38 protein-coding genes (1 of these 38 running past the window's edge) are annotated in these 57,671 nt (G+C 73.9%); 21 read left to right on the forward strand and 17 right to left on the reverse strand.

From position 1 onward, the window contains the following. From VGD70_RS08460 to VGD70_RS08540, 17 genes are all read left to right on the forward strand, one after another. On the forward strand, positions 1-925 hold a 925-nt coding region (locus tag VGD70_RS08460), incomplete at its 5' end, for a hypothetical protein (RefSeq protein WP_331079834.1). Beyond that, positions 922-6,090, forward strand: a complete 5,169-nt coding sequence (locus tag VGD70_RS08465; RefSeq protein WP_331079835.1) for an amino acid adenylation domain-containing protein — start codon at positions 922-924, stop codon at positions 6,088-6,090. The genes VGD70_RS08460 and VGD70_RS08465, both read left to right, overlap by 4 nt. Then, a complete protein-coding gene (locus VGD70_RS08470) occupies positions 6,087-15,401 on the forward strand; it encodes an amino acid adenylation domain-containing protein (RefSeq protein ID WP_331079837.1) in 9,315 nt (3,104 codons plus the stop codon). Before VGD70_RS08465 ends, VGD70_RS08470 begins: the two co-directional genes overlap by 4 nt. Next, positions 15,398-17,041 (forward strand): condensation domain-containing protein, encoded by a 1,644-nt coding sequence (locus VGD70_RS08475; RefSeq protein ID WP_331079838.1) that lies wholly within the window; start codon positions 15,398-15,400, stop codon positions 17,039-17,041. Before VGD70_RS08470 ends, VGD70_RS08475 begins: the two co-directional genes overlap by 4 nt. An 89-nt stretch (positions 17,042-17,130) precedes the next feature. Then, positions 17,131-19,752, forward strand: a complete 2,622-nt coding sequence (locus tag VGD70_RS08480) for a penicillin acylase family protein (protein WP_331079839.1) — start codon at positions 17,131-17,133, stop codon at positions 19,750-19,752. Continuing rightward, the gene (locus VGD70_RS08485; protein ID WP_331079841.1) at positions 19,749-20,234 is read left to right on the forward strand and encodes a hypothetical protein; all 486 of its coding nucleotides are present in this window, start codon (positions 19,749-19,751) and stop codon (positions 20,232-20,234) included. Before VGD70_RS08480 ends, VGD70_RS08485 begins: the two co-directional genes overlap by 4 nt. Beyond that, on the forward strand, positions 20,227-20,448 hold the full coding sequence (locus VGD70_RS08490; protein ID WP_331079843.1) for an MbtH family protein: 222 nt from the start codon (positions 20,227-20,229) through the stop codon (positions 20,446-20,448). The genes VGD70_RS08485 and VGD70_RS08490 overlap by 8 nt, the downstream gene beginning before the upstream one ends. After that, positions 20,445-20,702 (forward strand): hypothetical protein, encoded by a 258-nt coding sequence (locus VGD70_RS08495; protein ID WP_331079845.1) that lies wholly within the window; start codon positions 20,445-20,447, stop codon positions 20,700-20,702. The genes VGD70_RS08490 and VGD70_RS08495 overlap by 4 nt, the downstream gene beginning before the upstream one ends. Further along, entirely contained in the window at positions 20,699-21,946 is a 1,248-nt protein-coding gene (locus VGD70_RS08500) for an MFS transporter (RefSeq protein ID WP_331079847.1), read from the forward strand. The genes VGD70_RS08495 and VGD70_RS08500 overlap by 4 nt, the downstream gene beginning before the upstream one ends. Before the next feature lie 9 nt (positions 21,947-21,955). Continuing rightward, positions 21,956-23,857, forward strand: coding sequence for a GNAT family N-acetyltransferase (locus VGD70_RS08505; protein ID WP_331079849.1), 1,902 nt, complete (start codon positions 21,956-21,958; stop codon positions 23,855-23,857). Further along, positions 23,854-24,870, forward strand: a complete 1,017-nt coding sequence (locus tag VGD70_RS08510; RefSeq protein ID WP_331079851.1) for a 3-oxoacyl-ACP synthase III family protein — start codon at positions 23,854-23,856, stop codon at positions 24,868-24,870. Before VGD70_RS08505 ends, VGD70_RS08510 begins: the two co-directional genes overlap by 4 nt. A 12-nt stretch (positions 24,871-24,882) precedes the next feature. Continuing rightward, positions 24,883-26,763: an HAD-IIIC family phosphatase gene (locus tag VGD70_RS08515; protein WP_331079853.1), complete on the forward strand. Its 1,881-nt coding sequence runs from the start codon at positions 24,883-24,885 to the stop codon at positions 26,761-26,763. Next, positions 26,756-26,986 carry a phosphopantetheine-binding protein gene (locus tag VGD70_RS08520; protein ID WP_331079854.1) on the forward strand — a complete coding sequence of 77 codons (231 nt, stop codon included), beginning with the start codon at positions 26,756-26,758 and terminating at the stop codon, positions 26,984-26,986. Before VGD70_RS08515 ends, VGD70_RS08520 begins: the two co-directional genes overlap by 8 nt. An 18-nt stretch (positions 26,987-27,004) precedes the next feature. Further along, the gene (locus VGD70_RS08525; protein WP_331079933.1) at positions 27,005-29,698 is read left to right on the forward strand and encodes a molybdopterin-dependent oxidoreductase; all 2,694 of its coding nucleotides are present in this window, start codon (positions 27,005-27,007) and stop codon (positions 29,696-29,698) included. Next, on the forward strand, positions 29,695-30,612 hold the full coding sequence (locus VGD70_RS08530; protein WP_331079856.1) for an FAD binding domain-containing protein: 918 nt from the start codon (positions 29,695-29,697) through the stop codon (positions 30,610-30,612). The genes VGD70_RS08525 and VGD70_RS08530 overlap by 4 nt, the downstream gene beginning before the upstream one ends. Continuing rightward, positions 30,609-31,079, forward strand: a complete 471-nt coding sequence (locus VGD70_RS08535) for a DUF1707 domain-containing protein (RefSeq protein WP_331079858.1) — start codon at positions 30,609-30,611, stop codon at positions 31,077-31,079. Before VGD70_RS08530 ends, VGD70_RS08535 begins: the two co-directional genes overlap by 4 nt. A gap of 183 nt (positions 31,080-31,262) precedes the next feature. Beyond that, the gene (locus tag VGD70_RS08540) at positions 31,263-35,183 is read left to right on the forward strand and encodes a hypothetical protein (RefSeq protein ID WP_331079859.1); all 3,921 of its coding nucleotides are present in this window, start codon (positions 31,263-31,265) and stop codon (positions 35,181-35,183) included. 62 nt (positions 35,184-35,245) lie between these two features. Here the strand turns inward: VGD70_RS08540 and VGD70_RS08545 are convergent, their stop codons facing one another. From VGD70_RS08545 to VGD70_RS08605, 13 genes are all read right to left on the reverse strand, one after another. Beyond that, positions 35,246-35,587 carry an MmcQ/YjbR family DNA-binding protein gene (locus VGD70_RS08545; RefSeq protein ID WP_331079861.1) on the reverse strand — a complete coding sequence of 114 codons (342 nt, stop codon included), beginning with the start codon at positions 35,585-35,587 and terminating at the stop codon, positions 35,246-35,248. Between the two features lie 24 nt (positions 35,588-35,611). Continuing rightward, positions 35,612-37,489, reverse strand: coding sequence for a Na+/H+ antiporter (locus VGD70_RS08550; protein ID WP_331079862.1), 1,878 nt, complete (start codon positions 37,487-37,489; stop codon positions 35,612-35,614). Positions 37,490-37,556: 67 nt separating this feature from the next. Beyond that, on the reverse strand, positions 37,557-38,234 hold the full coding sequence (locus VGD70_RS08555) for a response regulator transcription factor (RefSeq protein ID WP_331079864.1): 678 nt from the start codon (positions 38,232-38,234) through the stop codon (positions 37,557-37,559). Continuing rightward, a complete protein-coding gene (locus VGD70_RS08560) occupies positions 38,231-39,505 on the reverse strand; it encodes a sensor histidine kinase (RefSeq protein ID WP_331079866.1) in 1,275 nt (424 codons plus the stop codon). The genes VGD70_RS08555 and VGD70_RS08560 overlap by 4 nt, the downstream gene beginning before the upstream one ends. A gap of 26 nt (positions 39,506-39,531) precedes the next feature. Then, positions 39,532-40,380 carry an ABC transporter permease gene (locus tag VGD70_RS08565; RefSeq protein WP_331079868.1) on the reverse strand — a complete coding sequence of 283 codons (849 nt, stop codon included), beginning with the start codon at positions 40,378-40,380 and terminating at the stop codon, positions 39,532-39,534. Continuing rightward, entirely contained in the window at positions 40,377-41,315 is a 939-nt protein-coding gene (locus VGD70_RS08570; protein ID WP_331079870.1) for an ABC transporter ATP-binding protein, read from the reverse strand. Before VGD70_RS08570 ends, VGD70_RS08565 begins: the two co-directional genes overlap by 4 nt. 137 nt (positions 41,316-41,452) lie before the next feature. Continuing rightward, positions 41,453-41,764: a hypothetical protein gene (locus VGD70_RS08575; RefSeq protein WP_331079941.1), complete on the reverse strand. Its 312-nt coding sequence runs from the start codon at positions 41,762-41,764 to the stop codon at positions 41,453-41,455. Further along, entirely contained in the window at positions 41,691-43,730 is a 2,040-nt protein-coding gene (locus VGD70_RS08580) for a glycosyltransferase (RefSeq protein ID WP_331079872.1), read from the reverse strand. Before VGD70_RS08580 ends, VGD70_RS08575 begins: the two co-directional genes overlap by 74 nt. Beyond that, positions 43,727-44,359 carry a DUF998 domain-containing protein gene (locus tag VGD70_RS08585; protein WP_331079874.1) on the reverse strand — a complete coding sequence of 211 codons (633 nt, stop codon included), beginning with the start codon at positions 44,357-44,359 and terminating at the stop codon, positions 43,727-43,729. Before VGD70_RS08585 ends, VGD70_RS08580 begins: the two co-directional genes overlap by 4 nt. 44 nt (positions 44,360-44,403) lie before the next feature. Further along, on the reverse strand, positions 44,404-45,837 hold the full coding sequence (locus tag VGD70_RS08590; protein WP_331079875.1) for a HAMP domain-containing sensor histidine kinase: 1,434 nt from the start codon (positions 45,835-45,837) through the stop codon (positions 44,404-44,406). Next, entirely contained in the window at positions 45,834-46,535 is a 702-nt protein-coding gene (locus VGD70_RS08595) for a response regulator transcription factor (RefSeq protein WP_331079877.1), read from the reverse strand. The genes VGD70_RS08590 and VGD70_RS08595 overlap by 4 nt, the downstream gene beginning before the upstream one ends. Positions 46,536-46,659: 124 nt before the next feature. After that, positions 46,660-46,986: a hypothetical protein gene (locus VGD70_RS08600; protein WP_331079878.1), complete on the reverse strand. Its 327-nt coding sequence runs from the start codon at positions 46,984-46,986 to the stop codon at positions 46,660-46,662. Next, positions 46,983-47,381: a PRC-barrel domain containing protein gene (locus tag VGD70_RS08605; RefSeq protein ID WP_331079880.1), complete on the reverse strand. Its 399-nt coding sequence runs from the start codon at positions 47,379-47,381 to the stop codon at positions 46,983-46,985. Before VGD70_RS08605 ends, VGD70_RS08600 begins: the two co-directional genes overlap by 4 nt. A 189-nt stretch (positions 47,382-47,570) precedes the next feature. Between VGD70_RS08605 and VGD70_RS08610 the strand changes: the two genes are divergently transcribed. Together VGD70_RS08610 and VGD70_RS08615 are read left to right on the forward strand one after the other, a co-directional pair. Further along, positions 47,571-47,924 (forward strand): DUF5335 family protein, encoded by a 354-nt coding sequence (locus VGD70_RS08610; RefSeq protein WP_331079882.1) that lies wholly within the window; start codon positions 47,571-47,573, stop codon positions 47,922-47,924. A gap of 39 nt (positions 47,925-47,963) precedes the next feature. Beyond that, the gene (locus VGD70_RS08615; RefSeq protein WP_331079884.1) at positions 47,964-49,418 is read left to right on the forward strand and encodes a class I SAM-dependent methyltransferase; all 1,455 of its coding nucleotides are present in this window, start codon (positions 47,964-47,966) and stop codon (positions 49,416-49,418) included. Between the two features lie 33 nt (positions 49,419-49,451). On the opposite strand, the gene VGD70_RS08620 is transcribed toward VGD70_RS08615, so the two are convergent. Next, positions 49,452-52,313, reverse strand: a complete 2,862-nt coding sequence (locus VGD70_RS08620; RefSeq protein ID WP_331079886.1) for an FAD-binding and (Fe-S)-binding domain-containing protein — start codon at positions 52,311-52,313, stop codon at positions 49,452-49,454. Next, positions 52,310-53,470 carry a pyridoxal-phosphate-dependent aminotransferase family protein gene (locus tag VGD70_RS08625; protein WP_331079888.1) on the reverse strand — a complete coding sequence of 387 codons (1,161 nt, stop codon included), beginning with the start codon at positions 53,468-53,470 and terminating at the stop codon, positions 52,310-52,312. The genes VGD70_RS08620 and VGD70_RS08625 overlap by 4 nt, the downstream gene beginning before the upstream one ends. A gap of 99 nt (positions 53,471-53,569) precedes the next feature. On the opposite strand from VGD70_RS08625, the gene VGD70_RS08630 reads away from it, so the two are divergent. Continuing rightward, positions 53,570-54,916 carry an SLC13 family permease gene (locus VGD70_RS08630; protein WP_331079890.1) on the forward strand — a complete coding sequence of 449 codons (1,347 nt, stop codon included), beginning with the start codon at positions 53,570-53,572 and terminating at the stop codon, positions 54,914-54,916. Between the two features lie 24 nt (positions 54,917-54,940). Beyond that, positions 54,941-55,714: an IclR family transcriptional regulator gene (locus tag VGD70_RS08635; protein ID WP_331079892.1), complete on the forward strand. Its 774-nt coding sequence runs from the start codon at positions 54,941-54,943 to the stop codon at positions 55,712-55,714. A 10-nt stretch (positions 55,715-55,724) separates the two neighbouring features. Here the strand turns inward: VGD70_RS08635 and VGD70_RS08640 are convergent, their stop codons facing one another. Beyond that, complete coding sequence (locus tag VGD70_RS08640) at positions 55,725-56,489, reverse strand: enoyl-CoA hydratase/isomerase family protein (protein WP_331079894.1); 765 nt, start codon at positions 56,487-56,489, stop codon at positions 55,725-55,727. Between the two features lie 70 nt (positions 56,490-56,559). Further along, positions 56,560-57,671, reverse strand: the 3' portion of a protein-coding gene (locus tag VGD70_RS08645) for a CoA transferase (protein WP_331079895.1). Its footprint extends 82 nt past the window's final position; 1,112 of the gene's 1,194 nt are visible here — the last part of the coding sequence; its start codon lies beyond the right edge, outside the window; the stop codon is at positions 56,560-56,562.

The raw sequence follows: 57,671 nt of genomic DNA on the forward strand, positions 1-57,671 counted from the left end.
GACGCTGCGGCTCGCCCGGCGGATGGCCGCCGGCGCGTCCGGCACCGACCTGCTGGAGCGGCTGCGGGTGCTGCCGGCGCCGCCGCTGCGGGCCGACCGGGCGGCGGCGCCGGAGTCCACCGTGCCATACCGCTACGACGAGCGGCTGCTGGAGTACGACGCGTTCTTCGGCATCGTCCGGGCCGGCTCCGCCACGGGTGGCGTGTTCGCGCACAGCCTGCTGATGGCCTATCGCTCGCTGCTCGAGGAGGGCATGGCCAGCGGCACCCGGCTGAGCTGGGGCGACTGGTCGGCGCTGTGCTCGATCCTGCAGCGGATGATCAGCCGCAGCGTCGGCGAGCCCGCCGACGAGGTGCCGGTGGTGCTGACCCAGCCGCGGTTGCTGCGCTGGCACATGGACCCGGACCGGCGCTGGCGGGTCGGCCACCACGTGTTCTTCGTGCTGACCCAGTGCCTGATCGTCACGCTGCAGTCCTTCCGCGCCGGGCTGTCCGAAGAGGACACCGCGGCGGCGCGGCGGAACCTGCGGCTGGCCACCCGGCTGCTCATGGGGTCCGCCGCGGCGTTCGTGTTCGCCGCGGAGTTCAGCGCTGCGCAGTACAACGGGCGGGTGCGGCCGTCGATGGAGCCGCCGTTCGTCGGCGGCGGGTTCAGCGGGCTGCTCTCCCCGGACCACCAGTACCTCGTACGGCTGTTCGCCGCGCTCCGCCCGGCGCTGCGGGCGCTGCCCGCCGAGCTGGGCCCCGACCACCGCGCGTTCGTCCGCGCGCTCGGCCGGGTCTACGACTCGCACAAGTACGTCTGCGCGCGGTTCGGCGGCACCACCGGCCCGAGCCTGCGGACCAGCGACACGAGCGCGCTGCCCGCCGTCGACGTCGTCCACGCACTCAAGCTCGCCCGGACCAAGATCGTGGGGCAGGTATGACCAACGGCCAGTTCGCGATGCGACAGATGCCCTCGTTCGCGCACGTCCTCGCGCGGCGGGCGGGCGAGACACCCGACGAGGTGGCGCTGCACTTCCGCAACCCGGCGTGCGAGCTGACCTACGGGCAGCTGCACCGCAAGGCCTCGGCGATCGCGGCCCGGCTCGCCGAGGTGACCACGCCGGGAGAGCGCGCGGTGCTGCTCCTCCCGCCGGGTGCGGACTACGTGACCGCGTTCTTCGGCTGCCTCTACGCCGGGGTGATCGCGGTGCCGACCTACCCGCCGCTCGACGAGCGCCAGGTGCCGCGGCTGATGTCGGTGGTGGCCGACGCGGAGCCGAGCGTTGTGCTGACCCTGCCGGACCTGGTCGAGTTCGCGCGGGACAGCCTCGTGCGCAACGGGCTGGACCGCCCGATGGCGTGGGTCGGCGTCGACGTGGCCGAGTCCGGCGACCCGCACGGCGAGCCGGTGCCGGACCGGGCCGACACGGTGGCGTTCCTGCAGTACACCTCGGGCTCGACGAGCAACCCCAAGGGCACCGTCGTCACGCACGCCAACCTGCTGGACAACTCCGACGCCATCCGGGTCCTGTTCGGACACTCCCGGGACAGCCGCGGGGTCATCTGGCTGCCGCCGTACCACGACATGGGGCTGATCGGCGGGATCCTGCAGCCGATCTACACCGGCTTCCCCGTGCAGCTGATGTCGCCGCTGGACTTCCTCGCCAGCCCCATGTCGTGGCTGCTGGCGGTCAGCGAGTTCCGCGCGACGACCAGCGGCGGCCCCAACTTCGCCTTCGACCTGTGCGTCCGCAAGATCTCCCCGGAGCGGCGGGAGGGGCTGGACCTGTCATCCTGGGCGGTCGCCTTCTGCGGTGCGGAGCCGATCCGGGCCGACACGTTCGAGCGGTTCGTGGCGGCCTTCGAGCCACACGGGTTCTCCCGCTCGGCCCTCTACCCGTGCTACGGGCTCGCGGAGAGCACGCTGATCGCCGCCGGGGTGGGGCGAGGCACCGGGTTCCGCCCGTGCCCGCGGCCGCCCACCGACCTGTCGGGTCCCGCGCCGATCTCCTGCGGCTCGGCGGTGCCCGGCCACACGATCGAGGTGCGCGTCCCGGGGCAGCCGGCAGCGTTGCCGGACGGTGAGATCGGCGAGATCTGCGTGCGTGGCCCGAGCGTGGCGCTCGGCTACTGGCAGGACCCGGCCGCCACCGCCGCGGCGTTCGAGGTGGACGGCGCCGGCCCGCGCACGTTGCGGACCGGCGACCTCGGGTTCCTGCACGGCGGCGAGCTGTACGTGACCGGCCGGCTCAAGGACCTGGTGATCGTGCGGGGCCGCAACCTGCCCGCCGAGGACCTCGAGCACGCCGTCGGCGGATGCCATCCGGCGATCCGGCCGGGTGCGGTGGCCGCGTTCGAGGTGGACGTGGCCGGTGAGCCGGGGCTCGCGGTGCTGGTGGAGCTGACGACCGACGACCCGGAGGCACGCGCGGGGGTGATCGCCGCGGTGCGCAGCGGTCTCGTCGCCGCGTTCGGCGTGCGGCCCGAGGTGGTGCTGCTCGCGGGCAAGGGCGCCATCCCCAAGACCCCGAGCGGCAAGATCCGCCGCGCCGAGTGCCGGCTGCGTTACCTGGGCGGCACGCTGCCCCTGCTGGAGGAGCAGCGGACCGACGCGGCACCGGACCGGGCCGGGCCGGACCTCGGCCGGCGGGTGGCGGACCTCGCGGCGACCGTGCTCGAGGTCGTCACCGTCGGTGTCGGCACCTCGCTCACCGCGGCCGGCCTGGACTCCCTGCGGGCGGTGGAGCTGGCCCGCGCGGCCCGGGAGACGCTCGGCGTCGAGCTGGCGCTGCGGGACCTGCTCGTCGGCGCGACACCGGCGGAGCTGGCCGACTCGGCCACGACGGCGCGGCCCGACACCGGCGTGCCGTCGGCGGACCTCACCCGGCCCAGCGACGGCGAGCGGGGCCTGTGGCTCGCGAGCCGGCTATCCGGCGACCCCGACCACTACGTCCTGTCGATCGCGCTGGACCTCCTCGGCCCGGTGGACGACCAGCTCGCCGCCCAGGTTGTCGACCTGCTCGCCGGCCGGCACCCCGCGCTGCGCACGTACTTCCCCGACGAGGCGGGCGAGCCCGTGCGGTGCGCGTGCCCGCGGCCGCTGGCGCTGCGCGTGGTGGACCTGGCCGGCGCCACCGAGGCCGAGCTGGAGCACGCGGTGCGCGAGCACGCCTCGGCGGGCATCGATCCCGCCACCGGCCCGCTGTGGCGCGCGACCTTGCTGCACGGGCCGGACGCTTCGGTCCTCGTGCTGTGCGCGCACCACATGGCGTGCGACGTGTGGTCGCTCGACCTGCTGGCCGGCGAGTTCGCGGAGGCATACGAGTGCCTGGCGCGCTGCGAGCAACCACGCCTTGCCCCGCCCGGTGACCCCGCCCGGGTGGCCGCGCGGCAGGCCGATCGGCTCGCCGGGGAGCGCGGTACGGAGCTGGCCGCGTACTGGCGCGACGCGCTGGCGGACCTGCCGCCCCCGGGCGCGCTGCCGCAGGCCCGCCCGCACCGGCGCGTCGCCGCACCCGCGCGGCGCTACCGCATGCGGATGCCGTCCTCGGTCGTCGACGCGGTGCACGACCTCGTGCGGGAGACCGGCGCGACGCCGTACTCGGTGCTGCTGACCAGTTTTGCCTGGACGTTGTACCGCTATACCGGCGAGCACCGGTTCCTGCTCGGCGTCCCCGCGGCGGGCCGGCTCGATCCGGAGGCCGCGGCCGCCGTCGGCTACTTCGTGAACCCGCTGCCGTTCGTCTGCGAGATCGACGACGGCGCGGACTTCCGCGCGCACCTCGGCCGGGTGGCCGCGCGATCGGCCGAAACCCAGGCCCACCAGGACTACCCGTACCAGCGCATCGTCGAACAGGTCGTGCCGGCGGACCGGCGCGCGGACCTGATCCGGATCGTCCTTCTGCAGCAACAGGTTCCGCAGGGGCACGCGCTCTCGCTGCTGACCGGCGACCGGCCGCAACCCTTCGGCACGCTCACCGCCCGCGCCCGGTTCGTCGACCAGCGGACCGCGCCGTTCGAGCTCACCGTGGAGATCGGCGCCGCCCCCGACGGGTTCGCCTGCTCGCTGATCTACGACACCGAGGCGCTCACCGAGCCCGACGTGGCGGCGTTCGCAGACCACTGGGCGAGGGTGCTCGCCGAGGTCACCACCGCGCCCGGCCTGCGCCCGGGCGAGGTCGAGCTGCTCACCGGCGAGGAGTGGCGGCGGCTGGTCCACGACTGGAACACCTGTCCGTCCCGAGTGGACGGTCCGGGCACCCTGCCGGAGGCGGTGTTCGCCGTCGGCATGCGAGATCCCGGCGCGGTGGCGGTGGCTGACGCGGGCGGCGTGCTGACCTACGGCGAACTGGACCGGCGCTCCGCCACGTTGGCCGCGATCCTCGCCGAGCACGGCGCCGGGGACGACGAGCCGGTCGCCCTGCTGCTGCCCGCCGGCCGCGACCTCGTCGTGGCGATGCTGGCCGCGCAGCGAGCCGGCTCGCCGTACCTGCCGCTCGACGTCGACAACCCGGACGGCCGGCTGGCCGCGATCCTCGACGACGCGAGCGCGCCGGTGACCGTGACCAACCGGGAGCTCTCCACCGCGCGGGCGGACGTGCTGCGCGGCCGGGTCGTGCTGGTCGAGGACGCCGCCGGCCAGGACCGGAACCCGCCCGAGCTGGTGCGCCATCCCGACCAGCTGGCACACGTGATCTACACCTCCGGCTCGACGGGCACCCCGAAGGGTGTCGCATGTGGACATCGCGGGGTGCTGAACCTCGTCCGCGACTACGCCGAGCGGGCGCCCGTCGCGCCCGGTGATGCGGTGGGCTGGTGGACCAGCCCCGGCTTCGACGTGTCGGTGCTCGAGGTCTTCTCGGCACTCGTGGCCGGCGCGACCGTGCAGGTGTGCCCGCCCGCCGCCCGGCACGACGCCGGTGCCGTGCTCGACTGGCTGGCCGAGCGCCGGGTCGCCAGCGCCTTCCTGCCGGCGCACCTGCTGCCCGAGCTCGCGGACCTCCTCGTCCACAGTCCGGGCCGGCTCGCGCTGCGCCGGCTGCTGGTGGGGGTCGAGCCGATCCAGCAGGCGCTCCTGCGCCGCATCGCCGGGCGGGTGCCGGGGCTGAGGATCGTCAACGGTTACGGGCCGACCGAGACGACGGTGTGCGCGACCTTCCACCACCTCGACCCCGCCGGGACCCAGGACGGCATCACGCCGCTGGGTGCCTCGCTCGGCAACTGCCCGGTATACCTGCTCGACACCGCGCTGCGGCCGGTCCCGGTCGGCGCGGTCGGCGAGATCGTCGTCGGCGGCGCGGGGGTCGCCCGGGGCTATCGCGGCCGGCCCGGGCTCACCGCGGACCGGTTCGTGCCCGACCCGTTCACCGCCGGCGGGCGGCTCTACCGCACCGGCGACCTCGCGCGGTACCGGCCCGACGGGCAGCTCGTCTTCCTCGGACGGGCGGACCAGCAGGTGAAGGTGCGTGGCATGCGGGTGGAGCCGCGCGAGATCGAGACCGTGCTGGCAACCCACCCGGCGGTGACCGCGGCCGTGGTGGTGGCCGACGGCACGGCACCGGACACCCGGCTGGTCGGCTACGCCCGGGTCGGCGGTGCCCGGGCGGGCGAGCCGACCCTCGGCGCGGAGATCACGGCGTACCTGCGCGCCCGGCTGCCTGGGCCGATGGTGCCCGGCACGGTGCTGCTCGTCGACGAGTGGCCGACGACGCTGAACGGCAAGCTCGACCTGAGGCGCCTGCCGCGCCCCGAGCCGGTGACCGTGACCGTGGCCCCGGTCGGCGAGGTCGAGACGGCGATCGCCGAGGTGTGGGCCGAACTGCTGGAGCGGCCGGCGGTCGGCCGCACCGACGACTTCTTCGAGCTGGGCGGCCACTCGCTGCTCGCCACCCGCGCGTCCGCCCACCTCACCGCGCGGCTCGACGTGCCGGTGGAGCCGTGCCACGTGATGGACCACCCGACGGTCGCCGAGCTGGGTGCGCTCCTCGCCGCGCAGCCACGCCGGCGCCGCGGCGCCGACCTGACCCACGTGCTGCTCGACCACATCGCCACGCTCCCGGACGAGGCGTACCGGTATCTGGAACCCGACGCAGGAGAGGTGTCGTGACCGCGTCGCCCGAGCTGCTGTCCGACGCGCAGCGCGCGCTCCTCGCCAGGATGAGCGCTTCGCCGGGGGAGCGGGCCGGCCTGTTCCCGCTGACCGCCGCGCAACGCAGCCTGTGGTTCCTCGACCAGCTGCGCCCGGGGGACACCGCCTACCACATGCCGGCCCTGCTCCGCCTGCGCGGCCGGCTCGACGAGCGCCGGCTCGCGGCCGCGTTGCAGCGGGTGGTCGACCGGCACGAGTCGCTGCGCACCACGTTCGTCGCCGTCGACGGCCGGCCGCTGCAACGGGTCCAGGCGACCCAGCCACCTGGTATGTCCATTGTGGACCGAATCGGCCGGGACCCGGCGGAGGTGGTGCGGGAGGCCATCCGGTCCGCCCACGAGCCGTTCGACCTCGCGTGCGGGCCGCTCGTCCGCTCGGTCCTGTGGCGCCTGGCCGACGACGACCACCTGCTGCTGCTCGTCGTCCACCACATCGTCGCGGACGGCTGGTCGGTCGGGTTGCTGCTGGCCGACCTCGACGTCGCGTTCGCCGGCGGCACGCTCACCGGGACCGCGCCCGGGCTGTGCCCGGTGGACCTCGCTCTGCGCGAGGCGGCCTCCGCATCGGACACATCGGCGAGTCACTGGGTGCGCACGCTCGCCGGGGTGCTGCCCTCCGGGCTGCCCGACCGGGTGGAATTGCCACCGGAGCAGGCCTGCCGCACCACCACGCTGCCGCTGCCCGCGCACCTGACCACCGCGGTCGGCGGGTTCGCCCGGCAGCACCGCGACACCGACCACGCCGTCCACCTCGCCGCGCTCGCCGCGGTGTGCCACCGGTTCACCGGGCGGTCCGACGTGGTGATCGGCGTGCCGCACGCCCGCCGGTCCGGCCCGGAGACGCAGGGCACGGTCGGCCTGCTGGTGAACACGCTGCCGGTCCGGGTCCGCTGGGACGGCGATCCCAGCTTCGCCGAGCTGGTCTCGATCGCCGGCCGCGCCACCCGCGCGGCGATCGCGCACGGCGATGTGCCGTTCGACGTGCTGGTGGACCAGATCGCCGGGCCCGCGTCGGCCGACAGGGCGGCCCTGTTCGACCTGATGCTCACGATCACCCCCGAGCTGCTGGCCACCGGCCGGCTCGGCAACGTCGACGTCGAGGTGCTGCCCGTGCCGGCCCGGGCGCCGAAGTTCCCGCTGACGCTGGGGGTCGAGCGGCACGCCGGCCACACGGTGCTGCGCTGCGAGTACCACACGGCCCGCTTCGACGAGGAGGTGGTGCACAGCCTCGTCCGGTCCGTGCGTGCCTTCCTGGCCGCCGCGTCGACCGAGCCGAACGCGCCGCTGTCGGCCCTGACCTTGCCGGACACCGATGACACCGTCGAGCGGCCGCCGCCTCCGCCGGACTCACCCGGCGGAGGCGGCGGCGGGCTCGGCGAGGCGGTGGCCGAGGTCGCCGCGCGTACCCCGGACGCGGTGGCCGTCGTCGATCCCACCGGACACGTGACCTACGGCGAGCTGATCGCACGGGCCGGGCGGCTCGCGGCGGTCCTGCGCGCCCGGTGTGGCGAGGATGTGCTGGGCCGCCGGCCGGTGGCGGTGTACCTCGCCGCCGGGGTCGAGCACGCGGTGGCCTGCCTCGCCGTCGTCCTCGCGGGTGGGCACAGTCTCGTCCTCGACCCAGGGCATCCCGTCGAGCGGCACTGGGAAGCGCTGGCGCGCAGCGAGCCGTGCCTGCTGCTGGGCACGTCCGCCGGGCTCGACGAGCTGGGTCCGGCAGGGGTCGGCACTCTCGCCGTGGACCTGCTCGAGTCCGCTGTGGACGGTGCGGGCGGCGGGGTCGCTCGGCTCGGTTACCCGGCCGCGCTCGCCGCGGTCACGGCCGACGGCCTGACCTTCACCCACGCCGCCCTCGCCACACTCGCCGCCGGTGCCCGGCCCGCGGAGGCGTACCTCCACGCCGCGGGACCCTCGACGCCGTCGGGACTGCTGGAGCTGTGGTGCACCCTGCTCACCGGCTCGCGTGGCGTCGTGGTCGGGCCGGACCTGGCCGACGGCGTGGCGGCCGCGGTGACCGAGCACGGCGTGACCACCGTGGCCCTGACCGGCCGGCAGCTCCGGTCGATCCTGGTCGACCGGCCCTCCGCGCTGTCCGCGGTAGGTGAGCTGGTCGTCGACGGGCACCCCGGCGGGACGCGTGGGCAGGTGCGCCGTCCCGACGGCCGGGTCCACGTGCTGGACGCCGCGCTGCGGCCGGTGCCCGTCGGCGCGGTCGGCGAGGTGTACATCGGCGGTGCCGCGACCGGGATCCACAACCGGCCGGCGGCGACGGCGGACCGGTTCGTGCCGTCGCCGTTCGACGCCGGCGAGCGGCTGTACCGGACGGGCGAGCGCGCGGTCCGCCGCGCGGACGGCTCGCTCCTGCCGGCCGACGCACCGGCAGAGCGGTGGCTGCTGGGCCAGGCCGACATTCTCGACGCGGCGGTCCTCGTGCGCGATGACGTGCAGGGCAACCCCGGCCGCGTCGCCTACGTCGTGCCCGCCCCCGGCGCCTCGCCCGACCACGCCGAGCGGCGTGCCCGGCTCGCCCGGCGCCTGCCGCCCGTCGAGGTGCCGGACGTGTTCGTCGACGTGCCACGCATCCCGCTCGACGCCGACGGCGAGCCGGACGCCGAGCTGCTGCCCCCGCCCGCCCGCACGTCGCTCGGCGCGACCCGGTCCGCGCCCGCCGACGGACCGGAACGGTCGGTCGCGGCCGCCTGGGCGGACGTGCTCGACGTCGACCTGCGGGTGATCTCCCGGGACGACAACTTCTTCCACCTCGGCGGGCACTCGCTGCTGGCGAGCCGGCTGGTCGCCCGGCTGTCCCGCGACCTCGGCCGGGCGGTTCCCGTCCAGCTGGTGTTCGACCACCCGACGCTGCGCGCGATGGCCGCCGCGGCCGATCGGCAGGACACCCACCGGGTGCCGCCGCCGCGGCCGCTGTCCGACCACACCACGCTGCCGCTGTCCTTCGCGCAGCAGCGGCTGTGGTTCATGCAGACCTACGACCCGGCGAGCCCGATGTTCAACATGCCGCTCGCGGTGGCGCTGACCGGCGCCCTGAACGTCGCGGCCCTGCACGACGCCCTGCGGCTGGTCGTCGGCCGGCACGAGACGCTGCGCGGCACGGTGTGCGCCGACGGCGACCGGCCGGTGATCCGCGTGCCGGCATCCGGCGACGTCCCGCTGTCCATTGTGGACGTGAGCGCGGCCGGCGACCCGCCGGACGCCGCGGCCGCCGTGCTCGAGCAGGTGGCGCTGGTCCCGTTCGACCTGACCTCCGGCCCGCCGCTGCGGGCCGTGCTGGTGCGGGTGACCGACGTGGAGCACCTGCTGCTCCTGGTGGTGCACCACATCGCCTGCGACGGGTGGTCGGTCGGGCTGCTGGCGGGCGAGCTGTCCGAGGCGTACGCCGCGCGGGTCGCGGGGCGCCGGCCGAGCCTGCCGGAGCTGCCGGTGCAGTACGGCGACTTCGCCGCGTGGCAGCGTGAGACGCAGTCCGACGACGCCCTGCGCGACGAGCTCGCGCACTGGTGCGAGACGCTGTCCGGCGCACCGCCCGCCCTCGACCTGCCGACCGACCACCCGAGGCCGGCGGTCTTCCGCCGGCGTGGCGGTACCCGGCCGGTCCGCCTGGCCCGCGAGGTCACCGCGGCGGCCCGGACCCTGGCCCAGGACCACGAGGTCACCTCGTTCATGGCGCTGCTCGCCGCGCTCGCGCTGGTGCTGCGCCGGGTCAGCGGCCAGGACGACATCGTCATCGGCACGCCGGTCGCCGGCCGGCCCGTGCCGGAGGTGGACCGGCTGGTCGGGTGCTTCGTCGACGTGGTGCCCCTGCGGGTCGACCTCACCGGGGACCCGACCGTCCGCGAGTTGCTGGCCCGGGTTCGCTCGGCGTGCCTGGACGCCTATGGGCATCAGGACGTGCCGTTCGAGCGGCTGGTCGAGCACCTGCGCCCGGACCGGGACCTGTCGAGGACCCCGGTGTTCCAGGTGATGCTGGCGCTGGAGAGCGGCACGCAGCCCAACCTCGACCTGCCCGGCGTGACGGCCAAGCCGTACCGGATCACCACCGGCACCGCCCAGCACGACCTCACCCTGTGGCTGCGGGAGCAGACCGGGGAGATCGGCGGCCACGTCGAGTTCAACGCCGACGTGCTCGCCGACGTGACCGTCGACCGCATGGTCGCCCGCGTCGGCGCCACGCTGCGCGCGCTGGCGGCCGGGCCCGAGGCCCGATTGTCCACTGTGGACGCCTTGGCGCCCGGGGAGCGGGCGTGGCTGGCGCAGGTCGGCACCGGGCCGGTGGCGCCGGTGCCGTCCGGCACCGTCGCGGCGGCGGTGCTCGCCGAGGACCGGGGCGACCGCGTAGCCGTCCTCGACGGCCGGGACGTCGCGATGTCGCTGTCCTACGCGGCGCTGCGCCAGGACGCCACTCGCGTCGCCGGCGCGCTGGTCGCCCGGGGCGTGCGGCGGGGCGACGTGGTCGCGGTGCTCGCGGACCGGTCGCCCGCCGTGGTGCCGGTGCTGTTGGGTGTCTGGCTGGCCGGCGCGGCGTACGTGCCGCTGGACCCGCGGTTCCCGTTGCGGCGGCTGGGTTTCATGCTGTCCGACTCGGGTGCGACGGTGCTCGCGGCGGCGAGCCCCGCGGCCGCCGCCGCACTGGTGTCCGATGTGGACATCGTCGGGTTCGGCGAGCTGCTGGCCGGCCCGTCCGCGCCGGTGGCGCTGCCCGCGGTGCGCGGTGGTGACCGGGCGTACGTGATGTACACGTCCGGGTCGACCGGCCGGCCCAAGGGCGTGCTCGTGCCCCACGCCGCGGTGCTGAACCTGCTCTCGGCGATGACCGCGCAGTGGCGCCTCGGGCCGGCGGACACGCTGCTCGCCGTCACGACCCTGTCGTTCGACATCTCGGTGCTCGAGGTGTTCGGGCCGCTGCTCGCCGGCGCGCGGCTGGTGCTCGCGTCGGCCGCGCAAGCGGGTGACCCCGTGCTGCTCGGCGAGCTGCTCGCGACCGCCGGTGCCACGGCGATGCAGGCGACGCCGTCGACCTGGCGGATGCTGCTGGAGTCGGGCTGGCACCCGCCGCCGGGGTTCCGCGCGTGGTGCGGCGGCGAGGCGCTGCCACCGGAGGTCGCCGCCGGCCTGCGGGAGGCCGGTGTCGCGACCGGCAACCTGTACGGCCCGACCGAGACCACTATCTGGTCCACTGTGGACCCGGCGGTTGACCCGGCGGACATCGCGCTCGGCCGGCCGATCGTCAACACCGACGTGCTCCTCCTGGACGACCGCATGCGCCCGATTCCGGCCGGTGCGGTGGGCGAGCTGTACGTCGGCGGTGCTGGTGTCGCCGACGGCTACCACGGGCGCCCGGGGCTCACCGCGCAGCGGTTCCTGCCCTCGCCGCTGCGGCCGGGGGAACGCCTGTACCGCACGGGTGACCTGGCCAGGTTCGGCCACGACGGCCGGCTGCGGTTCGCCGGCCGGTCCGACGGTCAGGTGAAGATCCGCGGCCACCGCGTCGAGCTGGGTGAGGTGGAGGCCCGGCTCGCTGCCCACCCCGCGGTCGCGGAGGCTGTCGTCGCGGTGCGCGAGGACCGCCTGGTCGCCTACGTCGTCCCCGGCGAGCGGCCACCGGACGCCGCGGAGCTGACCGGCTGGGCCCGCGACTTCCTGCCCGACCACATGGTGCCGGCGGCGACCGTGGTACTGGACCGGGTGCCGCGCACGCCGAACGGCAAGACCGACCGTGGGGCCCTGCCCGCACCCGCCCGCGCGGTGACACCCCAGCACGTCGCGCCCCGGACGGAGCTCGAGGCGACGGTGGCCGCGGTCTGGGCGGACGTGCTCGGTCTCGCCGATGGCCCGGTCTCGGTGCTCGCGGACTTCTTCGCGCTCGGCGGCCACTCGATGCTCGCGACCCGGGTGGCCGGGCGGCTCTCGGAGCTGACCGGGCGGCGGGTGTCGGTGCGGCAGGTGTTCGAGCACCCGACCGTGGCGGCGCTCGCGGCCGAGCTGTCCGCGACCGCCGTGACCGATGCCGCGCCGGCCCGGCCGCACCCCGTGCGCATCGCCGACCGCGACCTGGTCCCGCTGTCCTTCGCGCAGCAGCGCCTGTGGTTCCTGCACCGCCTGGAGGGGCCGAGCCCGAGCTACAACATCCCGGTCGCGCTGCGCCTGTCGGGCACGCTCGACCCGGAGGCGCTGACCGCCGCGCTCGAGGACGTGCTCAGCCGGCACGAGAGCCTCCGCACGGTGTTCCCCGACATCGACGGGATCGCCCGGCAGATCGTGGTCGAGCCGGGCGCACTGCCGGTCCCGCTCACCGCCCGGGCCGTTGCCGAGCCCGAGCTGGCCGCGGCGATCGCCGGTGCCGCCCGGTACCCGTTCGACCTCACCAGCGAGATCCCGTTGCGCGGCACCCTTTTCCGGCTGAGCGCCGAGGAGCACGTGCTGCTCGTGGTGGTGCACCACATCGCCGGTGACGAGGCCTCGCTCCGCCCGTTCCTCACCGATCTCGCCACGGCCTACACCGCGCGGTGCGCCGGTGCCGAGCCGTTCTGGGCCCCGCTGCCCGTGCAGTACCCGGACTACGCGATCTGGCAGCGGCGGGTGCTGGGGGGCACGGACGCGCCGGACAGCGTGCTGGGCCGGCAGCTGGCGTTCTGGCGCGACGCGCTGGCCGAGCTGCCGACGAGGCTCGCGCTGCCGGTCGACCGGCTCAGGCGGGCGGAGGCCGGCTACCGGGGCGGCACGGTCGGCTTCGCGCTGGACCCCGCCCTCTGCGACCGGCTCGGCGCGCTTGCACGGCGGTGCGGTGCCACGCCGTTCATGGTGCTGCAGGCCGCCGTCGCGACGTTGCTGTCCAAGCTCGGCGCCGGTCCGGACATCCCACTGGGCACGCCGATCGATGCGCGCGCCGACGGCGCGCTCGACGACCTGGTCGGCATGTTCCTCAACACGCTGGTGCTGCGCGCCGACACGTCGGGCAACCCGACCTTCGCGGAGTTGGTCGCCCGGGTCCGCGACCGGGACCTCGCCGCGTTCGACAACGCCGACCTGCCGTTCGAGCAGCTCGTCGAGGCGCTCAACCCGCCGCGCGTCGTGGGCGTGCACCCGCTGTTCCAGGTGGCGGTCGCCTACCGCCACGCCGTCCGGACCGCGGTCGAGCTTCCCCGCCTGTCCGTCCACGTCGAGCACGTCGAACCGGGTGCGGCCAAGTTCGACCTCGGGTTCACCTTCACCGAGCGGGACGAGGGCGGCGGCGTCGACGGCCTGCTCGGCTACGCGGCGGACCTGTTCGACGCGAGCACAGCGGCGGGCCTCGCCGACCAGCTGGTGTCGCTGCTCAGCCAGGTGCTCTCCGAACCGGACGGTCCGATCGGCACGGTCGACCTGGTCGGCGAGCCGACCCGGCACCGGCTGCTGGCCGAGTGGAACGACACGGCGAGCGGGCAGCCGAGCGCCACCTTCCCCGACCTGTTCGAGGCACGGGTCGCGGCCGGCCCGGACCGGGTGGCGGTGGTCCACGAGATCGAGACGATGACCTACGCCGAGCTGGACGTCGCGGCGAACCGGCTGGCCCACCTGCTCATCGAGCGCGGCGCCGGGCCGGACACCCTGGTCGCGCTGGTCCTGCCGCGCTCGGCCGACGTCGTGGTCGCGATGCTCGCGGTGCTCAAGGCCGGCGCCGGCTACCTGCCGATCGACCCCGACCACCCGGCGAGCCGGACCGAGCTGGTGCTGGCTGACGCCGACCCCGTGCTGGTGCTGAGCACCCGCGCGCTGGCGCGGGCCCTGCCCCCGCGCGAGCGTGTCGTGCTACTGGACGACCCGGCGGTGGTCGAGTCACTCGACCACCGCCATGACCAGGCGCCGACCGACGCCGACCGGGCGTGCCCGCTGGTCCCGGCGAACCTCGCCTACGTCATCTACACCTCGGGCTCCACAGGCATGCCCAAGGGCGTCATGGTCACCCACACCGGCGTCGTCAAGCTGGTGGCGACCGCGGTCGAGCGGTTCGGCGTCGGACCGGACAGCCGGGTCCTGCAGTTCGCGTCGGTCGCGTTCGACGTGGCGTTCTGGGAGCTGTGCATGTCGTTGCTGGTCGGCGGCCGGCTGGTGATCGTGCCCGCGGACCGGCGGGTGCCCGGCCGCCCGCTCACCGACTACCTCGCCGAGCACGGGGTCACCCATCTCGCGCTGCCGCCGTCGCTGCTGGCCGTGCTACCCGCGGACTGCGCGCCGCCCGCCGGCGCGACGGTGCTCACCGGGTCGGAGACCGTGCCCGCGGAGGTCGTCGCCCGGTTCGGTACCCGGTGCCGGCTGCTCAACGCCTACGGGCCGACCGAGTCGACGGTGAACTCCACGCTGTGGCCCGCGCCGCCGGGCTGGCAGGGCGAGTCCGTGCCGATCGGCATGCCCGACGCCGACACCAGGGCTTACGTGCTCGACGCGATGCGGCTGGTCCCGCCCGGGGTCGTCGGCGAGCTGTACCTCGCCGGCCCCGGCCTCGCGCGCGGCTACCTGGGCCGGCCGGGCACCACCGCGGCGGCGTTCGTGCCCGACCCGTTCCACTCGGGCGGCGGGCGGCTGTACCGGACCGGCGACCTGGCGCGGTGGACGGCGGCCGGTGCGCTGGAGTTCCACGGCCGCGTCGACGACCAGGTGCAGATCCGCGGCTTCCGGGTCGAGCCGGGCGAGGTCGAGGCCGCCCTGGTGCGCCACCCCGACATCCGGGAGGCCGCGGTCGTCGTGGACCGGGGGACGGGGCAGGCCCGGCTCGTCGCCTACGTCGTGCCCGCCCGCCCCGACGCGGTCGACGTCGCGGGGGTGCGGGCGCACCTCACCCGGTCACTGCCGACCTACCTCGTGCCGGCCGTCGTCGTGTTCGTCGACGCGATTCCCCGGGCCGCCAGCGGGAAGGTCGACCGCGGCCGGCTCCCCGCACCCGAGCCCGCGGCCCCCGGCCAGTTACGCAACCCACCGACCACGGCCCTCGAGCGCACCGCGGCCGACGTGGTCTGCGAGGTTCTCCAGCTCGCCGCGGTCGGCCTCCACGACGACCTGTTCGAGCTGGGCGGCCACTCCCTCCAGATCCCGCGGATCGTCGCCGGGCTCACCGCCCGGACCGGCGTGGAGGTCCCGCTGCGCGAGGTGTTCCTCGCGCCGACGGTCGCCGGGCTCACCGATGCCGTGCGCCGCAACCAGGACACGTCGGCCACCGCCGGGATCGTGGCGGTCGACAGGCGGGCCCGGCGCCGCCGTCCGGAAGGAGGGTCGCGATGACCGAGTCCCAGGTGTACGAGGCCGCCGCCGAGGAGTATGTGTTCCCGCTGTCGTTCCAGCAGACCCGGTTCTGGTTCCTCGAGCAGCTCGCCCCGGCGACCTCGGCGTACCACATGCCGATCGTCCTGCGGCTGCGCGGAAAGCTCCGGCCCGACGTCCTCGCCGACAGCTTCCAGCACGTGGTGGACCGCCACGAGGCGTTGCGGACCCGGTACGAGCCGGACTCGCAGGTGCAGGTCGTGGCCGGAACGTGGCGGGTGCCGGTGACCCTCGTCGATCTCACCGGCCTGCCCGGCGACGTGCTGGCCGCGGTCCAGCAGAAGGTGCTGCGGCGCCCGTTCGACCTCTGGGCCGCGCCGCCGCTGCGGGTCGTGCTGGTGCGCACCGGTGCCGAGGAGCACGTCCTTCTCGCCGTGGTGCACCACATCGCGTGCGACGGCTGGTCGTTGGGGGTGCTCGGCAGCGAACTGTCCATCGTGTACTCGGCGTTGTGCGCCGGCGCCGTGCCGGACCTGCGAGAGCTGCCCGTGCAGTACGGCGACTTCGCGCTGTGGCAGCGGGACCGGTTCTCCGGCGACCTGCTGCGCGCGGAGCTGGCGCACTGGTCGGCGGCCCTGGCGAAGGCACCCGCCGCGCTCGACCTGCCCACCGACCTTCCCCGCCCGGCCGAGCCGAGCCACGAGGGCGGCCGGGTGAGCCGGCAACTGCCCGAGGCGCTCGTCCGCCGCGCGGAGCACGTCGCCAGGTCCGGCGGCGCGAGCCTGTTCATGATCGTCCTCGCGGCCTACGCGGCCGTCCTCGCCCGGATGGCCGGGCAGGACGTCGTGGTCGTCGGCACCGCGACCGCCGGCCGGTCGCGGCCGGAGGTCGCGGACCTGGTCGGCTGCTTCATCGGGGTGGTCCCGCTGTGCCTCGATCTGTCCGGGGACCCTTCCGCCGCCGAGCTGCTCGCGTGCGCCAGGACCGTGTGCCGCACCGCGTTCGCGCACGAGGACCTGCCGTTCGAACGGCTGGTCGAGCACGTGCGGCCGGTGCGTGACCCGGCGCGGCCCCCGGTGTTCCAGGTGATGCTGAACGCCCAGGACACCCCCAAGCACCCGGTGCGCTGGCCGGACGTCGACGTCACCGGGGAGAGCCCCGAGCCCGGCGTGGCGAAGTACGACCTGACCGTGGACCTGCACCGCACCGGTGACGGCGCGGTGCTCGACCTCGAGTTCAACGCGGACGTCCTCACCGCGGGCACCGCCGCACGCGTGCTCGAGCGCGTGGAGACGGCGCTCGGCTGGCTCGCCACCCCGGCCGCAGGTACCCCACTGTCCGAGGTGGACATCGGGTCCGCCGACGAGTGGGTGCGCCCAGCGCCGGTCACCGTGCCAGTCGCGGCACCGCCCGAGCCGGCCGCCCCGCGGGACGCGGTCGAGGCACTCGTCCTCGACCACATGCGGGCCGTGCTCGGCAAGCCCGGGCTGGGGGTGGCCGACGACTTCTTCGACAACGGGGGCAGCTCGATGTCGGCGATGAGCCTGCTGCTCGAGGTCGAGCGCGCGACCGGGTACCGGATCGGGATCCGCGACATCTTCCGGGACGCCACCGCGGCCGGTCTCGCCGACCGCATCCGATCCGGACGCGGTCCGATGTAGACGCTGGGGTGCCCACCGATGAGAAGGCATGAGGAGACGGCAGCCATGACATCCGAGTCCAACCGCGCCGAGGCGAAGCGGGGAACACCATGACCACACTCAGCAGGATCCGCGGGCCAGTGCGCCGCGGGCTCGACCTGGCCGGCAGCCTCGCCCTCCTGGTGGTGCTGGTCGTCGTGTCCGCGCTGGGTATGGCCGGGCTGCCCGCGCTCGGCTCCGTGCTCAACCCCGGTGACGGGGTGTGGCGCCTGTCCGCCGACGCCGGCGGCGCCAATCCCGAGGACATCACGCTGCCCGACCTCACCAAGCCGGTCACGATCTCGTTCGAGGACAACGGCCTCGCCCACGTCGACGCGCGCACCGACCTCGACCTGTTCCGGTCCATCGGCTACCTGCACGCCAGGTTCCGGCTGTTCCAGATGGACCTCACGCGCCGGCAGGCCAACGGCGAGCTCGCCGAGGTGATCGGTCCGGACGCGCTCGAGTCGGACCGGTTCGAGCGCGATCTCGGCCTGCGCCGCGCGGCCGAGCGGGACTGGAACGCCATGCCCGGCGACGACCCGGCCCGCGCCGTGCTGACCGCCTACAGCTCCGGCATCAACACCGCCATCCGCCAGCTCGGCGACGACGACCGGCTGCCGACCCAGTTCACGATGCTGGACTACGCGCCGCGCGAGTGGACCCCCGTGGACACCCTGGCGGTGCAGCGGCTGGTCGGCCAGAAGATCAGCTACGACTCGCAGGGCGTGCTGATGTCCTATGCGGAGCAGGCCCTCGGGAACAAGGTGTTCAAGGCCTGGTTCCCGGACGTGCCGGCCAACGTGCAGCACCCCTACGACAAGGGCCCGTTCACCAAGAAGCCCCTGGAGGCTCTGCCCGTCACCGCCGACCCCGGCCCGGTCGACCAGAGCAAGGGTGGCAGCGACACGGTGGGCGCCCCCGCCGCGCCCGCGCCGGCCGACTCCTCGGCCGTCGCGCTCAGCGCCGGCCTCAAGCCGCTCGAGGAACGGCTCGACCGGCTGCCCGAGGGCGCCGTGAACGCCATGGGACACAGCAACTCGTGGGTCGTGGCCGGCAGCAGGACCGAGTCCGGCAAGCCGATCCTGTCCGCGGACCCGCACCTGCCGCACAGCCTGCCGTCCATCTGGTACCAGGTCGAGGGGACGAGCCCGGGCTACCACTTCTCCGGCGCCACCACCCCGGGGATCCCGGTGCCACTGCTGGGCAAGACCGACAAGTTCAGCTGGGGCCTGACCGCGTCCCAGCGCCCGACCACGCTGTACTACGTGGAGAAGACCGACCGCGCCCGGCCGGACCAGTTCTACTGGCGTGGCGCCTGGCGCGACGTGGCCGTCATCGACGAGCCGATCAAGGTGCGCGGCGCGGACACGGAGAACCACCAGGTCCGGCTGACCGCCCACGGACCGATCCTCCAGGTCGAGGGACGGACGATGTCGGTGTGGTGGGCCGGCGTGCTGCCGAGCGACAACCTCGACAGCATCCTCGGCATGCTCAGGTCCACGACCGTCGACCAGTTCCACGAGAGCCTGCGCGGCTGGGCCACCCCGGCACTGAACTTCTCCTACGCCAACGCCGAGGGCGACATCGCGATGTTCAACGTCGGGGTCGCTCCCCAGGTCGCGAGCCACCTGCCGACGCTCCCGCTGCCCGGGGACGGGACCGCCGACGTCGTCGGCACGATCGCCTACGACGAGCTGCCGGCGTCGGTGAACCCGCCGGAGGGCTACATCGAGTCCTCCAACCAGCGCGAGGTGCCCGGCGACTATCCCTACCAGTACTCCACGTCCTACAACTTCGTGGTGCACGGCTGGAAGGACGCCGAGGTCGTCGCCCGGCTGACCGCGGGGGACAAGATCTCGCTGGCGGACTCCGCCCGGCTGCAGACCGACTGGCACGACAACAACGCCCGCCAGCTGATCCCGGCGATGCTGAAGGCCCTGGAGGGCGACAAGCTCAGCCCGACCGAGCGGCGGGTGGCCGACCTGATGTCCACATGGGACTTCAACGCGACGCCGGACGCCGTCCAGCCCGCGTTCTTCGACTCGTTCAAGAATCGGCTCTCCTGGGCGACGTTCGCGCCGTGGTGGACCCACTACCACGTGAAGCAGAACCCGGGGGAGTACCTGCTGCCGAGGAACCCCGACGCGGGCGCCTGGGCGAACGAGACCCTGCGCGCGACCGTGCTCGACTGGGTGCTGAACGATCCCGACAACCCCTTCTTCTCCACGCCGGACGGCACGAAGCGCGACGCGACCGACGTGCTCCAGGAGGCCTTCCACCAGACCGTGAAGCAGACGGTCGGCAAGTACGGCGAGGACTTCGCTGGCTGGCGGTACGACTCCTACCAGTCCGTCCTGTTCCCGTCGCTGATGGGGTTGTCCTCGCTCGACCGCGGGCCCTACCCGTGGGGCGGCAACCCGCGCACCGTCAACACCTCGGTCGGCACCCGCGACGACGAGAAGGGCAACCCGCTCAGCAACCTCGCGACCGCCGGGCCCACCTGGCGGATGGACGTCGACTGGGGCACCGGCGAGCAGGGGACCGTGTTCCCGGCCGGGCAGAGCGAGAACCCCATGTCCCCCTGGTACGACAACGGCATTCCACTGTGGATGAAGGGGAGGCTCTGGCCGATGCGCGAGGGCGAGGAGATCGAGACCGTGCACACCGTGCGATGGAAGGTGACCCCATGACAGCGTTCGAGGATCTGCCCACCGCGGTGCGGAGCCCGGCGGGAATGGCAGGCGTGGCGGCGCTGACCGCTGCCGTGACCATCGCCGGCCTCTGGGTCGGCGGGTGGTGGCCGACGGTCGTGATCGCCGCCGTGGTGACGGTGATGTGGGCCGGGAAGCGGGCGTGCGTCGCGATGCTCGGCGGCACCGTCGTGGCCTGGGTCGCGCTGGGCTTCTGGCAGAGCGGGAGCCGCGTGCTCGACGTGGCCGACCTCGTGGGGGAGCTGGCGCTGGACCAGCGCGGCCTGCGCTGGGTGGTCGTCGCGCTCACCGTGCTGTACGCGGCCGTGCTCGCGCTGGCCGGGGCCTGGGTCGGCGGCGCGGTGCGCCGGCTGGTCGTGGCGTCGCGGGTGAACCGGGACGCCGTCGCGGTGCCGGCGAGCGAGGTGGCCGACGTGGGTGACGAGATCGCCGGTGACAGGAAGGAGGCTGAGCATGTCTGAGCAGGACGACACCACGCGGTACGCCGTCGTGATCAACGACGAGGAGCAGTACTCGATCTGGGCGGTGGGCCGGGAGTGCCCGGCCGGGTGGCACGAGGTCGGCGTGGCGGGCACCAAGCAGACCTGCCTCGACCACATCGACCGGGTGTGGACGGACATGCGGCCGCTGAGCCTGCGGCGGCACATGGCGCGGGCGGCCGAGGCACGGTCGTGATCAGGTACTGCCGGGCCTACCCGGCCGCGCGGCTGGGCCCGTTCCCGGGGGCGGCCGCCGCGGTCGCCCCAGGGAACGGGCTCGTCTACCTGTGGGACGACTTCTCGGTGACCGCCGAGCCGTTCGCCGGCGCGGCCGTCCTGTTCCCCGGCGACGACGCCGACTGGCGGGCCTTCTGCGTGGACGGGCTCGGCTTCGACCCCGCCGCGGCGCGGGTCGGCGCCGGCGCCGGCCGGGTGGGGAACTCGCCGTGACCGAGCTCGGCGATCCGGTCCTCGACCACGGGCCGGTCACCGCGTCGTGGCGGGACTACGTCGCGCCGTTGCGCCGGCATGACTTCCGCTGGCTGGTCGGCGGCCAGATGCTCTCGACGCTGGGCGACATGCTGCTCGTCGTCGTGCTGCCGTTCATCGTGCTGGCCGTGGGTGACGCCGGCGACCTGACCCTCGTGCTCGCCGCACTCGGCATCGCCCGCGCGATCGGTGCCCCGATCGGCGGCGTGCTGGCCGACCGGTGGGACCCGCGGCTGGTCATGCTCGGCACCGACGTGGCCCGGGCGGCGGTGGTGCTCGGCCTGGTCGCTGTCGCAGCGAACCTCGAACAGGACGGGCTCGTCCTGTTCGGCGTCGGCGTGGCGGTTCTCGGTGCCCTCGACGGGCTGTTCCTGCCCGCGTACTGGGCGACGGTCCCCACGCTGCTGCCCAAGGACCAGCTCGCCGTCGGCAACGCGGTCGGCGAGTCGCTGCTGGTGTTCACCGTGATGGCCGGCACTCTCGTCGGCGGCCTCGTCGCGGCGGCGACGGCTCCATCGACCGTCCTGCTCGTCAACGCGGCGACGTTCGTGCTGTCGGCGTTGACGTTGCTGCGGATGCGTGGCCGGCTGGCCCGCTCCGCACCGGCCGCAGCCGCCGAGGCCGGCGGGTTCCTCGCCTTCGCCCGCGGCTCGGCGTTGTTCGTGTCGATCATGGTGATGGCGGGCATGCTGAACCTGACGTCGGCCGGAGTCATGAACGTGGCGCTGCCGGTCTTCGTCGACGACACCTCGGCAAGCGGCGAGGAGATGTTCGGCTTCCTGCTCAGCACGCACGGGGCGGGACTGCTCGCCGGCACGGTCGCGGCCGGGCTCGCCTGGCGGATGCGCCGGCGCGGTTTGCTCGCCGTCGGGCTGATGGTCGTCGACGGCTTCGCGCTGCTCGCCTTCCCGCACCTGCCGGGCATTGCCGCGCAGCTGGTGGCCACGTTCGTGCTGGGCCTGGTCGCCGGGGTGCTGAGCGTGCTCGCGGTGACGATCCTGCAGCAGACCGCGCCGGACGCGCTCCGCGGGCGGGTGATGGCGGCCCTGTCCGCGGTGACCCTCGGCGCCTACCCGATCTCGGCGACGCTCGTCGGGCTCATCGTGGTCGGCAGCGGCACGACGGCCGCGTTCCTGTTCAGCGCGTTCGGGGTGTTCGCCGCCGCTGCCATCGGGGCGGCCCGCCGGGCCGTCCGGGACGCGTGAGGTGAGCGGATGAGGGAGTCCACGGTGGAGCCACCGCCGGTCCCGGCACTCGAGGCGCCGTGGCGGATCCGCCGGGTGCGTCCGTGGGGCGCGGACCTGTGCCTGGTGGCCCGCTGGATGAGCGAGCCGCACGTGGCCGACGCCTGGCACCAGGCCTGGCCGGAGGAGCGGTGGGCCACCGAGGTCGGCGAGCAGCTCGCGGGCGGGCGTTCGGTGCCGTGCCTGGTGTTCCGGCACGACGAGGCGGTGGCCTACGTCGAGATCTACCGGCCCGCCTGCGTGCTCCTCGGGTCGTACTACGACGCGGACCCCGGCGACCTCGGCGTGCACATCGCGATTGGCGACGTCGCGAACACGGGCCGGGGCCTCGGCAGCACGCTGCTGCGTGATCTCGCGGACGGGCTGCTGACCGCCGACCCCGCCTGCACGCGGGTCGTCGCGGAGCCGAACATCGGCAACCTCGCGTCGGTCCGCGCCTTCGGCAAGGCCGGGTTCGGCCGGGACGCGCTCGTCGAGCTGCCGCACAAGACCGCCGCGCTGCTCGTCCACCGGCGCGAGCCGGGCGCGGCGACCGCGCGGCGCCGCCGCGAGCACGTCGACCTCGTCGGCGTCGGCTTCGGGCCGGCCAACCTGGCCCTGGCGATCGCGCTGCACGACCACAACCGGGACGCGGGGCCCCGGGTGGCCGCGACGTTCCTCGAGGCCCAGCCGCGGTTCGGCTGGCACCGGGACATGCTGCTCGACGGCGCGACCGTGCAGGTGTCCTTCCTCAAGGATCTCGTCACGATGCGGAACCCCAACAGCCCGTTCAGCTTCGTGTCCTACCTGCACGCGAAGAACCGGCTCGCCGACTTCGTCAACCACAAAAGCCTGTTCCCGTCCCGCATCGAGTTCAACGACTACCTCGAATGGGCGGCCGGGTACTTCGCCGAGCAGGTCGAGTACGGCGCGGAGGTCCTGGGCATCCGCCCGGTCGTGACCGGCGACCGCATCCGGGAGCTGGAGGTCACCACGCGCAGCGGCGACGGCGCCCTCCGGGTCCGTCGTGGCCGCAACGTGGTGATCGCCACCGGCCTGCGCCCGGTCCTGCCGCCCGGTGTCGTCGAGTCGGCGCGGATCTGGCACAGCGACAGGCTGCTGTCCGGGCTCGCGGAGGTGGCCGGCCGCCAGGTGCGCCGGGTGGTGGTCGTCGGCGCCGGGCAGAGCGCGGCGGAGGCGGTCGAGTACCTGCACCGGTACTTCGACGACGCCGAGGTGTGTGCCGTCTTCACCCGGGTCGGGTACTCGCCGGCGGACGACAGCCCGTTCGTGAACACGGTCTTCGACCCGGTCGCCGTCGACGACTTCTACGACGCGCGTGACGAGGCGAAACGGCTGGTGCTCAGCTACCACGCCAACACCAACTACTCGGTGGTCGACACCGAGCTGATCGAGGAGCTGTACCGCCGCAGCTACCAGGAGAAGGTGACCGGGCACCAGCGACTCCGCATGCTGAAGCTGTCCCGGGTCGTCTCCGTCACCGACTCCGGCGGCCGGGCCCGGGCGGTCGTCGAGTCGCTGGCCAGCGGCACCCGCACGGTGCTCGACGCCGACCTCGTCGTGTTCGCCACGGGATACCGCGAGGCGGACGTGTTCGGGCTGCTGGGCGAGCTGGGGGAGTTCTGTGTGCGGGACGAGCAGGGCCGGCCCCGCATGTCCCGCGACTACCGGATCGAGACGGTGGCCGGCGTCGACTGCGGGATCTACCTGCAGGGGCCGACCGAGCACACGCACGGCATCGGCTCCGGCCTGCTGTCGCTCGTCGCGGTCCGGGCCGGCGAGATCATCCGGTCCATCGCGGCCCAGCCGCGCCAGGAGCCGTTGGCCCGCAACGGATCGGCCGAGCGCGCCGGCGTCACGGAGGGAGCATGACCTTCGGTGTGGTGGGCACGGGACACAGCCTGGGCGAGGAGGTGCCGGTCGACGCTGCGGTGACCGAGTACCTGCCGGACCCGCGGGCGATCCGCGGCTGGGGCTACCGCGCGTTCCACCGCGCGCCGGCCGGGGTCGGGCTGACCGACCTCGCGGTGCTGGCCGCGCAGAAGGCGCTGGCGGGTGCCGGTGTCGCGGCGGCCGACCTCGACCTCGTGGTGCTCGCGATGTCCGACATCCCCGAGTACCTCTACTGGGACGCGGCCGCGGCGGTGCAGGCCGGGCTGGCCGCGCACCGCGCCGAGGCGGTGCTCGCCAACCAGGCGTGTGGCGGCGGGGTGACGGCGTTCGACACGGTCGCCGGCCGGTTCGCCACCCACGAGGACCATCGCGTGGCACTGATCGTCGGCGCGAACCGGGTGTGCGAGGCGTACTGCAACCGCATGGCCCTCAACACCTGCGTCAACGGCGACGGGGCCGCCGCGGTCGTGGTCCGCCGCGGCCACCCGGCCTGGCAGTGGCTCGTGACCGAGACGGTCACCGACGGGCGGCACGCGGACCTCCTGCGCCTTCCCGCCGGTGGCGCCGCGCGCCCGTTCACGGCCGGGTCCGCGGGCAGCATGCGGATCGGCAGCGCCTACGACCGGCTCGAGGCCCGCTACGGCGCCGACGTCGTGGCGATGGCCGAGTTCGCCGGCATGACGCTCCGGCGCACCCGCCAGGTGCTGGAGCGGGCGTGCGAACGGGCCGGCGTGGCGCCCGGCTCGGTCGCGCGGATCGTCCACCTCCACGACAACCTGCCCGCGCTCACCGACCTCGCGGGTGAGCTGGGCGTGCCGCTGTCCCGGACGAACGCCGACCTCGCCGCGGCCCACGGTCACCTCGGCTGCGCGGACCAGTTGCTCGGGATCGACCACCTGATCGCGTCCGGCGAGCTCGCGCCGGGCGACGTGGTCGCCCTGACGAGTGTGGGCAGCGGCATGCACTGGGCGTGCACGCTGCTCCAGGTGTGAAGGAAGGACGGGATGGACGCCGACGAGACGCTTGCCCGGCTGCGGGCGCTGACCGTGCCGGGTGCCGCGCCCGATCCGGCGGTGCTCGCCGACCTGCACCCAGACATGCACCCCGGCCTGCCGCCGGCGGTCCTCGTCGAGGCGGGTCACCTGCTCGCGGACGTGCCGCCGGAGCTGGTGCGCCGGGTGCCGGGACGGCGCATCCGCGTCGCCGTCACCGCCACGTTCACCACCGGATCGGTAGCGCCGCTGCTGCGGTTGTTGTTGCGTGCCACGGGATTCGAGCCCGATATCCTCGTGACCCCGTACGGGTCGCCGGAGGTGTACCTGTCCGACCCGGACTCCGAGCTGGCGCGGTTCCGGCCGGACGTCACCCTCGTGCTGCTGCACGACGAGGCGCTGCTGCCGGGCGACTGGTCGCCCACCGGGCTCGACGTGTTGCGGGAGCGGCTGTCCGACCGGCTGGCGATGCTGCGTGCCGCGGTCGACGGCTTCGCCGGGCGGACCACCGGTGCCGTGCTGCTGCATACCGTGCCGCTGTCCGATGTGGAGCGTAGGTCCGTCGTGTCCTACCGGGACCGGGCCGTGCTCGGCCGGGTCTGGCGCGAGGTGAACTCCGCCCTGCTGGCGATGTCGGCCGAGCCGCGGCGGTCCGTGCACGTCCTGGACCTCGAGTCGGTGCTGGTCGACCACCCGGACACCGTTCGCGACGAGCGGCTGCACGCGTTCGCGGGCATGGCGTGGTCGGCGAGCGTCGAGCTGCGGTACGCACGGGAGGCCACCGCGTTCTGCCGCGCCGTCGCGGGGCTGTCCCGCAAGGTCCTCGTGCTCGACCTGGACAACACGCTGTGGGGTGGCGTCCTCGCCGACGACGGGCCGGACGGCATCCAGCTCGGCGGAATGTATCCCGGCAGCGCCCACACGCGGCTGCAGCGCTGCGCTCGGTCGCTGCGCCGCCAGGGAGTGCTGCTCGCGGTCGCCAGCAAGAACGACCCGGGCCTCGTCGACCGGGTCCTCGCCGAGCATCCCGACATGGTGCTGCGGGCCGGGGACTTCGTCGCCCGCGCCGTGGACTGGGCGCCGAAGGACCAGAACCTCGCCCGCCTCGCGGACGGGCTCGGCCTACGGCTGGACTCGTTCGTGTTCGCCGACGACAGCCGGTTCGAGTGCGAGCTGGTCCGGCACTCGCTGCCGGAGGTGGCCGTCGTGCACCTGGGCGGCGACCCGGCGTCGTTCGTGCCCACGCTGCTCGACGCGGACCACTTCGCCGTCCTCGACGTCACGGTCACCGACACCCGCCGCACGGACCTGTACCGCGCCCGGTCGGACCGGCACCGCTTCGCGGCGTCGTTCGCCACGGCACGCGACTACCTCGCCGGCCTCGGCCTTACCGTGACCGTGCGAGAGGCCGACGAGTACGCCGTGCGGCGGCTGACCCAGCTCTCCTTGCGCACCAACCAGTTCGTGCTCGTCAAGGGCGCGCACACGGCCGCGGACACCGAGCGGTTCGCGCGTTCGCCGGACCACCTCCTGCTGGGCTTCGAGGTCGCCGACCGGTTCGGCTCGGAAGGTGCGGTCGGCGGCGTGTGGATCAGCCGGCATCCCGGCCACTGGCTCATCGAGAACCTCGTGCTGAGCTGCCGGGTGTTCTCCCGGGGTGTCGAGCACGCCGTGCTGCACTGCGTGGTCGACCGGGCGGTAGCGGCCGGTGTCACCGGACTGGAGGCGGGTCTCGTGCGCACCGACCGCAACGGGCCGGCGGCGGAGTTCATGACGGCCGCGGGGTTCACGCCCGCGGCACCGGACCGGCTCGTGCTCGCGCTGAGTCCGCCACCCCGGCTGCTGCCCGGGTGGATCGCGCTCGACGACGAGGGGGAGGTGGCCCGTGTCTGACGCGCTGCCGGACGTCATCGCGCTGGTCGCGCAGGTGACCCGCGGGCCGGAGGTCACGGCGGCGTCGCGGTTCGGCTCGCTCGGCAACTGGAGCAGCCTGGCCGCGCTCCGGCTGCTCGCGCTGGTCGAGCAGCGGTGCGGGGTCTCGCTGGACCTGAGGCGGTATCTGGCCGTCGAGACCGTTGGGGAGCTGGCGGAGCTGATCACCGCCGGCCGGCGTTAGGAGCCTGTCTTGTCCACTGTGGAGCATCAGCCGGCGGGGGACGTGGCCACCACCCACCTGTGGCGGGTCAACGGCCGGGAGCGGTCGGTCGACGCGGCGGCCGGGGAGGCCGCGCTCGACGTGCTGCGCGACGGGCTGGGGCTCACCGGCGCGAAACGCGTGTGCGGCACAGGCGTGTGCGGGGCCTGCGCCGTCCTCGTCGACGGCGAGCCGGTGCCGAGCTGCCTGCTGCCCGCGGACGCGGTGGCCGGCCGGGAAGTCCGCACGGTGGAAGGGATCTCGGAGGCACCGGGCCTGCATCCGGTGCAGCGGGCCCTGCTCGCCCTCGACGGCATCCAGTGCGGTTACTGCACCCCCGGGTTCGTCGTCACCGCGGCGGCGTTCCACGACCGGTGGCGCGCCGACACCGCCGAGCCGCCCTCGGTCGACGACGTCCGGGCCGCGCTCGCCGGCAACCTCTGCCGGTGCGGCGGGTACCTGCGCATCGTCGACGCCGTGCGGCAGGCCTGCGCGGGCCGGTACGACACCGGTCCACTCGAGCCGGTCCGGCCCGAGGCCACCGCCAAGGCCACGGGTGCGGCCGTCTACACCACCGACGTACGCCTCACGGGCCGGCTCGACGGCGTCCTCGTCACCTCGCCGCACGCGCACGCCGTCGTGGTCGCGGTCGACGACACGGCGGCCGGGGCGGTGCCCGGCGTCCGCGCGGTGGTCCGGCTGGTCGACGACGGCGGCCGGGTCCGCTATGCGGGCCAGGAGGTCGCGGCCGTCGCCGCGGACTCCGTCGCCGCCGCCCGCGCAGGTGCCGCTGCGCTCCGGGTGAGCTACGAGTCGCTGCCGTTCGCCGCCGCGCCCGCGCTCGGCGACGAGGCGCCGGGCACGCCCAGGGTCTACGACGGCGACCACCGGTCCGCGCCGTCGGCCGGCGAGGTCCCGGTCCCGTTCAGCAGGTGGGCGTGGGCGGGCAACGTCCGGTCACCGCGGCCGCGCCCGCTGGGCCGGGCCGCGCGGGAGGCCCGGGCCGCGCAGCGGGTCTTCGCAGGGCCGGGCGACGAGGTGGCCGCGACCTTCACGACGTCGGGCCAGACCCATGTCCCGCTGGAGCCGCACGCGTGCGTGGCCTGGTGGCGGGACGACGGGCTCGACGTGTACCTGTCCACCCAGGCCGTCAGCCTGTCCGCCGCGATCATCGCGCGGCGCTGGCGGTTGCGCCGGGACCGGGTCCGCGTGCGGGCCGAGCACGTCGGCGGCGCGTTCGGGGCCAAGCAGACGCTCACCGCGGAGGCGGTGGCCGCGATCGAGCTGTCCCGGGCCACCGGCAGGCCCGTTCGCGTCGTCCTCGATCACGCCGCCGAGCTCACCGTGGGCGGGCACCGGCCACCCGCCGCCGTGCGGGTGCGGCTGAAGCTGACCGAGGACGGTGGGCTGGCGGCGCTGTCGGTGGTGGCGCACGCGGGTACCGGGGTCGCCGTGGGCTCGGACATCGCGAAGATCGCGGGCCTGGCCTACCCCGGCGTGCCCCGCGAGCTCGTCGACCACAGCGTCGTGTCGCACACTCCGCCGGGCAAGCCGTTCCGCGCGTCGAGCGGACCGCCCGCGTACTGGGCGATGGAGCAGGCGGTGGACGAGGCCGCGGGCCTGCTCGGCGTCGACCCGCTGGACCTGCGGGTCCGCTGGGACACCGGCGCGGTGCGTACCCGGCTCTACGACTGGGTCCGGGACGCCACCCCGTGGCCGGACCGGGAGAGCAGGACGGTGACCCGGGGTCGGCTACGCCGGGGGTTCGGCCTCGCGGCCGCGAGCTGGTTCTACTACCTGCAACCGAGAACCCGGGTGCGGGCGGAGGTGGCCGGCGGTCGGATCGTCGTCGACCTCGCGGTGGCGGAGGTCGGTACCGGCGTCCGCGGGCTGCTGGCCACGATCTTCGCGGAGGCCTTCGGCGTCGACCGGTCCGAGGTGTGCACCCGCACCGGCGACTCCCGGTCGACGCCGGGACCGCTCGTGGCGGGCAGCAGCGTCACCGCGTCGGTGGTCCCCGCGGCGCACGACGCGGTGACGAAGCTCCGGGCGCGGCTGGCCGTGATCGCCGCCCGGACGTTCGGCCTCGCGGACGCCCGCGCCGACGCGGGAGGCGTCCGGCACGCCACCGGTTTCCTTCCCTGGCGGGAGGTTCTGCGCGTGGCGCCACCGGTCTCGGTCGTGGGCAGGCGGCCCAGGGACAAGGGCCCGCGGCCGTCGCCGTGGTACTCGCCGTTCTTCGGCCAGGGCCGGGGCCTGCCGAGCGTGGCGCAGGTCAGCGAGGTCGAGGTGGACACGGAGACCGGGGTGGTGCGGGTGGTCCGGACGTGGTGCGGGCTGGCGGTGGGCCGCGCGGTCCGGCCGGTGACCGCCGTCTCGCAGTGCCACGGCGCGGTCACGCAGGCAATCGGGCAGACGCTGTACGAGGAGCGGCGGGTCGACCCGCACACCGGGGTGACGCTGACCGCCAACCTCGAGGACTACCCGATCCCCGGCGTGGCCGACGTTCCCGACCTCGACGTCGCGTTCGTCGACGGCGGCTTCGACCACGTGCCGCTCGGCGCCGTGGGGCTGGCCGAGGTCGCCGGGCTGGCCACGCCGGCGTCGATCGGCAACGCCGTCCACGCGGCCACCGGCCGCCGGTACCGGTCGCTGCCGCTGCGTCCACACGTGATCCTGGGGGAGGACCGATGACGATCCGGCCGACGGACCTCGCCACCGCCGTCGCGCTGCGCGGCCCGTACCGGGCGGGCGGTGTCGACGTCGCCGGCCGGGCCGGCGGCGGCTGGGTGGACCTCGGCGCGCTGACCGCGCTCCGCGGCATCGAGGCGGACGGGTCCGGCCTCACCATCGGCGCCACCACCACCCTGCGGGAGCTGGAACGCAGCTCACTGGTACGGGCCACCCACCCGATGCTCGCCACCGCCGCGGCCGCCGTCGCGAACCCGAACGTCCGCGCGCTCGCGACGGTCGGCGGGAACCTGCTGCAGGGCCCGCGGTGTGTCTACTTCGCACACCCGGACATCGCGTGCCTGCGCAAGGGCGGCACCGATTGCCCTGCCCGACAGGGATTCCAGGAGGGCGTGGTGTGCTTCGACACCACGCCGTGCGTCGCGCCGCACCCGTCGACGCTCGCGACCGTGCTGGCCTGCCTCGGTGCCGTCGCGCACGTCGAGGGCCGGGGTCCCGTCGCCGTGGCCGAGCTCGTCGCCCACCGACCGCGTGACGGCGAGTTGCTGACCACGGTGACCGTGCCGCCGCCGTGGTCCGCGGAGCGCTCCCACTACCTGCGCGTCACCGCGCGCGGCCAGGCGGACTGGCCACTCGTGGAGGTCGCCGCCCGCGCCCACGGCGACGAGGTCGTGCAGAGCCTCCGCCTCACCGCGGGTGCCGTCGCGGCCACCCCGCTCCGGCTGACCGCCGTCGAGCGGTACCTGGTCGGCAGGCCACCCACACCGGACGGGCTCCGGGCGGCGGCCCGGCTCGCTGCCGCGGATGCGAACCCGCTGGCCGGATCGGCCCACAAGGTCGGCATCCTCCGTGCGGCCGTACTGGATGCTCTCAACGGCTGCTGGCACCCGTCCGGCACCCCTACACTTCCCGCATGACGGCCAGCGACGCCGAGATCCGGATCAGCAACGCCGAACGGGACGAAGCCGTCTCGACCCTCGGCCTGCACCTGTCCAGCGGCCGGCTGGAGCTCGACGAGTTCGACGAGCGCTGCGGGCGGGCCACCGCCGCGCGCACCCGCGGTGACCTGGAGGCGCTGTTCAGCGACCTGCCCGCACCCCACCCCGACCTCAGCTCGGCCACCCCTCCGCGGGCGCTGATCCAGAAGGCGGGCCAGCTCGTCAGCAACCCCGCGGGCGCCAAGCGGTCGAAGGAGGTCGTGGAGACGCCCGCCAGCAAGGCACTCGAGATCGTCGCCGGGATGAGCGTCATGCTCGGGGTGCCCGCGGCGATCCTGCTGACCGTCTTCCTCGGCGCGTGGTGGGTGTTCATCCCGGTCGGCCTGGTGCTGATCGTCGCCGGCGCGGCCAGCGAGGCCGCCAAGAAGCCGAAGCCGGAGAGCTGAGCGGCGATATCTGCCCGAAAAGAGCTCGATGTCGAATTGCGGGTAATTCCCAGAATAGTGGGATAAAACGGACCTTGCTTTCTTGTTGATCGAGAGGGAAACTCTCGCCGGGTCTGTTGCGATCACCTATGGGCAGGCCCGTTTTCCTGCGCGGTCCCCGTCCGGCGTTTCTGGAGCTTTCTCATGGTGCATTTACGCTCGCTCGCCCGATTCAGATCCTTCGCCGCTGTCCTGCTCGTCGCGCCACTGGTCACGGTCTCGGGTTCCGTGGCCCTGGCCGACCCACCCGTCGACGACACCCCGGTGTTGCTCACGCCGAAGGGCGAGCACGAGACCGGCGGGGAGGGACAAAGCTTCGACAAGCTCCGCGACGCCTACTACTGGAGCCGGCTGCTGGCCGGGGACGACGCGCTGACCTTCGAGCAGGCCGCCACCTACCGCAGCAGGGCGGCGACCGCCGCCAACGGCATGAGCGTGGAGACCCGGCGCGGCGCGACCCGGGGCGGCACCTGGAACAGCGTCGGGCCCGACCCGATCGTGCAGGTCGCCCGCACCAGCAACACGTTCGAGGCGGTGTCCGGCCGGATCGGCGCGCTCGTCATCCGCAACGACGGCACCATCGTCCTCGGCGCGGCCCAGGGCGGCGTGTGGACCTACGACACCGAGGCCAAGACGTGGACCTCGCGCACCCCGGACGCCAACACCCAGTCGGTCGGCGCGCTCGCCCTCGCACCGAGCGACGACCGGATCATCTACCTCGGCTCCGGCGAGGGCGCGCTGTCCGGCGACAGCTACTACGGCGACGGCGTGTACCGCTCCAACGACGGCGGCGTCACCTGGGCGCGGGTGTCCGGTGACCAGTTCAACGGGCAGTCCACCTCCTCGATCGTGGTCGACCCCGCCAACCCCGACCACCTCTACCTGGCCACGCTGCGCGGCCGCGGCGGCGTGCGGCGGACCACCGCGCCGTCCACCACCCCGTTCGGCGTGTGGGAGTCCCGCGACGGCGGCCGGCACTGGTCGCTGAAGAAGGGCACCACCGACGAGTTGCACGGCGCGACCGACCTCGCGCTGGACCCGCAGGACCCGCGGGTGCTCTACGCGTCGTTCTGGGGTGACGGCCTCTACCGCTCCGCCGACGGCGGCGCCACGTGGGCGAGCGCGCTCGGCGACCTGCCCAAGGGCAACTACCTCGAGGGCGGCACCCGGTTCTCGCTCGGCCTGTCCCACCCGGCCGGCGACGCGCACCCCACCCTCTACACCGGGTTCGACTACTTCGACCTGTCCGACGAGTACCACCGGGCGCGGCTCTACAAGAGCACCGACGACGGCGCGCACTGGACCGCGACGCAGACCGGCACCGGCACCGACTCGATCCTCGACTACTGCGGCACGCAGTGCTTCTACGACAACGTGGTCAAGCCGGACCCGACCAACCCCGACGTGATCTACCTCGCCGGGTCCTACGGGTACAACAACTCGCCGCAGTCCGGCGGGGTCTACCGGTCCACCGACGGCGGGGCCACCTGGAAGAACCTCGGCTACGACCTGCACCCGGACTTCCACGCGATCGCCCTGCAGGCCAACGACACCAAGCACATCGCGATCGGCAACGACGGTGGCGTGTGGCAGTCGCCGGACGGCGGTGGGCGCACCGGCGCCGGCCAGCCGCTGTCGGCCGCGGACTGGGAGAACCTCAACGGCACCGTCAACCCGAGCACCGGCGCGCTGGTGCACTCCACCGGGCTGCGGATCACCCAGTTCGTCAGCATGGCCACCGTCCCGCAGGTGCCCGGCCAGTTCTGGGGCGGCACCCAGGACAACGGAACGCTGCGCCGGTCGCTGGCCAACAACCGGTGGTTCGACCAGGCCGGCGGTGACGGCGGCCAGGTGATCGTCGACCAGACCACCACCAACCCGACCAACCCGGCCCTGCCCGCTTACGTGTTCGGCACCTACTTCGGCATCTCGCCGTACCGGTACAACCCGAGCCAGGTCGGCACGTTCTTCGGCAACGAGGCGATCGACGGCGGCATCAACATGTCCGACCGGTCGGAGTTCTACGTGCCGTGGGTGCAGAACCGGGCGAACCCGAACCAGATGTTCCTCGGCACCTACCGGCTCTACCGCAGCGACAACGTCGAGGCGCCGTCCGCGGGAGACGTGCACTTCGACGTGATCAGCCCCGACCTGACCACCGGCTGCACCGGGCCGGCACCCAACGGTGCGCGTGGCTGCCTGATCACCGCGATCGGCGTGGCCGACGGCGGCGACGGCGCCTATGTCGGCACCGACGACGGCGTGGTCTCGGTCAGCCCGAACGCGGTCACCTCGGACAGCCCGTCCTGGACCCGGGTCGGCCGCGGGACGCTGCCCAACCGCCCGGTGGCGCAGTTCGCGGTGGACCGGTCGAACTGGCGCACCGCCTACGCGGTGTACGCCGGCTTCGGCTCGGCCACCCCGAACAACCGGGGCCACGTGTTCAAGACCACCGACGGTGGCCAGCACTGGAGAGACATCAGCGGCTCGCTGCCGGACATCCCGGTGAACTCGGTGATCCTGGACCCGTCCTCGGACGACACGCTCTACGTCGGCACCGACGTCGGCCCGTTCGTGTCCACCAACAGTGGCCACTCGTGGAAGCGGCTCGGCGCCGGCATCCCCAAGGTGTCGGTGTGGCAGCTGGACTACGACGCGAGCCACGCCACCCTGGCGGCCGGCACGCACGGCCGTGCGGCGTACACATTGGACACCGGGGTCAAGCTGCCGGCGCTGGTCGTGTCGAAGTCCGACGACGGCACGCCGGTCGGCCCGGGCCGGGACGTGCACTACAAGATCACCGTGCGGAACGTGGGCAACGCGCCCGCGACCGGGGTGCGGATCGACGAGCCCATCCCGGCCCGCACCAGCTTCGTCTCGGCGGGCAGCGGTGGCACGTTCAGCAACGGGAAGGTGCACTGGCGCAACCTGACCGTGCCGGCCGGCGAGAGCACGACCGTCGACCTGACCGTGCGGATCGCGTCGAGCCTGCCCGGCTCGGTCACCTCGATCGTCAACGACGGCATCGTGGTCGACTCCGCGGAAGGCGTGGACGCCACCGGCAGCCCGCACACGGTCAAGATCGCCCCGGCGCACGCGCTGGCCGTCTCCCCGGCCACGCAGAAGGGTGGCGCCCGGGTCGGCACGGACGCGAGCTACACCGTGCACCTGGCCAACAACGGCTACCAGCCGGACAGCTACGCCATGTCCACCGCGAGCCCGTGGCCGGCCACGGCCTACGACGCGACCTGCACGACGCCGCTGACGAGCACGCCGACCATCGCCCCCGGCGGCGGTACCGACGTGTGCGTCAAGGTGAGCGTGCCGGCCGCGGCGGCCAACGACGCGACCAACGACACCACGGTGACCGCCACCTCCGCGGCGGACAGCACGGTGAGCGGCTCCGCGACGCTGACCACCATCGCGGTGGCGGTGGACACGCTGGTGGTCGACGGCGACGGCGGCGCACCCAACGTGCAGTCGCACTACGCCGACGCGCTGACCGCGAACGGCACCGCGTTCAGCAGCTGGGACCTGGCCGCGGATCCGAAGCTGCCGCGGACCTACCTGACCGCGCACCGCACGGTGGTGTGGTTCTCCGGGAACACCTATCCGGCACCGATCACCCCGTACGAGGCCGACCTGAAGGCCTTCCTCGACGGTGGTGGCCGGCTGCTCATGTCCGGCCAGGACGTGCTGGACCAGGCGGCCGGAACCACGGCGTTCGTGCGGGACTACCTGCACATCGCCTGGGACGGCACGGAACGGCAGAACGACAAGGCCACCGCGGCCGTGCACGGCGTGGCCGCGAACCCGGTCTCCGACGGGATCGGCGCGGTGCCGCTGGACCACACGGTGCTCAACGCCGCGTTCGAGGACCAGGTGACCCCGATCGCCCCGGCGACCGGCGCGTTCACCGACGACTCGGCCGCGACCGACGCGCTGAGCGTGGCCGCCGGCCCGTACAAGGTGGTGTTCCTCGCCTTCCCGTTCGAGGCGTACGGAACCGCGGCCCAGAAGGCGGACCTGATGCACCGGGTCCAGACCTACTTCGCCGCCCCCTGATCGGACCGTCCGGGTGCCCCGTGATCTCTCGCGGGGCACCCGGGCTTCCGGTCACCGCGCCGTCATCGGAGCGGGTGTTCCTCGACCAGCGCGTCGGGGGCCGACAGGCGCCATGCCTCGTACAGCAGCTCGGTCAGCTCGTCCGCGTCGATCTTCGGCAGGTGGACCACCACCCAGCCGAAGCCGCCGGCGGTGAACTGCACCTCGAACACCTCCGGGCGCTCCGCGACCAGCGCGAGCTGCTCGGACAGCGTCTGCTTCAGGCCGACCGTCTTCGTCCGCGGCCAGTGGTAGCCGAACCGCTTGCCACACACGCTGAAGGACAGGTAGTCCCTCGCCTCCGCGCGCTCGACCTCGGCGAGCTCGTCCACCATCCGCAGGAACTGACCACTGGGCACACCCACGCGATCATTCTCGCGCACGCCGCCTCAGCCCAGCTGCTTGTCCACGTAGCACCAGCGCCACGTCTCGCCCGGCTCGTAGCTGCGCATCACCGGGTGGCGGGAGTCGTAGAAGTGCTGGGTCGCGTGCTTGCGCGGCGAGGAGTCGCAGCAGCCGACGGTGCCGCACTTGAGGCACAGGCGCAGGTGCACCCACGTCGTGCCCTCCTTGACGCAGGCGGGACAGCTGTCCCTGGCACTCGGCTCGACCTCCTTCCACTCGTGGGTCAGGTGCTTGCACGACCCCGCCGTGGTGGCGGGGGTGCGCAGCTCGCGGTCGGTCCCCGCCGGCTCCGCGTCGTCGCGGTCGAGCATCGACTCCTCGATGTCGAGGCGCAGCAGGACCCGGCGCAGGACGACGTCGTCGGCGGTGCCGTTGTCGCGGGCCTTCAGCGCCTGCTCGCGCTCGACCCGCAGCAGCTCCAGGCGCAGCCGCCGGTACGCGTCGCTCGGGGTCTCGGCCAGCGCGCTCTGCCGGCCCAGTTGCTCCCACGCCGAGTCGCTCCGGTCCCGCAGCCGGTCGCGCAGCCGCCCGATGACCTCCGGCGGGTCGTTGGGACCGCGGATCTCCTCGAGCCGCGCCAGTGCCACGTGCGTCATGTCGTTGAGCACGGCGGCTTCCTGCAGCGCGTCCTCCGCCGGGTCGGGAGGGGGCAGCCGCAGCCGCCGGATCAGGCCCGGCAGGGTCATGCCCTGGATGACGAGCGTCCCGGCCACGACGACGAACGCGGCGAGCACGAGCACCGCGCGCTGCGGGGTGTCGGCGGGCAGGATGAACGCGGCGGCGAGCGTGACCACGCCGCGCATGCCGGCCCACGCGATCACCGCGGAGTAGCGCCACGGCCAGACGTGGGTCCGGGTGACGGCCCAGCGCCTGGTGATCCGCTTGACCGTGCCGATGCCGATCAGCCACAGCACGCGCGTCAGGATCGTCGCGCCGAGCACGGCCGCGCAGATGCCGACGATCGTGCCGAGCGGCAGGTCGCTGTTCGCCACCTGCTCGATGATCTGCCGCACCTGCAGGCCGATCAGCAGGAAGACCATGTTCTCCAGCAGGAACTGGATGGTCTGCCAGTTGTGCCGGCTCGCCAGCCGCGCGGAGCCGGACAGGATGGCCGGCGACCTGTGCCCGATGATGATCCCGGCGATGACCACCGCGAACACACCCGAGCCGTGGATCGCCTCGGCGAGCAGGTAGGCGACGAACGGCACGGCGAACGACAGCGCGGTGTCGGTCACGAGGTCGTCCAGCCGGGCCCGCACCATCGTGGTGGCGAACCCGACCACGGCACCCACGAGCGCGCCGCCGACGGCCGCGAGCACGAAGTCGAGGCCGACCTGCCACAGCGTGATCGACCCGGAGATCGCGGCGATGGCGGTGCGCAGGGCCACCAGCGCGGCCGCGTCGTTGAACAGGCTCTCGCCCTCGAGCAGCCGGACCAGCTTGCGCGGCATGCCGACCCGGCGCGCGACGGCACTCGCCGCGACCGCGTCCGGCGGCGCCACCACCGCGCCCAGCGCGATGCCCGCGGCGAGCGGCAGGCCCGGCACGACGGCCCAGGCGACCAGCCCGACGCCGATCGTCGTGAACGCGACCAGGCCCACCGACAGCAGCGCGATCGGTCCGCGCAGCTTGCGGAAGTCGAGCAGCGACGTCTGGATCGCCGCCGAGTACAGCAGCGGCGGCAGCAGGCCGACCAGCACGACCTCGGGGGACAGGCGGTACTCCGGCACACCGGGCAGGTAGGACGCGGCGACCCCCACGGCGATCAGGCACAGCGGCGGCGGCCAGTCGAGGCGTCGCGCGACCGCCGTGACGACGAGGACCGTCACGACCAGCGCCACCAACTCCGCCGCGATGTGCACGACGCAATCATGGCCCCGGATCGCCCGGCCGCGCCCGCCGGCCGATCGGCGGACGGGGCCGGCAGGCTCAGCCGGGTTCGTTGGGGCGGGTCAGGCCCAGGTCGTAGGCGAGGATCACGGCCTGGATGCGGTCGCGGGCGCCGATCTTCGCCAGCACCCGGCCGACGTGGGTCTTGACGGTGGACTCCGACAGCACCAGGCGCTCGGCGATCTCGCCGTTGGTCCACCCGTGCCCGATGGCGACCAGGATCTCCCGCTCCCGGTCGGTCAGCGCCTGCCAGCGGGGGTCCAGCCGGCCCTCCTGGTCCGGCGGGGTCGCGGGCAGGTGGTGGACGTAGGCGTCGAGCAGGCGCCGGGTGAGCGCGGGGGCGATGACCGCGTCGCCCCCGGCGACCGCGCGGATCCCGGCCAGCAGCTCCTCCGGGCGGGCGTCCTTGAGGAGGAAGCCGCTGGCTCCCGCCCGCAGCGCGGCATGGGCGTACTCGTCGAGGTCGAACGTGGTGAGGACGAGGATGCGCGAGCGCCCGCCGGCGGCGACGATGCGCCGGGTGGCCTCGATGCCGTCCATGCCGGGCATCCGGACGTCCATGAGGACGACGTCGGGCCGCAGTTCGGCCGCCCTGCGCACGGCCTCGGCCCCGTGCGCGGCCTCGCCGACCACCTCGGTGTCGGGCGTGGCCTCCAGCAGCATGCGGAAGCCGAAGCGCTGCAGGGGCTGGTCGTCCACGATGAGGACGGTGGTCACGTGGGGCCGCCCGGGAGCGGGCTGAGGTCGAGGACGGCCTGCACGGTCCACCCGCCACCGGGGGCGGGACCCGCGGTGACCGTGCCGCCGTAGAGGGCCGCGCGTTCTCTCATGCCGGCCAGCCCGTGCCCTTCCTCGTGCGGCGGCTCGCTCGTGCCGCCGGGCCGCCCGCTGTCCTCGACGCGGACGCACAGCCGTGCGGCCTCGACCGTCACCCCGACGTGGACGAGGGTATCGGGGCCGGCGTGCTTGAGGGAGTTGGTGAGCGCCTCCTGGACGATCCGGTAGGCCATCACCTGCACCCCGCGGTCCAGGATGTCCAGCTCGCCGCGGGAGCTGTAGACGACCTCCGGTCCGGCCGCGCGGATGCGCGCGCACAACGCCTCGAGGTCGGCGATCCGGGGCTGGGGGTTGAGCTCGGGCTCGTCGGTCTGCTCGCGCAGGACGCCGAGCATCCGCCGCAGCTCGCCCAAAGCCTGGCGACCGGAGTCCCCGATGAGCCGCAGCGCCTCCGGGCCCCGCTGCGGCGTGACCTCCGCCGCGTACGCGCCGCCGTCGGCCAGGGTGATGATGACCGACAGGTTGTGGCCGATGATGTCGTGCATCTCCCGGGCCACCCGGGTGCGCTCGGTGGCGGCGGCCAGCTTGCTGCGCTGGTCGCGCTCGACCTCCAGGCGCGCCGCGCGCTCCCGCAGGCTGGCGAGCTGGGCCCGGCGCACCCGCACCGCGAAGCCCAGCGCGACGGCCGCGGTGGCGGCGCTGAGCAGGAAGAACAACGCCTCCCACACGGACACCGCGCTGGACACGCGCACGGCAACCGGGACCATGAGGCCGATCGTGGCCGCGCACGCCCACGGCAGTCGCCGCAGCCGTCCGTGCAACGCCAGGCTGTACAAGGCGATGAGCAGCGCGACGTCCGCCCGCAGGAACGCGCCCAGCGACCACTGCACCAGGAACACCACCGCGATCGCGCCGAACGCCAGCGACGGTGCCCTGCGCCGCCACAGCAGCGGCAGCAGCAGGCCGGCCTGCAACGCGAGCACGCCGGCCACGGGCAGGTGGGTGAACGCGATCGGCGGGTCCCGCGGGTCGCCGTGCTCGCCGCCGCGCGCGAGGTCCGGCAGGCAGAACAGGACGAAGACCCCGGCGATCAGGGCCGTGTCGAGGATCCACGGGTGGTCCCGGTCGGCCTTCCGCATCCGCTGGCCGACCTGGGTCAGCCGGTTGACCAGCGGATGCGGCGGCACACCGGTGATGCCATCGCCGCTCACGGGTGTCACCTGTCCATCGTGGACTGTCAGGCGTCCGTGCGCACCAGCCGGTAGGCGGCCCCGCCCAGCGCCAGCACCGTCCAGCCGAGGAAGACGAGCAACCCGGCGGTGGGGGACAGCGTGGTGGAGTCGTGCGTCAGCGCGAACATCGACTGGCCGGCGTTGCTGGGCAGGTACGGGCTGATGTTGTCCTGCCACGCGGTGGGCAGCAGCGAGATCAGGCCGGGGATCAGCATCAGCGCACCGACGAGCACCGAGATGCCCCCCGCGATCGAGCGCAGCAGGGCGCCGAGGGCGGCACCGATCACCGCGACCAGGCCGAGGTAGAGACCCGCGCCCAGCAGGCTGCGCAGCACGCCGGGATCCGACAGCGTGATCGCCGCGGGAGTGCCGGAGAGGATGGCGCTGTCGATCGGGAACGTGATGAACACCCCGACCGTGGCGACCACCAGCGCGACCACGCCGTACACCGCCGCCTTGGACCACAGCACGGGCAGCCGCCGCGGGACCGCGGCCAGCGTGGAGCGGATCATGCCGGTGGAGTATTCGCCCGCGGTGACCAGAACGCCGAGCACGCCCAGCGCCAGCTGCGCGAAGTTCGTGCCGAACAAGGCCAGGGTGACGGCGCTCGCGTTGGCGAAGTCCGGGTCCATCTGCTGGCCGGAGCTGATCCTGGACTTGTACTGCGCCGCGGCGATCAGGCCGAAGGCCACCAGGAAGACGAGGGCGAGGGCGAGGGTGATCCAGGTGGAGCGCAGCGACCACAGCTTCGCCCACTCCGAGCGCAGCACCCGCAGCGCGGTGACCTTGTAGACCGGGCGGGTCGGCGGCGCGGGGGTGGCCGCGGAGGGCAGGGGAGAGGTGACGGTGCTCATGCCGCGCTCCCCAGGGTCTCGGTGGCGCCGGTGCTGCCGTGGTACTCGACGGCGTCGCGGGTCAGCTCCATGAAGGCCTCCTCCAGCGAGGACGTCCTCGCGCTGAGCTCGAACAACGCGATGCCGTGCTCGGCGGCCCTGAGGCCGATGTCGCGTGCGGACAAGCCGGTCACCTGCAGCTCCTCGGAACCGGCGTGGCCGGTGATCTCGACGCCCTGGCCGGCCAGGACCTCGCGCAGGCGGGCCGGGTCGGCGGTGGCGACCTTCACCGTGTCGCCGCCGGCCTGGCGGACCAGCTCCTGCACGGTCGTGTCGGCGAGCAGCCGGCCGCGGCCGACGATGATGAGGTGCTCGGCGACCAGTGCCATCTCGGTCATCAGGTGCGAGGACACGAAGACGGTGCGCCCGTCGGCGGCGAGCCGGGTGAGCAGGTTGCGGATCCACAGGACACCCTCGGGGTCCAGCCCGTTGACCGGCTCGTCGAGCATCACCGTGGCCGGGTCGCCCAGCAGCGCCGCGGCGATGCCGAGGCGCTGGCCCATGCCGAGGGAGAACCCGCCGGCCCGCTTCTTCGCGACGGACTGCAGCCCGGTCAGCTCGATCACCTCGTGCACCCGCCGGAGCGGGATCCCGTGGGTGTAGGCCTGCGCCGCCAGGTGGTCGAAGGCGGTGCGGCCCGGGTGGATCGACTTGGCCTCCAAGAGGGCCCCGACCTCCTGCAGTGGTGCGCTGTGCTCGGCGTAGCGGCGGCCGTTGACGATGACGGAGCCGCTGGTCGGGGCGTCGAGCCCGATGACCATCCGCATCGTGGTGGACTTGCCCGCGCCGTTCGGTCCCAGGAAGCCCGTCACGGTTCCCGGCTTGACGGTGAAGTCCAGCCGGTCCACCGCCGTCTTCTCCCCGTACCGCTTCGTCAGCTGGTGTGCCTCGATCATCGCTTCGTCCCCTGCGTCCACACGGGCCGGACGTCCCGGCCCGTCACACCCGCAACGCTATGGCCGGGACCCGCGCGATCCGTGGTACCGCGGAGGGAACTCCCCGCGGCGCGTGGTACCGCGGTACCACCCGGCGGTCAGCGGCCGTCACCCTCGCCGCGGCCGTCCTCCTGCTGGCGGCTGTGGCCACCCCGGTCGTCGCCACCGTCGCCCTCCTCGTCGCCGCCGACCAGCGCGGTGACGCCCGCGCCGATCGCGCCGCCCAGCACCAGGACGGCGACGAGCTGCGCGACGCGGTTGCGGACGAGCGCGCCCGCGTCCTGCGCCAGCCGGCCGCGCTTGCGCTCGGCCGGCGGCGTGCTCACGGTCGGCTGGTCAGCCGGCGGCGGCGGTGTGCTCGCGCTCGGCTCGTCGGGCGTCGGCTGCGTCGGCTGGTCCGGCGTGGTCATGTGCGCTCTCTTCTTCTCGATGCAGGGTCAGGTAAAGATCTTCGAAACTGTCCAGCGTCGTGGCGAGGTCGTGGTGGACGGCGATCTGCCGGCTGGCCGTTCCCATGGCGAGCCGGGCGGTCGGGTCGGCGGCGAGCGTGTCCAGCGCGGCCGCGAGGGCCGCGACGTCGCCGGGCGGGTACAGGTAGCCGTTGACGCCATGATGCACCAGGTGCGGCAACGCCATCGCGTCGGCCGCGACCACCGGCAGCCCGGTGGCCATCGCCTCCATCGTGGCGATGCTCTGCAGCTCCGCGGTGCCCGGCATGCAGAACAGGTCGCCCCGGCGCAGCACGGCCACGAGCTCGTCGTCGGGCACGAAACCGTGGAACCGCACCAGGTCCGCGATGCCGAGGTGGCCGGCGAGCTCGGTGAGCTCGGCCCGGCACACCCCGTCGCCGACGATCTCGGCGCGGACGCCGGTGGTGCGGGCCAGCGCGCGCAGCAGCTCGTCGACGTTCTTCTCGCGGTCCAGCCGGCCCACGAAGACGACGGTGGCGGTGGTCGACGCCTGCCGGGGCCCGGCGGCCGCGCCGTACCGGACGAGGTCGATGCCGCAGGAGATGGCCCGGGTCGGCAGTCCCTTGTCCCGCAGGATGTTCGCCGCCCGCGGGGTCGGCGCGGTGACCACCTGAGCCCGCCGGTACACGCGCACCAGGTCGCGCCACGCGATGCGGGCGATCAGGCCGTGCAGGAAGTGCGGGACCGGGCCGTAGCCGAGCAGGTTCTCCGGCATGAAGTGGTTGGTGGCGACGACCGGCAGGTCGTGCGCGCGCGCCGCGCGCAGCACCGTGCGGCCCACCGCGAAGTGCGCCTGCACGTGCACGACGTCCGGCCGCACCCGGGCGAGCAGCTGCGGCAGCGCGCGGCTCACCTGCCACGGGGTGCACATCCGGAACGTCGGGTGGAACGGCGTGCGGGTGGACGCGATGCGGTGCACGGTGACCCGGCCGACCAGCGACGAGCCGCCCTGCGCGGTGGGGGACGGGCACACCACGTGCACGTCGTTGCCCCGCCCGGCGAGCCCCTCGGCCAGCCTGCTCGCGAAGTTCGCCGCGCCGTTGATGTCGGGCGGGTAGGTGTCCGCGGCCAGCAGGATCCGTTGTCCCGTCGGGTGTTGCGGGCCGGCGCCGATCCGGGTCGGCCGCCGGTCCGGGGCGGAGCGGGTCAACGCGATCACCCCGGCGACGGCCAGCGCCGCGCACGCGAGCTGCATGCTCACGACGAGCGGGCTGCCGACCGCCTCGCCGTAGACGCCGATCCCGACGGCGACCGCGGTGAGCGGGTCGATCACGGTGACCGCGCCGATGACCACGGCGGGCGGGCCGCTCGCGTAGGCCTGGTGCACGAGCCAGCCACCGGCGAGCATCAGCGCGGCCGACTCGGCGGCGAGGCCGAGCGAGCCGTTCAGGACGGCGGCCCTGATGAGCGCCGAGCCCAGCCCGAACAGGACCGCGGCCGACGACGCGAGCACGAGGCACCGGGTACGCCCGGCGGACAGCAGGCCCGCGATGGCGACCAGCGCGGCCACGGCGAGCACGATCTGCACCCGCGAGGTGTCCACTGTGGAGGGTGTGGCGCTGTGCGTGGTGGCGGCGAGCAGCACGAAGCCCGCCGTGCCGGCGCACACCGCGAGCGCCGCCCGCAGGGAGTGCCTGCCGAACAGCGTCGTGAGCACCAGGCTCAGCACGCCGACCGGCTGGACGACCGCGAGCGGTGCCATGGACAGGGCGAGCACGTGCATGCCGGTGCCGACCACGGCGAGCGAGGTGCCCGCCAGCCAGGCCGGGGTGCGCACCGCGCGCCACAGGCCGCGCGGGGTGGTCGAGCCGCTCTCGCGCACCGAGCGGTGCTGGAGGTGGATCGCGGTGGCGAAACAGCACGCGGCCAGGGCAGCCAGTGCCACCGCGAGAAGGACGACGTTCATCCGGTCACCCGCTTTATCGTCGTGGCGGTGGTCAGCAGCAGCGCCACCTCGGCGCCGAGCGCGAGACGTTCGAGCAGCCCCTGCACGCCGGGCAGCGGGGGCGGGGCGAGCTGGCAGAGCCCGAACACCGCCGCGAGCACGAGACAGCCCACGGCGAGCCGGCGGATGCTCAGCGCCATGGACCGCAGGCGTGGGTCGGCGCGCAGCGCCCGGGAGAGGTGCCAGGCCGCGATCGGCAGGCTGGTGAGGAACGTGCCGCCCGCGATCCGGTGGATGTCACCGGAGAACGACGAGTCGCCGCTCGTGCGGTTGGTGGGGAACACCGCGCACAGCAGCAGCCCCCACCCCCACAGGCTGAACAGCACGGTCCGCAGCCGCGAGCCCGGCACCCCGAGCGCCGGCAGGCACGCCAGCACCGCGACCCCGCCCGCGAGGAGCAGCAGGACCGCGAGCACGTAGAGCACGTCGCCCGGGCCGTAGAACACGTAGTCGCTGACCACGTTCGCGATCGGGCTCACCTGCGCGCGCAACGCGACCGTGAGGTAGAAGCCGACCAGCAGCGACCCGGCCAGCAACGCGATCGACACCCGGGCGAGCGGGACGGCCGCGGTGCGGCGGACGAGGGACACACCTTTGACAGTGCCGCCGGATGGTTAAAGGACCATGAAGATCCTCAAAGGGTTGGGTGAGAAACGACTGGCAGGAGCAGCTCCAGCAGCGCGCCGCCGGCCTCCGCCCGGCCGGCTCGCACCGTGCCGCCGTGGCCGGCGGCGACCTGCTCGACGATCGCCAGCCCCAGTCCGGAGCCGGGCAGCGCGCGGGCGGCCTCGGCCCGGTAGAACCGCTCGAACACGTGGGGGAGGTCGACCTGGTCGATGCCCGGGCCCTCGTCCTCGACGCGCACGACCGCGTGGTCGCTGCTGTTCCGCACGCTGACCCGAACCGCGCCCTCGGGCGGGCTCCACTTCGCGGCGTTGTCGAGCATGTTGAGTACCGCGCGCTCCAGCGACGCCGGGTGGCCGACCACCTGGACCCGGGTCAGGTCGGTGTCGAACCGGACCCGCGGTGCCCGTGCCCGCGCGCGCTCCACCGCCGCGCCGACGATGTCGGACAGGTCGGCGGGCACGGGCGGCTCCGGGCTCGAGTCGTCCTTGGCCAGCTCGACGAGCTCGCCGACCAGCGTGCTCAGCTCGACCGCCTGGGTGCCGAGGTCGCCGAGCAACCGGGTCCGGTCGGCGGCGGCGAGGACCTTCGCCGACCCTTCCGCGTGGATCAGCAGCTCGACGTTGTTGCGCAGGCTGGTCAGCGGGGTGCGCAGCTCGTGCCCGGCGTCCTCCACCAGCCGCCGCTGCGCCGCGCGGGAGCTGCCGAGCGCGGACAGCATCGCGTTGAACGCCTCCGCCAGCCGGGCGATCTCGCCGCGGCCCGCCACCGGGATCTTCGCCTTCAGGTCCTGGGTGTGCGCGACCCGTTCGGCGCCCGCGGTGAGCGCGTCGACCGGCCGCAGCGCGGCGCGCGCGACCGAGCGGCCGAGCACGGCCGCCCCGAGCACGCCGATGACCGACAGCAGCACGTGCAGGAGGCCCAGCTCGGTGAGCGTCTGCTCGATGCCCTCGGCGTCCCGGGCGACCTGCACCAGCCCCCCGTCCCGGGCGGCCACCGTCCACACCCGGTACTGGTCGTAGCCGATCCGCAGCCGCTCCACCTGCGCGGGCTGCCCGTCGGCCACCGCACGCGCCTTGGCGGTCACCGGTACCCGGTCGGCTCCCTGGGCACCCGCGGTGGTGACCGCGCCGCCCGGGGCGACGAACTGCACGATGAGCTCGGCCGGCCGGTCGGGACCGTCGTCGCCGGGTGAGGCCCGGTCAGCGGGCCGCAGTGTGGCGAGCGCGTCGCTCGCCGACGTGGACTTGACCGCCAGCTGCCCGTAGGAGCGGAGCTGGTCGTCGAACTGCTGGTAGAGCTTGGCCTGCACGATCAGCCACGACGCGGTGGCCACGACCACCACGGCTACCGCCGCCGCGCCCGCGGCGAGCAGGGTGAACCGCGACCGGAGCGAGAGCCGCCGCCAGCGGTGGTCCGCCAGCCACGCACGGGGCTTCCTCACAGGGGTTCCTCGCGGAGCACGTAGCCGACCCCGCGCACGGTGTGCAGCAGCCGGGCCTCGCCGTCGGCCTCGAGCTTGCGGCGCAGGTAGCTGACGTAGACGTCGAGCCCGTTGGAGGCGGCGCCGAAGTCGTAGCCCCAGACGTGCCGGAACATCGTGGTGCGGGAGAGCACCAGCCGCGGGTGCCGCAGGAACGTCTCGAGGATCGAGAACTCGGTCCGGGTGAGCGCCAGCGGCCGGTCGCCGCGGCGCACCTCGCGGGTGCCGATGTGCAGCACGAGGTCCGCGAAGTGCAGCTCCCCGGCCGGCACGTCGCCGCCCGTGGCCGCGTCCAGGTAGCCGCCGCGCCGCACCAGCGCGCGGACGCGGGCCAGCAGCTCCTGCAACGCGAAGGGCTTGGCCAGGTAGTCGTCCGCGCCCGCGTCCAGCCCCGCGACCCGGTCGGTGACGTCGTCGCGCGCGGTGAGCATGAGCACCGGGGTGAGGTCGCCGTCGGCACGCAGCACCCGGCAGGTGTCCAGGCCGCCCAGCACCGGCATGGTGACGTCGAGGATGACCCCGTCCGGCCGCTGCGCGCGGATCATCGCCAGCGCCGCCGCCCCGTCGTGGGCGACGGACACCTCGTAGCCCTCGAACCGCAGCGTCCGCGACAAGGACTCGCACACCGCGGGCTCGTCGTCGACGATCAGGATGTGCACGGCCGTCCCTTCCGGCTCCCCGGTCCACGCCACCCGGAACTCACGGTTCTCAAGCTACGCCCGCGGGGGCGGGAACCGCGGGACCCCCGGCGCCGCGAACGCCGGGTGCCGACAACTCGCGGGGCTACTGCGTGGCGGGCAGGTGCGGCACGGTCGCGCGCCGGGTGTCCGCGTCGGCGGTCACCTTCTGCCGGGGCTCGTCCTTGTCCTCCGCCGCCACCGGCACGTCCCGCCGGGCGACCAGCTCGCGGAACACCCTGTTGCGCCCGCAGACCGGGCACAGGATGTCGTCGAACGCGGGGTTCAGCACGGGCACCCCGTCCAGGCGGTAGTAGGCCCACACGTCGCCCTCGTTGTCCTCCAGGAACTGCACGTCGTAGTCGGCGGTCCAGGTGTGCCCGCAGTTCGCGCAGCTGAAGCGGTACCGCTCGACGGCGATCTCGACGATCACGGTGGTGTCCTCCGGTCCGAGCCGAGGTGCGCGGTGAGCCAGTCCCACGCCCGGCGCAGGCGGGCCTCGAGCGGGCTCTCCACGGGTTCCTCCTCGGGCTCGTCTTCGCGCTCGGGGCGGGGCCGCGCGGGGTCCGGGTCGTGCAGCTCTTCGCGTGGGACGGCCAGCAGCACACCCCGCTCGTGCAGCGCGGCGATCTGGTCGGCGTCGGCGAACAGGTGCCGGCCCGGCAGCGGCACGGTGTGCACGACGAGCCCTTCGAAGATGTCCGCGACGTCGTCGGCGACGACGTGCTCGACGACGCCGACACGCGCACCGGCGGGGTCGTGGACCGGCGTACCCTCGCGGAGCACGGTGTAGGCGATCGGCCGGCCGAGGTCGTCGGGAACGTTCACGCCCTCGCACCTACCCGGCCGGCCCGCCCGCGAAACCCGGCGCGACCGGGACCGGCCTGCCAGGCCCAGCCGTGCCGGTCCGGCTCGACCTGCCAGGCCGTGGCGGCGGCGTCCCGCGGTGACGGACCGTGGGGGACCGACGGGACCGCGATGAGACTGCGATGAGCCCGCGATGAGGGAGGGCAAGGGATGGCCGACACCGGAACGCTCAACCGCAACGAGTGGCTGGCCGCTTTCGATCGGATGACCTCCGACCACGAGGGCGACGAGGTCACGATCGAGGTGCTGGACCCGACCATCGGCTACGAGCCCGAGGCCGAGCGGATGCCGTTCTCCTACCTCAACTACGACCCGAAGGACGACGTGGTCATCGTCGCCGTCGGCGGCCGGACCCCGCGGTATCCGGTCGTGCTCCGGCACATCGTGTACCGGCCGTCCCGTGTGGACATCGCGGTCGACGAGGTGCCGCAGCCCGCGGTGCGGGTCGTCGAGGAGGACGGCACCACCACGCTGGTGACCTTCTTCCCCGCCGCCGCGTCCTGACCGGGCCGGGGCACCCGTGGCGTGACAGCATGTCCCTCCGTGCCCCCCGATCTCTCCGCCGACCTCTGCGCGCGACTGCGTGACGCATTCCTGACCGCGGGCTACACCGCGGACGGTGTCGTCGCCGCGCTCGGCGTCCAGGCCCACGCCGCGCTCGGCCGCGGCGAGCCGGAGGCCGCCCGCCTCGCCAGCCGCGACGCAGGAGCGCTCGGGACGCTGATCCGGCTGTTCCTGCTGGGCGACGCCGAGCCGGCCGCCGCCGTGCGGGCCGCGCTCGGGCCGGTCGACCTCGACGCGGCGGTGGCGAACGAGATCATCACCCCGGACCGGCGGGCGGGCCTGGACATCCGCCCGTACGAGGACAGCTGGTGGGTGATCGCCGACCTCGACACCGACCTGCGCGGCGGCGCCGTGCCCGAGGACCACGTGCTCGGCGTCGGCCATGCCTCGGTCAGCCTCGCCCGCGCCACCGCGCGCCGCCCGGTCGGCACGCTGCTCGACCTCGGCACCGGCTGCGGCGTCCAGGCACTGCACGCGAGCACGCACGCGCGGCGGATCACGGCCACCGACCTGTCCCCGCGCGCCCTCGCGCTCGCACGGGGCACGTTCCACCTCAACGAGCTGGACGTCGAGCTGGCGCGGGGCGAGTGGTTCGGCCCGGTGCGGGGCCGCCGGTTCGACCAGATCGTGTGCAACCCGCCGTTCGTCGTCGGCCCGCCGCGGGTGGACTACGTCTACCGCGACTCCGGGCTGGGCGGCGACGACGCCAGCGCGCTGGTCGTCGGGCAGCTGCCCGCGTTCCTCACCGAGGGCGGCGTCGGCCAGCTGCTCGCGTCCTGGCTGCACCGCGAGGGCGAGGACTGGGCGGACCGCGTCACGTCGTGGCTGCCGGATGGCGTGGACGGGTGGTTCGTGCAGCGCGACGTCGCCGACCCCGTGCTGTACGTGGGCACGTGGCTGCGGGACGCGGGCGTCGACCCGCGGTCGCCGGAGGGCCGGGAGAAGACGCGGGCGTGGCTCGACTGGTTCGCGGCGAACGGCGTCGAGGGTGTCGGCTTCGGCTACGTCACGCTGCGGCGCACCGGCGAGGCCCGCGCCGAGGTGGTGTGCGAGGACCTGCGGCACGCCTACGACGACCCGCTGGGCCCGGAGGCGGCCCGGTGGCTGGACAGCGTGGCGTGGCTGCGGGACCACGGCGACAAGCTGCTGCGGACGCGGTTCACCGTGCCGCCGACCGTGCTGCTGGAAGAGGTGCGCGAGCCGGGCGAGGACGGCTGGGCGGCGGTGGTGCGCCGGCTGCACCGTACCGACGGCCCGGGCTGGCAGCACGAGGTCGACGAGCCGATCGCGAAGCTGCTCGCCGGCTGCCGCGGCGCGCTCCCGCTCGAAGACCTGCTGGCACTGCTGGAGTTCGCTTACGCCGACCTCGACCCGGCGGCGGCCCTGCCGATCGTGCGCGACCTCGTGCTGCACGGGATGCTGCTCCCGGCCTGACCCGGTCGTGCCGCCGCCCTGACGGTGTCGCCTTCACGGTGTCTTCGTGACCGCGGCCAGCACCAGCTCGATCGGGTGGTGGGCGCGGCGCTCGGTGCCGTGCGCGATCTGCTGGCGGCAGGAGACCCCGGTCGCCGCGATGACGGTGTTCGCCGGCTCGGCCCGGACGGCGGGGAAGAGGCGGTCCTCGCCGATGGTCATCGACACGGCGTAGTGCTCGGCCTCGAAGCCGAACGAGCCCGCCATCCCGCAGCAGCCGGCGTCCAGCTCCACCACCTGCGCGCCGGGAATCCGGCGGAGCAGCGCCACCGTCGCGGCCGTGCCGACGTCGGCCTTCTGGTGGCAGTGGCCGTGGAACAGGATCCGCCGCCCGGCCACCCAGGAGTCCTCGGCCAGCGTGAGGTCGCCGGCGTCGATGGCCTCCGCCAGCAGCTCCTCCACCTGCCGGACGCGGCCGGCGACCTGGCGGGCGCGGTCGTCGTCGGGGAGCAGCGAGAGGGTCTCGTCCCGCAGGGTCAGCAGGCACGACGGCTCGCAGCCCACGATGGGGGAGGTGGTGTCCGCGAGCTGGGCCACGAGGGCGGCGGCCTTGCGGCGCGCGTCGTCGAGGAGTCCCTTGGACAGGCTCGACCGGCCGCAGCAGCCTTCGGCGGCGAGCCGGACGCGGTACCCGGCCAGCTCGAGCAGCTCGACGGCGGCCCGGCCGATCGCGGGCTCGGTGTAGGTGGTGAACGAGTCGGCCAGCAAGGTGACCTCCGAGCGGCCCTGGGCCGGGCGGCGCTTGCGGAACCACACCGCGAGGTTGCGCCGTTCGTAGCGCGGCAGCGGGCGCTTCGCCGTGATGCCGAGGAACCGTTCCATCAGCGCCCGCACGAAACCCAGCCGGTTCGGCAGGTTCGACAGCGGCGCGGTCGCCGAGCCGAGCCGGTTCAGCGAGCGGATCCCGCCGAAGACCCGCGACCGCAGCGGGACGCCGTGCTGGTCGTGCCGGTGCGCCAGCGTCTCGCTCTTCAGCTTCGCCATGTCGACGCCGAGCGGGCACTCGCTCTTGCAGGCCTTGCACATCAGGCACAGGTCCAGCACCTCGTGCAGCCGGTCGTCACCCAGCGCGGCCCGCGGGTCGGGCGCGGACAGCGCGTGCACCAGCGCGTTGGCCCGGCCGCGGGTGGAGTCCTCCTCCAGCCGGGTGGCCATGTAGGACGGACACATCGCGCCGGTCCCGCTCTTGCGGCACAGCCCGATGTTCATGCACCGGTCGGCCGCGCCCCGCATGCCGCCGATCACCTCGAACGACAGCCGCGTCCGGAACGGTTGCGGCGCGGGCAGCGCCGGGTCGCGCAGGTTGTCGGTCATCGCCGGCGCGTCGACGATCTTGCCCGGGTTCATCGTGTCGTCCGGGTCGAACAGCCGCTTCACCTGACGCATCGCCTCGTACAGCTCGGCGCCGAAGATCTCCCGGTTGAACTCGCTGCGCGCCAGGCCGTCGCCGTGCTCGCTGGAGTTGACGCCCCCGTAGGACCGGACCAGGTCCTTGACCTCCTCGGCGACCGACCGCATCGTGGCGACGCCGCCCGGCTCGGTCAGGTCGACGAACGGCCGGATGTGCAGGCAGCCCACCGAGCAGTGGCCGTAGAACCCGGCCCGCAGCCCGTGCCGGTCGAGGATCTCGGCGAACCGGCCGGTGTACTCGGTGAGGTACTTGGGGTCGACGGCGGTGTCCTCGACGAACGCGAGCGGCCGGCGGCTGCCGACGCTGGCGGCCATGAGCAGCCCCAGCCCGGCCTTGCGCACCTTCAGCAGCGCGCCCTGCTGCTCGGGCGTGCCGGCCTCGAGGGTGTGGTAGCCGTGGTTGTGCTTGCGCCACAAGGCGGTGAGCCGGCGCAGGCGCCCGAGCAGCTCCTTCTCGTCGTCGCCGGTGAAGCTGACGAACAGCAGCGCCTCGGGGTCGCCGTGCAGGATCGTGCCGAGCGCGGCGTACTCGATCCGCTCGCGCGACAGGTCGAGGATCGTGCGGTCCATCAGCTCCACGGCGGCCGGGTCGCAGGCCAACGCGTCCTCGGTCGCCGCGATGGCCGCCTGGGTCGAGGTGAAGTGGCCGACCGCGATGACCGTCCGCGGCGGCTTGTCGACGAGGTCGACGAGCGCGCCGGTCGCGACCACCAGCGTGCCTTCCGCGCCGACGACGAACTTCGCGAGGTCGAAGTCCTTGGCGAGCCGGTCGAGCCGGTAACCGCCGGCGCGCCGCCAGAACGGCGGAAAGCCCGTCTCGATCGCGGTCCGGTTGGCCGCGACCAGCTGGGGCAGCTCCCGGTACAGCCGGCCTTCCAGCGTGTCGGCCGCACCGCGGGGCGCCGGGTCGGCGACCGGGCCGAACCGGGCGGCCGAGCCGTCGGACAGCACGACGTCCAGCTCGCGGACGTGGTCGATGGTCATGCCGTAGCGCACCGAGCCGCTGCCGGCGGAGTTGTTGCCGATCATCCCGCCGATCGTCGCCCGGTTGCTGGTCGAGGTGTCCGGGCCGAACATCAGGCCGTGCCCGGCCGCGGCCCGGTTGAGCTGGTCCTGGACGACGCCCGGCTCGACCCGCGCCACCTTCGCCTCGGGGTCCAGCTCGAGGATGCGGCTCAGGTGCCGGGACAGGTCGAGGACCAGCCCGGGCCCGACCGTCTGCCCGGCGAGGCTCGTGCCCGCGCCGCGCGGCACCACCGGCACGCCGAACTCGCGGGCGGCGGCCACGGTCGCGATGACGTCGTCGGTGTCGCGCGGGAACACCACGCCCAGCGGGGTGATCGCGTACATGCTGGCGTCGCGGGCGTAGAGCTGGCGGGTGTAGTCGTCGAACCTGACCTCGCCGCCCAGATCGGCACGCAGCCGCTCGGCAAGCTCGCCCGTCATGCCGACTCCAGCACGCGCAGCGCGGCCCTGACCCCGTCCGCGTCGATCGGCACGCCCGCCAGCTCCAGCCCCATCTGCACGCCGCCGAGGGTGCCGGCGAGCGAGACGTCGTTGAAGTGGCCGAGGTGGCCGATGCGGAACACGCGCCCGGCCAGCCTGCCCAAGCCCGTGCCGAGCGACATGTTGAAGCGGTCGAGAATCAGCGCGCGGATCTTGTCCGCGTCGTGCTCCTCGGGTACCAGGACCGCGGTCAGCACCGGCGAGTGCTCCCGCTCGTCGAGGCTCAGCACCTCCAGGCCCCACGCCCGCACGGCCGCCCGGGTGGCCGCGGCGTGCCGGCGGTGCCGGGCGAACACCTGGGGCAGCCCTTCCTCGCGCAGCAGCGCCAGGCTCTCCCGCAGCCCGTACAGCAGGTTCGTCGCCGGGGTGTAGGGGAAGTAGCCGCGCTCGTTCGCGGCCAGGATCGGGCGCCAGTCCCAGTAGGCGCGGGGGAACGAGGCGGTCTTCGCCGCCCGCAACGCCTTCTCGCTCACCGCGTTGAAGCCCAGGCCCGGGGGCAGCAGCAAACCCTTCTGCGAGCAGGAGACCGTGACGTCCACCCCCCACTCGTCGTGCCGGTAGTCGATCGACCCGAGCGAGGAGACGGTGTCCACGAGCAGCAGCGCCGGGTGGCCCGCCTCGTCGATCGCGCGCCGGATCTCCGCGATGCGGCTGGTCACCCCGGTCGACGTCTCGTTGTGCACCACGCAGACCGCCTTGACCGTGGGGTCGGCCGCGAGCTTGGCCCGGACCACCGCCGGGTCGACGCCGTGGCGCCAGTCGCCGGGGACGAAGGCGACGTCGAGACCGAGGTTGCCGGCCAGGTCCCGCCACAGGGCGGCGAAGTGGCCGGTCTCGAAGGCCAGCACCCGGTCGCCGGGGCTCAGCGTGTTGACCAGCGCGGCCTCCCACGCGCCGGTGCCCGACGACGGGTAGACGACCACCGGGCCGGCGGTGCCGAACACGGGCTTCACCGCCGCGAGCACGTCGTCGGTGAGCGCCGCGAAGTCCGGGCCGCGATGGTCGATCGTGGGTGCGGAAATCGCCCGCAGTACCCGGTCCGGAACATTTGTCGGGCCGGGAATTTGCAGGAAATGCCGGCCGGCCGAGTATGGCATCGCCAACTCCTGTCGGTTCTCGTGAACTATTGACTAGCAATTGTGTGTCAGGTCATACTTCGTCCGTCTCGCGAGCCGCCGCCGCCTCGGGGAGTTTCTATGTCCCAACAGGTTCTGTCCATCATTGTGCTAGCCCTCATCGTTCTCGTCGCCACGATCCGCTCCGTGAACATGGGAGCCGTCGCCTTTCTCGGTGCATTCCTCGTCGGCACTCTCATATTTCACGAGAGCAAGGACGACATCTTCTCCGGCTTTCCCGGTGACCTCTTCGTGGTATTGGTCGGGGTCACCCTGCTGTTCGCCATCGCCAAGGCCAACGGCACCGTCGACTGGCTCATTCACATGGGCGTCCGCGCGGTCAAGGGCCGGATCGCCTTCATTCCATGGGTGATGTTCCTGGTCACCAGCCTGCTGACCATGGTGGGCGCCGTCGTGCCCGGCGCGGTCGCGATCATGGCGCCGGTCGGCATGACCTTCGCCGTGCGCCACCGCATCAACCCGATGCTGATGGGGTTGCTCATCATCAACGGCGCCAGCGCGGGCGGCTTCTCGCCGATCGGCGTGTTCGGCGTCATCACCAACGGCGTCGTCGAGCGGAGCGGGCTGCCCGGCAACCCCATCCTGCTGTGGGTCAGCTCCTTCCTGTTCAACGCGCTGCTCAGCGTCGTCGTCTTCCTGCTGTTCGGCGGCCGGGAGCTGCTGAGCCGGCGGGCCGAGGTGGTCGAGGGCGTCACCCTCGACCCCGACCCCGAGCCCGCCCCCGAGCCCGAGCCGGCCGGCGCCGGAAGCGGCGGCGCCGCCGTGACCACCCGGCCCGCCACGACCATCGCCGCGACCGGGATCACCACGCTCAACCCGCAACGCGTGGCCACGCTCGCCGGCCTGCTCGTGCTCGTGGCCGGCGCGCTCGTCTTCGACATCGACGTCGGTCTGCTCGCGCTGAGCATCGCGACGGTGATCTGCCTGCTCTTCCCCGCCGGCGCGAAAGCCGCGGTCGCGGAGGTCGCGTGGCCCACCGTGCTGCTCATCGCCGGGGTGGTGACCTACGTGAGCATGATGGACCGCGAGGGCACGATCACGATGCTCGGCGACAGCGTCGCGAACATCGGGGTGGCGCTGCTGGCCGCGTTCGTGATCTGCCTGATCGGCGGCGCGGTGTCCGCGTTCGCGTCGACGACCGGGATCCTGGGCGCGCTCATCCCGCTGGCCGTGCCGTTCCTGCTCACCGGTCAGGTCGGCGCGGTGGGCCTGATCATCGCGCTGGCCATCTCGTCCTCGGTGGTCGACTCCTCGCCGTTCTCGACCAGTGGCGCGCTCACCGTCGCGAGCAGCCCCGAGGACGTCCGGGACCGGGTGTTCCGCGGGCTGATGGTCTGGGGCCTGTGCATGATCATCGTCGCGCCGGTGCTCGCCTGGACGATCTTCGTGTTGCCCGGCTGGCTGTGAGCCGGTCCTGCTTACACTGCGGGAATGAGTGAGGGAATGCGCACCGTCCTCTCGGCCTTCCGGGTGCTCGAGGAGGTGGCCTTCACCCAGCCGGCCGGAGTGGGGGAGCTCGCCAGGAAGCTGCGCATGCCGAAGACAACGGTGCAGCGGGCGCTCCAGACACTGTGGACGGCCGGCTGGATCTGCCCGGACGGTGCGGAGACCACCCGGTGGGTGCTCACCACCCGGGCGCTGTACATCGGACAGCACGCGATCCCGGACCTCGGGGTCCGGGACGCGGCGCTGCCGATCATGCGGGAGCTGCGCAAGGAGACCGGCGAGACCGCGCACCTGATGGTGCTGCAGGAGAACCGGGCGGTGCTGATCGAGCGGGTCGAGACCGAGCACCCGATCCGCGCGGTCATCGCCCTCGGCAGCGCGGTGCCGCTGCACGGCTCGTCCAACGGCAAGGCGATGCTCGCGTACCGGCCGGCCGACGAGGTCCGGGCCATCATCGGCGCCCGCCTCGAACGGCACACCGACAAGACCATTGTGGACTGGGACGAGTTCTTCGCCGAGCTCGGCCGGGTCCGGGCGCGCGGCTACGCCACGAACGTGGGGGAGTGGCGCAGCGACATCGCGGCCGTCGCGTCGCCGGTCTTCGACCACGAGGGCGTGACGTCGGCGAGCCTGTCCATCTCCGCGCCCGGCAGCCGGATGCCCGAGGGGCTCAGGGCGTCCTACGGCGCGCTGGTGACCGAGGCGGCCCAGCGGGTCAGCGCGACGCTCGGCTACCGGCGCCCGCCCGACGCGGAGTGACCTCATCGCCTCACCGCCCGCGCCACCGCGGCGGGCGCTTCTCGAGGAACGCGCTGACGCCCTCCCGGAAGTCGTCGCTGCCGTAGCACAGCGAGATCAGGTCCTCGTCCGGCGGCAGCGGGTGCTCGCGCAGCCGCCGCAACGCGGTCTTGCTGGCCCGCATCGTCAGCGGCGCGTGCCCGGCGAGCTGGGTGCACAGCTCGGCGAGGCTCGTGTCGGCGTCGGTGACCAGCTCCGTGGCGAGCCCGATCCGGACGGCCTCCGCGCCGTCGACGAACCCGGCCGTGTAGATCAGGTGCAGCGTCCGGGCGGTGCCGATCAGGTGCGCCAGCCGGGCGTAGGTCGGCATCGACACGCAGTTGCCGAGCGTCCGCGCGATCGGCAGCCCGAACCGCGCGCCCGGCGTGCAGAGCCGCAGGTCGCACGCCGCCGCGATGCCCAGCCCGCCGCCGGTCGCGTAACCCTCGACGACCGCGACGGTCGGCACGCCCACCTGCTCCAGCCGCCCGAGCACCGACTCGATGCGCCGCTCGTAGGCGATGCCGTCCGCGACGCCGCGGAAGTCGCGGAAGTGGTTGATGTCGGTGCCCGCCACGAACGCCTTGCCCCCCGCGCCACGCACGACCGCGACCCGGACCTCGGGGCTGTCGTCGACCCGCGCGCAGAAGTCGGCCAGGGCCTCGTACATCGCCATGGTCATCGCGTTGCGTGCCGCGGGCCGGTTGACGGTGGCCGTCGCGACCGGCCCGGCGAAGTCCACGATCAGGTCGCTCATGACTCCCCCTCGCAGGCTCGGTCGAGCCGCTCGCGGTCGCCCTGTGACACTGATTCGCTCGCAAGCTCGCTCATGCCACGGACCCCCTGGCGCGCAGGGCATCGATCTCGTCGTCGGAGTAGCCGGCCGCGTGCAGGATCTCGGCGGTGTGCTCGCCGAGCGCCGGCGGGACCCGCCGGATCGTGCCGGCCGTCTCGCTCAGCTTCACCGGGATGCCGAGCGCGCGAACCCGGCCCTCGACCGGATGGTCCAGCTCCACGACCATCTCGCGGGCGAGCGTGTGCGGGTCCGCGCAGGACTGCTGGTAGTCCCGGATCGGCCCGGCCGGGACGCCGGCGTCGAGCAGCCGCTCGACCCAGTCGTCGGTGTCGCGTTCGGACAGTGCGCGGCCCAGCTCCGCGGACAGTGCCGCCCGGTTGCGGACGCGGTCGGCGTTGGTGGCGAACCGCGGGTCGTCGAGGAGGTCGGGGCGCTCGAGCACCGCGCAGAGCCGGGCCCACAGCCGCGTGTTGTTCGCGCCGATCGTGAGGAAGCCGTCCCGGGTCGGGAACGCCTCGTACGGCGCGTTCACCCGGTGCGCGGAGCCGAGCCGGCCGGGCGCCTTCCCGGTGGCCCACAGCTCCGCGGTCTCCCACACGGACATGGCGAGCGCCGCGTCGTAGAGCGAGGTGTCGACGGCCTGGCCGCGCCCGGTGATCGTGCGGGACAGGCAGGCGCTGAGGATCCCGACCGCGCACAGCAGGCCGGCGGACAGGTCGGCGACGGGCACCCCGCACTTGACCGGGGTGCCCGTCGCGTCGCCGGTGACGCTCATGATCCCGGACATCGCCTGCGCGATGAGGTCGTAGCCGGGCCGCGCCGCGTACGGCCCGGTCTGCCCGAAGCCGGAGATCGACGCGTACACGAGGCGGTCGTTGATCTCCCGCAGCGCCGGGTAGTCCACGCCCAGCCGTGCCGCGACGCCGGGCCGGAAGCTCTCCACCACCACGTCGGCCGAGGCGACGAGGCGGCGGAAGGCGGCCAGCCCGGCGGCGGTGCGCAGGTCGATCGCGATGCTCCGCTTGTTCCGGTTCACCGCGAGGAACGCGGCGCTCTCCCCGTGCGGCAACCGGTGTCCGGTGGCCTCGCGGGTGGCGTCACCGCGCTCGATGGGCTCGACCTTGATCACGTCGGCGCCGAGAT

The organism is Actinophytocola sp. (assembly GCF_036402745.1).
In the GTDB taxonomy this organism is placed as follows: Bacteria; Actinomycetota; Actinomycetes; order Mycobacteriales; family Pseudonocardiaceae; genus Actinophytocola.

What these genes read in the sequence shown, in the direction of transcription:
- VGD70_RS08465 (WP_331079835.1), top strand. Translation starts at nt 922, where the DNA reads ATGACCAACGGCCAGTTCGCGATGCGACAGATGCCCTCGTTCGCGCAC.
- VGD70_RS08475 (WP_331079838.1), top strand. Translation starts at nt 15,398, where the DNA reads ATGACCGAGTCCCAGGTGTACGAGGCCGCCGCCGAGGAGTATGTGTTC.
- VGD70_RS08480 (WP_331079839.1), top strand. Translation starts at nt 17,131, where the DNA reads ATGACCACACTCAGCAGGATCCGCGGGCCAGTGCGCCGCGGGCTCGAC.
- VGD70_RS08485 (WP_331079841.1), top strand. Translation starts at nt 19,749, where the DNA reads ATGACAGCGTTCGAGGATCTGCCCACCGCGGTGCGGAGCCCGGCGGGA.
- VGD70_RS08490 (WP_331079843.1), top strand. Translation starts at nt 20,227, where the DNA reads ATGTCTGAGCAGGACGACACCACGCGGTACGCCGTCGTGATCAACGAC.
- VGD70_RS08505 (WP_331079849.1), top strand. Translation starts at nt 21,956, where the DNA reads ATGAGGGAGTCCACGGTGGAGCCACCGCCGGTCCCGGCACTCGAGGCG.
- VGD70_RS08510 (WP_331079851.1), top strand. Translation starts at nt 23,854, where the DNA reads ATGACCTTCGGTGTGGTGGGCACGGGACACAGCCTGGGCGAGGAGGTG.
- VGD70_RS08515 (WP_331079853.1), top strand. Translation starts at nt 24,883, where the DNA reads ATGGACGCCGACGAGACGCTTGCCCGGCTGCGGGCGCTGACCGTGCCG.
- VGD70_RS08530 (WP_331079856.1), top strand. Translation starts at nt 29,695, where the DNA reads ATGACGATCCGGCCGACGGACCTCGCCACCGCCGTCGCGCTGCGCGGC.
- VGD70_RS08535 (WP_331079858.1), top strand. Translation starts at nt 30,609, where the DNA reads ATGACGGCCAGCGACGCCGAGATCCGGATCAGCAACGCCGAACGGGAC.
- VGD70_RS08540 (WP_331079859.1), top strand. Translation starts at nt 31,263, where the DNA reads ATGGTGCATTTACGCTCGCTCGCCCGATTCAGATCCTTCGCCGCTGTC.
- VGD70_RS08565 (WP_331079868.1), bottom strand. Translation starts at nt 40,380, where the DNA reads ATGAGCACCGTCACCTCTCCCCTGCCCTCCGCGGCCACCCCCGCGCCG.
- VGD70_RS08570 (WP_331079870.1), bottom strand. Translation starts at nt 41,315, where the DNA reads ATGATCGAGGCACACCAGCTGACGAAGCGGTACGGGGAGAAGACGGCG.
- VGD70_RS08575 (WP_331079941.1), bottom strand. Translation starts at nt 41,764, where the DNA reads ATGACCACGCCGGACCAGCCGACGCAGCCGACGCCCGACGAGCCGAGC.
- VGD70_RS08580 (WP_331079872.1), bottom strand. Translation starts at nt 43,730, where the DNA reads ATGAACGTCGTCCTTCTCGCGGTGGCACTGGCTGCCCTGGCCGCGTGC.
- VGD70_RS08610 (WP_331079882.1), top strand. Translation starts at nt 47,571, where the DNA reads ATGGCCGACACCGGAACGCTCAACCGCAACGAGTGGCTGGCCGCTTTC.
- VGD70_RS08620 (WP_331079886.1), bottom strand. Translation starts at nt 52,313, where the DNA reads ATGACGGGCGAGCTTGCCGAGCGGCTGCGTGCCGATCTGGGCGGCGAG.
- VGD70_RS08625 (WP_331079888.1), bottom strand. Translation starts at nt 53,470, where the DNA reads ATGCCATACTCGGCCGGCCGGCATTTCCTGCAAATTCCCGGCCCGACA.
- VGD70_RS08630 (WP_331079890.1), top strand. Translation starts at nt 53,570, where the DNA reads ATGTCCCAACAGGTTCTGTCCATCATTGTGCTAGCCCTCATCGTTCTC.
- VGD70_RS08635 (WP_331079892.1), top strand. Translation starts at nt 54,941, where the DNA reads ATGAGTGAGGGAATGCGCACCGTCCTCTCGGCCTTCCGGGTGCTCGAG.
- VGD70_RS08640 (WP_331079894.1), bottom strand. Translation starts at nt 56,489, where the DNA reads ATGAGCGACCTGATCGTGGACTTCGCCGGGCCGGTCGCGACGGCCACC.